This is a genomic window from Candidatus Pantoea bituminis (genome assembly GCF_018842675.1).
Taxonomy (GTDB): Bacteria; Pseudomonadota; Gammaproteobacteria; order Enterobacterales; family Enterobacteriaceae; genus Pantoea; species Pantoea phytostimulans.
Map to the genome: position 1 here is coordinate 113,123 of NZ_JAGTWO010000001.1, position 57,671 is coordinate 170,793.

The 57,671-nt window shown below is 48.3% G+C and carries 52 protein-coding genes and 12 pseudogenes (1 of these 64 cut by a window edge); 34 read left to right on the forward strand and 30 right to left on the reverse strand.

The window, feature by feature from the left end; genetic code table 11:
* Positions 1-115: 115 nt before the first annotated feature.
* Positions 116-439, forward strand: a pseudogene (locus tag KQP84_RS00600) (winged helix-turn-helix transcriptional regulator); the annotation flags it as partial.
* 773 nt (positions 440-1,212) lie between these two features.
* On the forward strand, positions 1,213-1,398 hold the full coding sequence (locus KQP84_RS25880; RefSeq protein ID WP_309140102.1) for a hypothetical protein: 186 nt from the start codon (positions 1,213-1,215) through the stop codon (positions 1,396-1,398).
* Between the two features lie 365 nt (positions 1,399-1,763).
* Here the strand turns inward: KQP84_RS25880 and KQP84_RS00610 are convergent, their stop codons facing one another.
* The 3 genes and pseudogenes from KQP84_RS00610 to KQP84_RS00620 all read right to left on the reverse strand — a co-directional run.
* A complete protein-coding gene (locus KQP84_RS00610; RefSeq protein WP_215844791.1) occupies positions 1,764-2,141 on the reverse strand; it encodes an Ltp family lipoprotein in 378 nt (125 codons plus the stop codon).
* Between the two features lie 488 nt (positions 2,142-2,629).
* A complete protein-coding gene (locus KQP84_RS00615; RefSeq protein WP_009089453.1) occupies positions 2,630-2,920 on the reverse strand; it encodes a Bor family protein in 291 nt (96 codons plus the stop codon).
* 201 nt (positions 2,921-3,121) lie between these two features.
* Positions 3,122-3,256: pseudogene (locus tag KQP84_RS00620) on the reverse strand (molecular chaperone DnaJ); the annotation flags it as partial.
* 132 nt (positions 3,257-3,388) lie between these two features.
* Between KQP84_RS00620 and KQP84_RS00625 the strand changes: the two are divergent.
* On the forward strand, positions 3,389-3,910 hold the full coding sequence (locus KQP84_RS00625) for a GNAT family N-acetyltransferase (protein ID WP_215844979.1): 522 nt from the start codon (positions 3,389-3,391) through the stop codon (positions 3,908-3,910).
* A 977-nt stretch (positions 3,911-4,887) separates the two neighbouring features.
* Here the strand turns inward: KQP84_RS00625 and paoC are convergent.
* From paoC to KQP84_RS00650, 5 genes and pseudogenes are all read right to left on the reverse strand, one after another.
* A pseudogene (gene paoC, locus KQP84_RS00630) lies at positions 4,888-7,085 on the reverse strand (aldehyde oxidoreductase molybdenum-binding subunit PaoC).
* Between the two features lie 3 nt (positions 7,086-7,088).
* A complete protein-coding gene (locus tag KQP84_RS00635) occupies positions 7,089-8,039 on the reverse strand; it encodes an FAD binding domain-containing protein (RefSeq protein ID WP_215844792.1) in 951 nt (316 codons plus the stop codon).
* A pseudogene (gene paoA / locus KQP84_RS00640) lies at positions 8,036-8,679 on the reverse strand (aldehyde dehydrogenase iron-sulfur subunit PaoA). The gene KQP84_RS00635 and the pseudogene paoA overlap by 4 nt, the downstream one beginning before the upstream one ends.
* 447 nt (positions 8,680-9,126) lie before the next feature.
* Positions 9,127-10,452 carry a uracil-xanthine permease family protein gene (locus KQP84_RS00645; RefSeq protein WP_215844793.1) on the reverse strand — a complete coding sequence of 442 codons (1,326 nt, stop codon included), beginning with the start codon at positions 10,450-10,452 and terminating at the stop codon, positions 9,127-9,129.
* 54 nt (positions 10,453-10,506) lie between these two features.
* Complete coding sequence (locus KQP84_RS00650; protein WP_215844794.1) at positions 10,507-11,631, reverse strand: aryl-sulfate sulfotransferase; 1,125 nt, start codon at positions 11,629-11,631, stop codon at positions 10,507-10,509.
* A gap of 195 nt (positions 11,632-11,826) precedes the next feature.
* Here KQP84_RS00650 and KQP84_RS00655 point away from each other — a divergent pair, with 195 nt between their 5' ends.
* From KQP84_RS00655 to KQP84_RS00710, 11 genes and pseudogenes are all read left to right on the forward strand, one after another.
* On the forward strand, positions 11,827-12,834 hold the full coding sequence (locus KQP84_RS00655) for a LacI family DNA-binding transcriptional regulator (protein ID WP_215844795.1): 1,008 nt from the start codon (positions 11,827-11,829) through the stop codon (positions 12,832-12,834).
* Positions 12,835-13,585: 751 nt separating this feature from the next.
* Positions 13,586-13,837, forward strand: coding sequence for a hypothetical protein (locus KQP84_RS00660; protein ID WP_215844796.1), 252 nt, complete (start codon positions 13,586-13,588; stop codon positions 13,835-13,837).
* Positions 13,838-14,116: 279 nt separating this feature from the next.
* Complete coding sequence (locus tag KQP84_RS00665) at positions 14,117-14,254, forward strand: hypothetical protein (protein WP_215844797.1); 138 nt, start codon at positions 14,117-14,119, stop codon at positions 14,252-14,254.
* A 792-nt stretch (positions 14,255-15,046) separates the two neighbouring features.
* On the forward strand, positions 15,047-15,358 hold the full coding sequence (locus tag KQP84_RS00670; protein ID WP_215844798.1) for a DUF2913 family protein: 312 nt from the start codon (positions 15,047-15,049) through the stop codon (positions 15,356-15,358).
* A 47-nt stretch (positions 15,359-15,405) separates the two neighbouring features.
* Positions 15,406-15,648 (forward strand): hypothetical protein, encoded by a 243-nt coding sequence (locus KQP84_RS00675; protein ID WP_215844799.1) that lies wholly within the window; start codon positions 15,406-15,408, stop codon positions 15,646-15,648.
* An 11-nt stretch (positions 15,649-15,659) separates the two neighbouring features.
* Positions 15,660-15,992, forward strand: a complete 333-nt coding sequence (locus KQP84_RS00680) for a hypothetical protein (RefSeq protein ID WP_215844800.1) — start codon at positions 15,660-15,662, stop codon at positions 15,990-15,992.
* Positions 15,993-16,157: 165 nt separating this feature from the next.
* A pseudogene (locus KQP84_RS00685) lies at positions 16,158-16,418 on the forward strand (TerD family protein); the annotation flags it as partial.
* A 73-nt stretch (positions 16,419-16,491) separates the two neighbouring features.
* Positions 16,492-17,735: pseudogene (locus tag KQP84_RS00695) on the forward strand (vWA domain-containing protein).
* Between the two features lie 151 nt (positions 17,736-17,886).
* Positions 17,887-18,171, forward strand: a complete 285-nt coding sequence (locus KQP84_RS00700; protein WP_215844803.1) for a hypothetical protein — start codon at positions 17,887-17,889, stop codon at positions 18,169-18,171.
* A complete protein-coding gene (locus KQP84_RS00705; protein ID WP_215844804.1) occupies positions 18,132-18,734 on the forward strand; it encodes an HNH endonuclease signature motif containing protein in 603 nt (200 codons plus the stop codon). The genes KQP84_RS00700 and KQP84_RS00705 overlap by 40 nt, the downstream gene beginning before the upstream one ends.
* Before the next feature lie 50 nt (positions 18,735-18,784).
* A complete protein-coding gene (locus tag KQP84_RS00710) occupies positions 18,785-19,249 on the forward strand; it encodes a hypothetical protein (RefSeq protein WP_215844805.1) in 465 nt (154 codons plus the stop codon).
* A 46-nt stretch (positions 19,250-19,295) separates the two neighbouring features.
* Here the strand turns inward: KQP84_RS00710 and KQP84_RS00715 are convergent, their stop codons facing one another.
* Positions 19,296-20,507, reverse strand: a complete 1,212-nt coding sequence (locus KQP84_RS00715; RefSeq protein ID WP_215844806.1) for a DUF4236 domain-containing protein — start codon at positions 20,505-20,507, stop codon at positions 19,296-19,298.
* A 322-nt stretch (positions 20,508-20,829) separates the two neighbouring features.
* Between KQP84_RS00715 and KQP84_RS00720 the strand changes: the two genes are divergently transcribed.
* Entirely contained in the window at positions 20,830-21,207 is a 378-nt protein-coding gene (locus KQP84_RS00720; RefSeq protein WP_215844807.1) for a DUF2591 family protein, read from the forward strand.
* Between the two features lie 216 nt (positions 21,208-21,423).
* Here KQP84_RS00720 and KQP84_RS00725 read toward each other — a convergent pair whose 3' ends face one another.
* The 4 genes from KQP84_RS00725 to KQP84_RS00740 form a co-directional block, all read right to left on the reverse strand.
* Positions 21,424-21,714: a hypothetical protein gene (locus KQP84_RS00725; RefSeq protein WP_215844808.1), complete on the reverse strand. Its 291-nt coding sequence runs from the start codon at positions 21,712-21,714 to the stop codon at positions 21,424-21,426.
* A 270-nt stretch (positions 21,715-21,984) separates the two neighbouring features.
* The gene (locus KQP84_RS00730; RefSeq protein WP_215844809.1) at positions 21,985-22,344 is read right to left on the reverse strand and encodes a hypothetical protein; all 360 of its coding nucleotides are present in this window, start codon (positions 22,342-22,344) and stop codon (positions 21,985-21,987) included.
* A 224-nt stretch (positions 22,345-22,568) separates the two neighbouring features.
* The gene (locus KQP84_RS00735) at positions 22,569-22,970 is read right to left on the reverse strand and encodes a hypothetical protein (protein ID WP_215844810.1); all 402 of its coding nucleotides are present in this window, start codon (positions 22,968-22,970) and stop codon (positions 22,569-22,571) included.
* A 1,175-nt stretch (positions 22,971-24,145) separates the two neighbouring features.
* On the reverse strand, positions 24,146-24,364 hold the full coding sequence (locus tag KQP84_RS00740; protein WP_215844811.1) for a hypothetical protein: 219 nt from the start codon (positions 24,362-24,364) through the stop codon (positions 24,146-24,148).
* A 216-nt stretch (positions 24,365-24,580) separates the two neighbouring features.
* Between KQP84_RS00740 and KQP84_RS00745 the strand changes: the two genes are divergently transcribed.
* Both KQP84_RS00745 and KQP84_RS26040 read left to right on the forward strand, forming a co-directional pair.
* Positions 24,581-25,033, forward strand: coding sequence for a hypothetical protein (locus tag KQP84_RS00745; protein WP_215844812.1), 453 nt, complete (start codon positions 24,581-24,583; stop codon positions 25,031-25,033).
* Between the two features lie 527 nt (positions 25,034-25,560).
* Complete coding sequence (locus tag KQP84_RS26040) at positions 25,561-25,734, forward strand: Ltp family lipoprotein (protein ID WP_215844813.1); 174 nt, start codon at positions 25,561-25,563, stop codon at positions 25,732-25,734.
* A 365-nt stretch (positions 25,735-26,099) separates the two neighbouring features.
* Here KQP84_RS26040 and KQP84_RS00755 read toward each other — a convergent pair whose 3' ends face one another.
* Positions 26,100-26,297: a hypothetical protein gene (locus tag KQP84_RS00755; protein ID WP_215844814.1), complete on the reverse strand. Its 198-nt coding sequence runs from the start codon at positions 26,295-26,297 to the stop codon at positions 26,100-26,102.
* 421 nt (positions 26,298-26,718) lie between these two features.
* On the opposite strand from KQP84_RS00755, the gene KQP84_RS00760 reads away from it, so the two are divergent.
* Positions 26,719-27,462, forward strand: coding sequence for a hypothetical protein (locus KQP84_RS00760; protein ID WP_215844815.1), 744 nt, complete (start codon positions 26,719-26,721; stop codon positions 27,460-27,462).
* Between the two features lie 116 nt (positions 27,463-27,578).
* Here KQP84_RS00760 and KQP84_RS00765 read toward each other — a convergent pair whose 3' ends face one another.
* Positions 27,579-28,181: a site-specific integrase gene (locus KQP84_RS00765; protein ID WP_215844816.1), complete on the reverse strand. Its 603-nt coding sequence runs from the start codon at positions 28,179-28,181 to the stop codon at positions 27,579-27,581.
* Between the two features lie 205 nt (positions 28,182-28,386).
* Between KQP84_RS00765 and KQP84_RS00770 the strand changes: the two genes are divergently transcribed.
* Entirely contained in the window at positions 28,387-29,103 is a 717-nt protein-coding gene (locus KQP84_RS00770) for an N-acyl homoserine lactonase family protein (protein WP_215844817.1), read from the forward strand.
* A gap of 150 nt (positions 29,104-29,253) precedes the next feature.
* Here KQP84_RS00770 and KQP84_RS00775 read toward each other — a convergent pair whose 3' ends face one another.
* The 7 genes and pseudogenes from KQP84_RS00775 to KQP84_RS00805 form a co-directional block, all read right to left on the reverse strand.
* Complete coding sequence (locus KQP84_RS00775; protein ID WP_215844818.1) at positions 29,254-29,706, reverse strand: acyltransferase; 453 nt, start codon at positions 29,704-29,706, stop codon at positions 29,254-29,256.
* A gap of 233 nt (positions 29,707-29,939) precedes the next feature.
* Entirely contained in the window at positions 29,940-30,356 is a 417-nt protein-coding gene (locus KQP84_RS00780) for a hypothetical protein (RefSeq protein WP_215844819.1), read from the reverse strand.
* 121 nt (positions 30,357-30,477) lie between these two features.
* Complete coding sequence (locus KQP84_RS00785; RefSeq protein ID WP_215844820.1) at positions 30,478-30,774, reverse strand: glycoside hydrolase; 297 nt, start codon at positions 30,772-30,774, stop codon at positions 30,478-30,480.
* A 298-nt stretch (positions 30,775-31,072) separates the two neighbouring features.
* Positions 31,073-32,379, reverse strand: a pseudogene (hisD, locus tag KQP84_RS26045) (histidinol dehydrogenase).
* 3 nt (positions 32,380-32,382) lie between these two features.
* Positions 32,383-33,522, reverse strand: a complete 1,140-nt coding sequence (locus KQP84_RS00795; RefSeq protein WP_215844821.1) for a nuclear transport factor 2 family protein — start codon at positions 33,520-33,522, stop codon at positions 32,383-32,385.
* Positions 33,523-33,721: 199 nt separating this feature from the next.
* Positions 33,722-34,693, reverse strand: coding sequence for a nuclear transport factor 2 family protein (locus tag KQP84_RS00800; protein ID WP_215844822.1), 972 nt, complete (start codon positions 34,691-34,693; stop codon positions 33,722-33,724).
* Complete coding sequence (locus KQP84_RS00805; RefSeq protein ID WP_215844823.1) at positions 34,690-35,760, reverse strand: LacI family DNA-binding transcriptional regulator; 1,071 nt, start codon at positions 35,758-35,760, stop codon at positions 34,690-34,692. Before KQP84_RS00805 ends, KQP84_RS00800 begins: the two co-directional genes overlap by 4 nt.
* A gap of 366 nt (positions 35,761-36,126) precedes the next feature.
* Here KQP84_RS00805 and KQP84_RS00810 point away from each other — a divergent pair, with 366 nt between their 5' ends.
* From KQP84_RS00810 to KQP84_RS00845, 9 genes and pseudogenes are all read left to right on the forward strand, one after another.
* On the forward strand, positions 36,127-37,371 hold the full coding sequence (locus tag KQP84_RS00810; RefSeq protein ID WP_215844824.1) for an MFS transporter: 1,245 nt from the start codon (positions 36,127-36,129) through the stop codon (positions 37,369-37,371).
* A 99-nt stretch (positions 37,372-37,470) separates the two neighbouring features.
* Positions 37,471-38,670: pseudogene (hisD, locus tag KQP84_RS00815) on the forward strand (histidinol dehydrogenase); the annotation flags it as partial.
* Between the two features lie 133 nt (positions 38,671-38,803).
* A pseudogene (locus KQP84_RS00820) lies at positions 38,804-39,537 on the forward strand (SDR family NAD(P)-dependent oxidoreductase).
* Between the two features lie 25 nt (positions 39,538-39,562).
* On the forward strand, positions 39,563-40,294 hold the full coding sequence (locus tag KQP84_RS00825) for an alpha/beta fold hydrolase (RefSeq protein ID WP_215844825.1): 732 nt from the start codon (positions 39,563-39,565) through the stop codon (positions 40,292-40,294).
* Positions 40,291-41,082, forward strand: coding sequence for an HpcH/HpaI aldolase family protein (locus tag KQP84_RS00830; protein ID WP_215844826.1), 792 nt, complete (start codon positions 40,291-40,293; stop codon positions 41,080-41,082). Before KQP84_RS00825 ends, KQP84_RS00830 begins: the two co-directional genes overlap by 4 nt.
* Before the next feature lie 12 nt (positions 41,083-41,094).
* The gene (locus KQP84_RS00835) at positions 41,095-41,949 is read left to right on the forward strand and encodes a cupin domain-containing protein (RefSeq protein ID WP_252515088.1); all 855 of its coding nucleotides are present in this window, start codon (positions 41,095-41,097) and stop codon (positions 41,947-41,949) included.
* The gene (locus KQP84_RS24885) at positions 41,943-42,260 is read left to right on the forward strand and encodes a cupin domain-containing protein (RefSeq protein WP_252515089.1); all 318 of its coding nucleotides are present in this window, start codon (positions 41,943-41,945) and stop codon (positions 42,258-42,260) included. The genes KQP84_RS00835 and KQP84_RS24885 overlap by 7 nt, the downstream gene beginning before the upstream one ends.
* Positions 42,261-42,660: 400 nt before the next feature.
* Positions 42,661-43,620: a glycoside hydrolase family 43 protein gene (locus KQP84_RS00840; RefSeq protein ID WP_215844827.1), complete on the forward strand. Its 960-nt coding sequence runs from the start codon at positions 42,661-42,663 to the stop codon at positions 43,618-43,620.
* 135 nt (positions 43,621-43,755) lie between these two features.
* A complete protein-coding gene (locus tag KQP84_RS00845; protein WP_215844828.1) occupies positions 43,756-43,956 on the forward strand; it encodes a hypothetical protein in 201 nt (66 codons plus the stop codon).
* A gap of 338 nt (positions 43,957-44,294) precedes the next feature.
* Here KQP84_RS00845 and KQP84_RS00850 read toward each other — a convergent pair whose 3' ends face one another.
* Both KQP84_RS00850 and KQP84_RS00855 read right to left on the reverse strand, forming a co-directional pair.
* Positions 44,295-44,735 carry an Ig-like domain-containing protein gene (locus tag KQP84_RS00850; RefSeq protein WP_215844829.1) on the reverse strand — a complete coding sequence of 147 codons (441 nt, stop codon included), beginning with the start codon at positions 44,733-44,735 and terminating at the stop codon, positions 44,295-44,297.
* A 470-nt stretch (positions 44,736-45,205) separates the two neighbouring features.
* Positions 45,206-46,225, reverse strand: a complete 1,020-nt coding sequence (locus KQP84_RS00855; RefSeq protein ID WP_215844830.1) for an alpha/beta hydrolase — start codon at positions 46,223-46,225, stop codon at positions 45,206-45,208.
* A gap of 536 nt (positions 46,226-46,761) precedes the next feature.
* Here KQP84_RS00855 and KQP84_RS26050 point away from each other — a divergent pair.
* Together KQP84_RS26050 and KQP84_RS00865 are read left to right on the forward strand one after the other, a co-directional pair.
* Positions 46,762-47,307 (forward strand): MerR family transcriptional regulator, encoded by a 546-nt coding sequence (locus tag KQP84_RS26050; protein WP_215844831.1) that lies wholly within the window; start codon positions 46,762-46,764, stop codon positions 47,305-47,307.
* A gap of 391 nt (positions 47,308-47,698) precedes the next feature.
* Positions 47,699-49,228, forward strand: coding sequence for a Fic family protein (locus KQP84_RS00865; RefSeq protein ID WP_215844832.1), 1,530 nt, complete (start codon positions 47,699-47,701; stop codon positions 49,226-49,228).
* A gap of 192 nt (positions 49,229-49,420) precedes the next feature.
* On the opposite strand, the gene KQP84_RS25885 is transcribed toward KQP84_RS00865, so the two are convergent.
* The 3 genes and pseudogenes from KQP84_RS25885 to KQP84_RS00880 all read right to left on the reverse strand — a co-directional run bounded on the left by KQP84_RS25885 (position 49,421) and on the right by KQP84_RS00880 (position 52,160).
* The gene (locus tag KQP84_RS25885; protein WP_215844833.1) at positions 49,421-50,125 is read right to left on the reverse strand and encodes an FAD-binding oxidoreductase; all 705 of its coding nucleotides are present in this window, start codon (positions 50,123-50,125) and stop codon (positions 49,421-49,423) included.
* A 159-nt stretch (positions 50,126-50,284) separates the two neighbouring features.
* A complete protein-coding gene (locus KQP84_RS00875) occupies positions 50,285-50,806 on the reverse strand; it encodes an FAD-binding oxidoreductase (RefSeq protein ID WP_215844834.1) in 522 nt (173 codons plus the stop codon).
* Positions 50,807-51,045: 239 nt separating this feature from the next.
* Positions 51,046-52,160, reverse strand: a pseudogene (locus KQP84_RS00880) (metallophosphoesterase).
* Between the two features lie 349 nt (positions 52,161-52,509).
* Here KQP84_RS00880 and KQP84_RS00885 point away from each other — a divergent pair.
* The 4 genes from KQP84_RS00885 to KQP84_RS00895 all read left to right on the forward strand — a co-directional run bounded on the left by KQP84_RS00885 (position 52,510) and on the right by KQP84_RS00895 (position 54,449).
* Positions 52,510-52,656, forward strand: a complete 147-nt coding sequence (locus KQP84_RS00885) for a hypothetical protein (RefSeq protein ID WP_215844835.1) — start codon at positions 52,510-52,512, stop codon at positions 52,654-52,656.
* A gap of 185 nt (positions 52,657-52,841) precedes the next feature.
* A complete protein-coding gene (locus KQP84_RS00890) occupies positions 52,842-53,081 on the forward strand; it encodes a helix-turn-helix domain-containing protein (protein WP_252515090.1) in 240 nt (79 codons plus the stop codon).
* Between the two features lie 94 nt (positions 53,082-53,175).
* On the forward strand, positions 53,176-53,451 hold the full coding sequence (locus tag KQP84_RS24895; RefSeq protein WP_252515091.1) for a hypothetical protein: 276 nt from the start codon (positions 53,176-53,178) through the stop codon (positions 53,449-53,451).
* Positions 53,412-54,449 (forward strand): type II toxin-antitoxin system HipA family toxin, encoded by a 1,038-nt coding sequence (locus KQP84_RS00895; RefSeq protein WP_370661464.1) that lies wholly within the window; start codon positions 53,412-53,414, stop codon positions 54,447-54,449. The genes KQP84_RS24895 and KQP84_RS00895 overlap by 40 nt, the downstream gene beginning before the upstream one ends.
* A gap of 120 nt (positions 54,450-54,569) precedes the next feature.
* Here the strand turns inward: KQP84_RS00895 and KQP84_RS00900 are convergent, their stop codons facing one another.
* From KQP84_RS00900 to KQP84_RS00910, 3 genes and pseudogenes are all read right to left on the reverse strand, one after another.
* Positions 54,570-55,406 carry an alpha/beta fold hydrolase gene (locus KQP84_RS00900; protein WP_215844836.1) on the reverse strand — a complete coding sequence of 279 codons (837 nt, stop codon included), beginning with the start codon at positions 55,404-55,406 and terminating at the stop codon, positions 54,570-54,572.
* A 336-nt stretch (positions 55,407-55,742) separates the two neighbouring features.
* Positions 55,743-56,842: pseudogene (locus tag KQP84_RS00905) on the reverse strand (NADH:flavin oxidoreductase/NADH oxidase).
* Between the two features lie 358 nt (positions 56,843-57,200).
* A pseudogene (locus tag KQP84_RS00910) lies at positions 57,201-57,671 on the reverse strand (O-acetyl-ADP-ribose deacetylase) (it continues 47 nt past the right edge of the window).

The following is a 57,671-nucleotide window of genomic DNA, read 5'->3' on the forward strand; positions in this document are numbered from 1 at the left end:
TACGCACTTTTAAGCGAGTAGATATACTGAAGGATACCTATATGACAAACATTGTTGATCCCGTTTTTTTGCGGACTGTGCCGCGCGTGTCTTTTTCGATCAGGTAGCAAACAAATGGAGTGTAATGATACTGACTTTACTCAATGAAAATACAATGCGTTTTAATGAAATGAAGCGCAGCATGGAAGGGATAACACACAAAGCACTCACCCAGGCGTTGCGTAAAATGGAACGTAACGGGTTGATTAACCGTACGGTTTTGCCCACTTCTCCGGTTGCAGTAGAATACGCCATCACCGAACTTGGCCGCTCTTTGCAAAAACCTTTTAGCGCCATGTATGATTGGGCGATTAATCATCTTGAACTTATTGAAAAAGCACAGGAAGCGTATGATGCCAGCGCTTCTGTGATTAATGAAAATAGTCGTTTGCAGAAATAAAATGAGGGCTTTGCATGAACCTGACTTAGCACCTGTAAAATAATAAAAATAAACGACTTTGAATCTTGAGTCATTATTTGGCACGTGCGTGGTATTAAGTGAAGCCACTTTTACATACCCTTTTAAAATAACCCTCTCATTCTGTTTCTATTATTTAGATAACGGCTATTGACATGTGGGATTTAAAGATCCTTTTAAAAAATTTATAAAATCGGATGGAGCTCCATCCGGACGAAAAAACCTTATGACATATTTAAGTATGCCCGACTGTCGCTGACATTAATGTTATGCCTTTTAGACCATTACTGGTTTTGCTGAAAGTGAGTTTTAGGTTATGCCGCATAACTGCTATTAAACTGATGACAATAAGAAAGTAGCGCTGTAATGCATATAAAATTCCGGCTATATCATCTTGTTGAAAGCACCCCTGATATTTAGGTTGACCTTTAAGTCAGTGACAATCGAATGATGACATTCACTTAATGTCCGCTTTGTGCCATAAGCGGACGTTTAAAAGATACGCTTTGCTTTGCTATATAACTAACCTGTTTAAGACTAAATTCGACCCATTAGTCAAAAACCGACATTACTAACTGATCGTTGTATCTGATACTGGGGGCAGGTCACCGGAGGTAATGTGTCATTGCAGAATCTTGAAATCGTGCCTCGCCTGCTGCCGGACGTTCGTGCAGGAAGGAAGCGTCATACCATTCGATGGCGGGAACGCGAAATTGTGCCGGGCCCTATGCTTTACGTAAACGCGCAGGATGCCTTTGACACGGTCATGGTGTGTGTCACGCACGTTGAAAAAAATGCCGCTTTCTGACGTTGCGGCCAGGCTTGGAAAAAGTGCGGAATGGCCGGGTGCTGAACTGCTGGAAGGGATGCGTAAGCACTACCCGTGCATAGAGATGGATTCCGAGGTTGCGGTCAACCACCGTTTACCGCCTGCGGTGTAAGTTCGTGGCTGAGATGTTAGGGTAGATCCGGGTGATATCCAGGTACAAAAAAGCCCCGGAGGGCTTTAACTCAGTTACTAGAACGACAATCCCGGCACCAACTTTGATTTGTTGCCCCCGAAGGTATGGTTCTAAAACCAAAAAGCGCCTGAAGCTCACCAGCAGTGTGTGCAGTAGTCGTTCTGCATTTTGGGCAAGTATGCGGAAGGTTAACTGTACCTACCATTTAAAATTTCCTTAGAGGGGGCCGTTTGGAAAACGGAAATTATCCTAGGTTAATAAAACCAGCATGCGGAGGAAGCAAACACCGGCGCAATGGAATTCGGTGGTTCGAGTGTAACCATCACTTAAACCATACCGTGTTTTTAGCAGCCACCTGCCTGTTTTGCCCCGTATGTTGCTTGGTCAACGGTGTATTTATCTCCGGCACTTGAGGAAAGTTGCTCAATGAGGCCTTTGCATGAGAAGCCCGTCATACTGAGATACTCCTTCGCAGATTTCACCGCCTCCTGGTTCCAATCAATATTCAGGCTGTCCACTGCTACCGTAGCGTCAGAAATATCGTAACCATCCCCTGCATCCGATGAGAGTTGATGAATAAGTCCGTCCCGTGAAAAGCCCGTCATACTGAGATACTGCTTCGCAGATCTAACGGCATTATTTTGAGGCCCAGTTAAATCTCCCGCCCATGTAGGCGCTACGACAAACAAAGCTGCAGTAATTACTGTCTTCAAAAAACCCATTTTATCACTCCATTAGTTTATCCGATTGGGCTTGTTACTATTCGACGGCTTCGACATTTTGGGCAGTAATCTGGCGTTCCATATCCAGTACGACTTGTCCATTCATGCTTTCAATCCAAGCATTTAGCCCGGTAAATGGTCGTTGCCATTGAATACTCCGTTGATTTTAAAAAATTTGTAAAATGCATTGTGTTTATCGGCAAGATAGATATGAACTTGAGTCGATTAGAGATGTTATGTTTAATGTGGCAGGACTTCCCTGTAGCTTTCATTTTGACGTCCGCTCCTCGCTCAAAGCGGACTGACATGCCTCAACAGCTTACCACTGCTTTTACCAGGCTGGACGACGTTGCCTGAACTCGTTTCGAGTAACGTCGTCAGCAGGCAAGCCGCGCAGCGGTGCGACAGCAGAATTTAATAGTTACAATATACTAATGCGATTTAATAACAGACGCAGGATTAGGCCGGCGAACCGGCCTGAGGCATTATCAGATGGCGCAATAAACGCGCGCTTCACGTGGCGTGTAGATACCAAACGTCACCACGCTCAGTAAGCCATTAACAAACGTCTGCTGCACTTCAACCCGACTAACTTTTTCCTGGCCGCCGCACACCTGCGCCGCATCAATGCTCTTACGCTGACCGATACCTGAAACAAAGAACGGCTGGCTAGTGGTTTTCGTCGCCGCGCCAACTTGATTCTGTTTCATTACGAAAGTCTGCTGCGCACAGCCGGTTAAACTCAGAGCCAACAACGCCGCAACACAAAGCTTGTTCATAAATATCCTTATCGCCTGAAATGAAAAAATAAATGCTGAGTGAAATCATCACTCAGCCAGCAATCAGGTTATCGACAACGAAAGCGGAAACATGAGAAAGATTTTTAAGTACGCCTAACGGATACGTTTTGCTGAATAATACAGCAATAAAAAAAGCCCCTGCACAGCAGGGGCTTTTTATGTTTACCGCAGCGTTTCCGCTTAGCGATTCAAATCGTAGAAGAACTTTTTGACGCCATTGAGAAAGCTTTTTGAATGCGGACTGTTCTTCTCGCCCGCCGCACCACCAAAGCTCTATTCCAGCTCACGCAGCAGGGACTTATGCTTCTCGCTCATAGCGGACCCTGGCCTGCCGTCAGTCCGCTTTGTGCCAGAAGCGGACATTGGTACAGTTTGATTGCCCGTGAAAGAAGAACCGTTCATGGTGGTAAAACAGCCGCATCAAGTATGCTAAAACCAGGAGAAGTGATGACTGCTCAGCAAGCACCTCGACTTGAAACAGAACGACTGATTTTAAAGCAATTTACGCTCGACGAGTTTCCAACGCTTATGGCGTGCTGGAGCACTCCTGAAATGGCTAAAATTAATGGCGGTGAGAATCCAACAGCAGAAATGGTTTGGACCCGCTTATTACGTTATATCGGGCACTGGCACGCGTTAGGGTATGGCTATTGGGCAGTGTCTGAGAAAACAACAGGTCGTTATGCTGGTTCGTTTGGTTTCCAGGATGCTCATCGTGATATCACACCTGAGTTAAAATACCCTGAAGCTGGATGGACGTTGATTCCTGAGGTTCGTGGCAAAGGTTATGCGTCTGAAGCACTGGCCGCAGTTTTACTATGGGCCGACCAGACATTTTCCTCCCCAGTGTGTTGTATCATTGACGAAGAAAATAAACGTTCAAATTATCTGGCTGAGCGTTTTGGTTTCCAGTTTCAAGATTATGTTAACTATCGCGGCAAACAGGTACGCATGCTTATACGCCAGTAAGTAATCAAACCATAAAGGCAAATTATTAGCGGGTCATTTGAGGAATTAGCCTTTAAAGGCCTTGGTCGCTTTTCCGCTTTTGCTGAAGCCTGCCTGCGACATTTGAGTATACGCAAATGTCACAGGGTAAATTCCTCCTGAAATCTCCTTATGTCATTATCTATATGTCATGAGTATGAATGTCATAACCCAAATGTCATCAGTTAGTCCGCACTAAGGGTGCACATATGTATTGTTGGCGGCGAGGGCAGTGTATTGCATAACATTTTGCAGGTGCGGTCACTTGATTGAGCCCAGAATAAATAACGCGCTTAGCCTGGGATAATTTCCGTTTTTCAAGCGGACCCCTTATTACACGATTCAGGCGGTAGTTACGTAAAATTGGCAATGATTAAGTCAACATTATGTCTTGCTCCGTTGGCTGTTTTCATCGCACGCATAACGTTAAGGGAGTGATTTTGGGCTTGTAAATTCATCAGTCTTATCAAAGCAAAGGAAATTAATGAAACTAGTTACATCATCCTTTAAAACGATTAATACCCCTGGCCCGCAGCCAAGGCGAGTCCAGTTCTTCAAGGAGTCTGGTAACGCGGGGAAAGCAGAGTGTAAAAGATTATTTAAATGGCTGGTGGTAGCCAAACTGATACCTTTGTCGCTTACGATTCTCGCGGCTATGAGTCCTGAAACCGGCGCAATTTTCGCGTAGCAACGTCAAAATGCTCTGTATGAAAAAAATATGATAAAAAGCCGTCCCGTGTTTTTCCCGTCAGATACTTGCCCGTCCCGGCAGAATCGGAAAATCACACATTAAATCAGTCCAGGAAATCTCAAGACACCGGTAGATACGCTAAAAGGTTACAAATATCCCAATATGAATGCCCAGCGCTTATCTGCCTGGAAGGTCAGTCCAGGCTTGTCCGCTGTTTAAGCATCCTTGCTACATTGCTGGATAACTGACAAGCCTGTGATAACGTATTTTATGCCAAGGCGGGAAGTCCCTTCAGTAGCTTATCCAGTGTTACCGGATAATCTCTCACACGAACGCCGGTGGCGTTATAGATCGCGTTAACGATGGCCGAACTGACACCACATAAACCCAGCTCACCCACACCTTTTGCTTTCATGGGCGAGGAGATAGGGTCAGTGTCATCCAGAAAAATGACCTCCTGCTCAGGAATATCGGCATGAACGGGCACTTCATAGGCGGCCATATCGTGGTTAACAAAATAGCCCAGTCGCTTATCGACTATCAGCTCCTCCATCAGTGCCCCACCGAGGCCCATCGTCATTGCACCAATCACCTGGCTTCGTGCGGTCTTGGGATTGAGAATACGACCGGCTGCGCAAACCGCCAGCATGCGGTGAACTCTGACTTCACCCGTTGCAATATCAACCCCAACTTCAACGAAGTGCCCTGCAAACGTTGACTGCTGATACTGCTCATCGAGATCACCAAACTCAATGCTGTCCTCTACGGTAAGGGAGCTTGAGCAGCAGCAGCAGCAAGCGGTGCACTCCGGTTTCCGTTATGTACCTGACCATCACTGAAGGTGGCATTTTGGGGGTCAAACCCAAGTTTGGCTGCGACAGCCTCGCGGAGTTTCACGCAGGCCGCATAAACACCTGACGTAGAGGTGTTTGCTCCCCATTGACCGCCTGAGCCTGCAGAAACCGGAAAGCTCGAATCCCCCAATCGCACAACAACCTGGTCAATGGAGACACCCATCATTTCTGCTGCCGTCTGGGCGATAATGGTGTAGCTGCCGGTGCCGATATCGGTCATGTCGGTTTCGACGGTAATGGTGCCTTTATCATCTAAATGCACACGTGCACCCGATGTCGCCACCATATTATTACGAAAGCCTGCCGCCACGCCCATTCCTACCAGCCAGCGCCCCTCTCTGACCATTGCCGGTTTAGCGTTGCGGCGGCTCCAGTTAAAATGCTCCGCTCCGGTTTTAAGGCACTCAACCAGCTGACGGCGCGAGAAAGGGCGATCGGGATTAGCGGGATCGACCTGGGTATCGTTGAGAATGCGAAACGCGATGGGATCCATGCCCACTTTTTCTGCGATTTCGTCAATCGCAATCTCCAGTGCCATCAGACCCGGTGCCTCACCCGGTGCTCGCATTGCGTTTCCTTCGGGAAGATCGAGCTTCGCCAAACGCAATCCTGTCAGGCGATTAGCGCCAGCATAAAGCAACTCTGTTTGCTGAACCGCTGTTTCTGGCGTGCCATCCGGTAGATTACCAGACCAACTTTGATGTGAGATGGCCGTAATATGACCGTCGCGATCTGTGCCGATACGAATGTGTTGAATGGTTGCCGGACGGTGGGTCGTATTATTCGGAATCATAGGTCTTGGCAGCATGACCTTAACGGGGCGATTTATCGCGCGCGCGCCCAGCGCTGCCAGTAGCGCATCGCTACGCAGAAACAGCTTGCCGCCAAATCCACCACCGATATAGGGCGAAATCACGCGTACCTTCTCTACAGGCATATTGAGTGTTTTGGCCAAATCGGTACGACACCAGTCAATCATCTGATTAGATGTCCAGACAGTAAGTTTGTCATCCTCCCAGATAGCCATAGAAGCGTGAGGTTCCATGGCCATATGACTTTGGTCAGGTGTCGTGTATTGCGCATCTAACTTGATCTCAGACGTGGCGAAAGCGCTGTCAAAATCACCGACCTTTTTATCGGTCTCGCCTTCGGGAGGCGTCGTTACGGTGGGTTTTTCATGTGCGAGATCATAGGCACCGGGCTCACGCTCGTACTGAACGTTAACCAGCGTCGCCGCTGCGCGTGCCTGTTCAAACGTCTCCGCTATCACGAGTGCAACAGCCTGGTGGTAGTGTTCAATGTTGTCGCCAGCCAGCAGCCGGGCAGCATTTCTCTCACCTTTATCCAGTGGGCCAGCATTTTCAGCAGTGACGACGGCAAGCACACCGGGTGCACGCTTCGCTGCCTGGGTATCGACGGCACTGATTTTGCCTTTTGATATAGGGGCGCCGACAACATAACCATAAGCTGCATCGGGTGCTTCGGTATGCCATTCATAGGCATAATGCGCTAAACCGGATGTCTTCAATGGGCCATCTATACGACTTAACGGCTGACCAACCACGTTGAGCTGATCAATGGGATTATTCCCTGCGGGCTTTTCGAATTTCATCATTTATCCTCTCGCTTCCGCCAGTACCGACGCGAGCGTACGCTTCGCCAGAGTGATCTTATATTCGTTTTCAGCGGTGGGTTGCGCGCTGGCGAAGAGCCGATCGCATACCGGTTGAGCGCCATGAATAATTTCTTTATCCGCGTCCTCTAACCGCCACGGTTTATGGGCAACGCCGCCAAGCGCAACGCGGCCTGACTTATCAGGAAATATGACGGCGGCGACTGACACCAGAGCAAACGCATAAGAGGCGCGATCGCGCACTTTACGATAAATATGCGTTCCACCCAGCGGTGGGGGAAGGGTGACCGCAATAATAAGCTCCCCGGGATGCAAGACAGTTTCCAGATGAGGAGTGTTTCCCGGCGCACGATAAAAATCAGCAATGGGAATAGTGCGTTCACTCCCATCCGGGCTGACGGTTTCCACGACTGCATCCAACAGACGCATAGCGACGGCCATGTCGCTGGGATGGGTGGCGATACAATCATCGCTTGCACCTACGACAGCATGTTGACGACTGAAGCCATCAAGTGCAGCGCATCCGCTACCCGGTAGTCGTTTATTGCAGGGCTGATTGGTGTCATAGAAGTAAGGACAACGAGTACGTTGAAGCAGATTACCTGCTGTTGTCGCCTGATTGCGCAACTGCCCAGAGGCGCCTGCTAACAAAGCGCGCGATAACACGCCGTAATCGCGTCGAACTCGAGAGTCTGCGGCTAAATCGGTGTTACGAACCAGCGCACCAATGCGTAGCCCACCTTCCTGAGTCGCTTCGATTTTATCCAGTTCAAGGCCGTTAACATCAATCAGATGGGATGGCGCTTCGATTTCAAGCTTCATCAGGTCGAGCAAATTGGTTCCGCCCGCAATGAATTTAGCCCCTGAATGTTGCAGCGCACTGGCAGCTGCCTCAACGGGGGTTTTTACCCGTTCATAGGTAAAAGCTTTCATGATTTTTGCCCCTCCGCAAACTCTTCAATCGCAGCAAGAATGTTGGAATAGGCACCACAGCGGCAGATATTACCGCTCATACGCTCACGTATTTCATCGGCAGTGACTTCAGGCGTGGAAACCAGATCGTGCGTGACGTGACTGGGAATGCCCGCTTTGATTTCTTCAAGAACCGCAACCGTTGAACATATCTGACCGGGTGTGCAGTAGCCACACTGATAGCCGTCATGCTTGATGAACGCCGTCTGTAAAGGATGCGGCTTTTCAGGCGTGCCCAGACCTTCAATGGTGGTGATCTCAGCATCGTGCTGCATGACCGCCAGGGTGAGGCAAGCGTTGATCCGTCGCCCATTAACGATAACCGTACAGGCGCCACACTGACCGTGGTCACACCCTTTTTCGTTCCCGTGAGTTTAAAATGTTCACGTAGTGCATCAAGCAGTGTGGTGCGGGTATCGACTTCCAGCTGTTGATGATTGCCGTTCACTTTTAGTGAGATTTTCTCTAACGAAGGCGGGGGTGTTGCTGATGATGCATTAACGCCAAAAGCAGCATCTGACGATACTGTGGCGGCGGACGCGGCCCTGAATTTTTCACCGACCGCATTGTGGTGAGGTTTTGTCTCGCGTTGGCTGCTCATGCCAAACCTCCAGTAATTAAAAAAGACAATGGACAAAAGTTGGAATAAAACGGTTTTTGAAAAATTATTGAAGGTTAAGCATAGTCGGCATCTTCAAAAGAATTATCCGTATTGTCTACATGGCTTTATGAACAGGGCTGATAACCGATATTTTGATTCATTGAAATGAGAGGCACATATTCCGGCGAACGCACTCCCCGCGCTGCAAATGCCTTTGTGACGCGGGAGCATGGCCTGAATGAAGGTGTATTTCAGTCACTACAAGCGGCATTGTGGTGCGGGTATCGGCTGAAGGTGGAAGGCTACTGTCAGTGAGTTGTTAAAAAGGATACTTGTTAAAACTAACAAGTATCCTCAATGTGTAATAACGGGTGATAGGGTATCTACATCACTTGAGCGTTTGATATTTTAAACAACTGTTCAGCGCGTTGCAGCAGCCCTCTAAACTCACCGATTTACCCTTGCTACAGTCCGTTTTTCGCTCATTAAAAACAGCGAATTTACGATGATTGCGGTCAGGGTTCCGGCAGCCATGCCGTTACCCAGAACCATCTGTACGGCTGAGGGTAAATTCTGATAAAGGCCAGGGACAAGGATCGGCAACATTCCCATGGCCAACCCGCTGGCTAATGCATAGGTTTTCCCCGGCATGTGCAGCGATTCACGGGAAATCATTTCGATTCCGATCACCCCAATTATGCTGAAGACAATGACAGCCGTGCCGCAAACAACCGGGCCGGGCAAGCCGGCTGCAAGGCGTACCAGAGGCGAAAACACGGCAATCAGGATCAACAGTAGGCCAGCTATCGCTGTGACGTGGCGTGATTTTACGTTGGTTGTACGCACAACGCCGATATTCTCGCCGGAAGTGATAATAAGAGAGGTTCCGAAAATCCCGCCAAGCAGCGACATGATGGCATCTCCACGAATAGTCCGTGGGATTGTTTTATGGACGTTTTGAGTAGAATTAACGATCTCAGCTGTCGCAATCGTTTGCCCGGTTGCTTCAGCCATAGAGATAACGGCGTAAATAAGTAAAGGCAGCGAGGCTGAGATATTAAATACCGGCCAGCCGAACGGGAAAAACTGCGGTACGCTTAGCAGCGGGCCGTGGCTGACACCGCTAAAGTCAGTCACGCCGAGCAGGACGCCGAGCAATGTTCCCGCCAGTAGGCCAAACATCACTGAAAGCTGACGCAGAATACCGGTAAAGACAAGCGCAAAAACCAGCGTGATCAGGATAGTACCCAGCGCCAACACAATGTTGGTTGACGGTGCAAATTGAGCATTGGCTGCATGCGTAGTAATGAGCCCGCCATACAGACGTATCAAGTTAACGGAGACCAGCAGCAACATAATACCAATGATAAACGGTGGAAAATGGTGCAGGAAGCGGCGGAAAACGGGCAGGGCGATAAAGTAAAACAGCGAAGTTAATATCACTGCGCCAATTGCCGTCTGGATAGTGGTTTGCAAAGCGATCGCAATGAAAATCGCTATTGGAGCACCGCCGGGAACCATGATAAACGGCAGCCGTGCGCCGAAACTTCCGATGCCAAGGCTTTGTAAGATTGCACCCAAGCCGCACATCAAAAACGTCGCGCTCAGTACCGAGAGGGTGATCGCATCAGTGAAATGGAGTGCATTAGCAATCAGGAAAACCGCGGTGATCGGTGTGGCTGCGACAACCATTACATGCTGAATCGCCAGCAACAGCTTAGTTTGCCAGGGCAAGGCTTCATTATCCGGTGCTGCGGAATCAGGTAGCGGCATATTGCCTCCCATCAACATTTAAAATAACCGCCAGCACAAGCTGGCGGAGAAAGGTTATTTCAGCCACGGAATGGCATCTGCGCTATAGCGATGCGCGCGAAACGTGCTGTTATGCTTGCCGGGGATAACACCGTTACTGAGATGTTCCGGGTATTCATTGAAATGCGGGATGATGTATTCCCACACCGTTTCACCCTGCGGCGTCACTTCAAACAGGCGGCCAAATGCTGACTCACAGATAAACGTATTGCCATTCGCCAGTCGCTGCGCGCTTCCCATATAGGGCGAGAAAAAAGCGGGCGGAAAAATGTCGCGATACTGCCATGTGATGGCTTTAGTCTGGGGATCAAACTCCAGTATCGTCGAGTGCGGTGAGGTCACTCCTGGGCGCAGATTGCCGTTATCAAAAACCAGAATCGAGCCATTCTCCATCTCAACCGGGGTATGCTGTTGAGCGACAACGTCCGGGCCGGCGTGCCAGACAACCTTACCGCTCTCTTTCGCCACCGCAATGACGCCAGAGGTTGTGCGCAGACTCATCAGCACAAGGCCATCTCGGGTAACAGACAAACCGTTAATCATCGGCCAGTGGCGGCGGTCAAAAATGTCATGGACCGGGAAATCCTCCGGCGCCAGATGCTCCCAGGCACGCCATTCCCAGACGACTTTTCCCTCTCGAGTGACCTCTTTTACGATATCGCTCTGAATGATGCCGTCGGGTGCATCGCGACGCGGATCGCCGCCTGTCACGCGTGCCGCTATCTCTGCGGGTAATGGGGCTGCCGTGGTATACAGCAGATTACCGTTCGCCAGCCATTGCGCATCATGATGGTGAAAAATATCTTCGTAATGCCACACCACTTCGTTATCTGGTGTGACTTCATAGAAATCACCGCCGTGCCAGAGATCCCACGCCGGGTAGAGTTGCGCTGAGTTACGGTGGCTCCCGTTATAACCCAGATTGCCGTTAGGAAGCAGAACAGCATCCCGTCCGGCACGGACCGGTAATTGCCACTGATGCGCAACGTCTCCTTCGTCATCGATCAGATAGACTCGACCGTCTGCTGTTTGTGGGGCGAAAAGAGTATAACCGCCAAAGCTTTTTGCTTTATCCGCGAAAGTCAGTCCGGTTGGACGGCGTCCGAGCGTAAAAGAGGGATCCTGATTTGAGTATGCCACGTAAGCTCCTATAAAAGATCTGTCGCTAAATTCGTCATTAAAACGTTTTAATGGAAACAGTAGACATTAACTTCCGCTCAAGCGCTACCTCTGAACAGCCATTCAGTAATATGATTTTGTTATGAATTAGGTCTGAAATTTATACTTGAGGAAATGTGTTACCCTGACCGAAAAATGCCGGGGATTACCAACACCATGCCAGTACAAGATAAAAAACGCGCAAAGTTGATTGATGTTGCACGCCTGGCCGGCGTTTCCCCGGGTACGGTATCCAATGCGCTTCATAACACCCGTTTTGTTGAACCTGAGACAAGACAACGTATTGAACAGGCGATCCAGGCGCTGAACTACACACCGAATATTCGCGCCCGCCAGCTGCGTACCGGAAAAACCAATACGATTGCGCTGCTCTCATCGTTACCGCTGTCTATTGCTTCCGGGGCGTCAAAACTGGGCTTTATGATGGAGGTTGCACTCACCGCGGCGATTATGGCGTTGGAAAAACAGCACGCGCTGATACTTGTGCCGCCAGGCAAGAACCCGCTGGATACCGTAACTTTCGATGCCGCTATTCTGCTTGAACCCGCTGAAAACGATCCGCAGCTGCTGGCGCTGGAACAGGCGGGGATCCCTTGTGTCACCATTGGCCGTACGCCGGGAACAACCACGCCAGTGCCTTGGGTTGATCTGCATTCCGCGACGACGGCTGATTTATTGCTAACGCACCTGGCGGCGGAAGGCGCGAGTCAATGCGCGCTGTTTGTCGGCAACATACGCCGCACCTCCACGCTGGAGACGGAAGCCACCTATCGCCTCTGGTGCGAAGGACGGCAGACGCCGGTGATTTATTACCTTGATGAAGAGCAGGGCGAAACTGCCGGTTATCAGGCTACGCACCAGTTGCTGCAGGATAATCCCGAGGTGGATGGCGTACTGATTCTGGTTGATACCTTTGCCAGCGGAGCCATCCGCGCCTTTCATGAAACAGCAACGGGGATACCGCAAAGGATGCGGTTAGTGACTCGCTATGATGGCATTCGGGCACGAGAATCCCAGCCACCGCTAACGGCATTGAACCTGCACCTTGATGAGGTCGCCCGTCAGGCCATTACGCTGCTGTTTGACGTTTTGGCGGGGCATCACGTTCTCAGTAGTGCTGGACAGAGGCCCGAACTGATAATAAGAGCCTCAACCCGAACGTGATATCCAGGAGATTGTGCAGGGCAATAACCACGAGTGGCTGGCACTGACGAGCAAATAAATTGTTGTGAAAAACTGTCGTCAAAATAATAGCGCGGAATCAGGCGACGATACTGTCTGTCTGAAATAACAAGACGTTCAGCGGTCATTCAGCTAGGCAGCATTTCGACCGAAAAGTGGATGCCGTGGCGCGCTTGTAGCTTTTCTGCGGCAAGGCGTGGGGCCGAAACCGCGTAGCAGCATCAGAATGCCGAGCCGGAAGGCTTCAGGATGCCGGTTGCTAGCTGGCTGGCTACATTTTCGCGTCGCGACTCCGGCAGCGGCTTCATCAATGGTCGCTTGTAAGAAATTAAATCCATTAGGTTCTGCGAAGCTTATGACTGCTAGCCGTGCCGCTATAATGGCGACACAGTGGAGGTACTAACATCCTAAGGCTGAATGTGTGATCGCTGCTCTCAGTCGTAGAAGATAAAATCGTGATGTAAAGTTACTGCTTTCCATCAGTGTCGACGAATATTGACGGAAAAATGTGCAATTATTGAGGCATAGAAATATGCCTCTCACACTTACCTCGCCACCCCTCCAGCTCGATTTTCTTAACTTGTAGCCTTTCTCACCTCCACGACTGAGAAGGTAATATCATGAAAAAAAACTCACTCTTGATGCCGCTGTGGCGATTCAGGATGCACTGTCGTTGAATGAGGTGTTTATCCGCGTTGAAGGTTTCCAGTAGGGCCTGTCAACGGCTGAGATCATGGCCCATCTGGAATCTGTTTCGCCAGAACGTAGCCAGTTGAACTTTGATGACGGCCAGCTTGAGTGGCATGAATACAGCGGAGATGAGCGACAGAACATGTTCGCTCTGAAACACAATGATGGGCAGCTGGTCCGCAATATTGGTGAGGAAGGTAGGGCTATTGTGGGCGCAGTCATTCAGCATTCACTTAAGGCTAAATATAAGTTCAATTTAGCCTGTCATACGCCACGATTGGCAGGTGCTTTTTAACAGTTGTTTGCGCTGGCACGAAAAAATGTCGACTACAGCCAGTCGACAAATGACCTAGCTGCTTATCTTGTTGAATACAGCAAATCTTACGCGGACGTTCAACGTATCTCTGCTGAAAGCTACGATGTTGCAAGCTCGCTTGACTGAAGCATCAGTAAAGCGGCACCACGATATTTCCTGGAGGAATCAGGCAACCAACAATTTGCTTAGTATGAAATCCAGAATGTGGATGAGGTTGTTGCTGTCATTCAGTCACAAACGGAGTTGATGGCGCATACTATGTTGCTTAAAGCTCAGCTTATGGCGAATGCACCCTTGATGCTGAATCATATCTGGAAACTTCAGGCGAAGCTTAGCGCGTGTGCCGGTGAAGAGGAGCATTCCGAAGAAAGCCTGTCAGATTATATCGTGACGTAACAGTAAGAGATTGAAGACGTTTCAACTCAGGGATTATGAGTAGATGAGGTGGGGCTCATGGACGAGCCTATCGACACATTAAAAGCTACTTTTAAACTGAAAAATTTAGAAGCAAAAAGACGCAACGTTTTATCTATAACTCTGCTTTGTTTCACCCGTCAACCGAACTTACACACAGCCACTTCTCGCATTACTCTCTTATTGTGATTACAGGAACCATGCGACGAACTTTGCTCATTTCACAGCAGTGCTAGTGGTCGAAGGACCAACCACAACCGGGAGACACAACGATGCAGTTAGATGATCCGCAAACTTATTTATAAAGTGCAGAAGGAGTCGCAATTTCCAAGGAACGTGCTTTGACTGAACTACGCAAGCATGGCGTTAACAATTGCGATGAATTCCTTGGAGATATGGGCGACAAACCGGCTAACGTTGCGTCTGATGTTCTTTTGTCCCGGCTTGCACTGCATCGCTCAGGTTGGTTTTATGGTAGCTGTATTTCCGGCCTAAGTATTGCGAACAAAGAGAAAAATATATCTCATCCAATACGGATTCGATCAACGTGAAAAAAGGTATGGCGGAAAAGTAAAGAGATCGACCAGATTTGCCCACATGACATTGCGGGTAACAAACCAAGTTACTGATTAGTCTCATTATTGTAAAATATACGACATATAGAATGTGTGACAACGTAACTTATGGAGGGCGTGAAAATTCCGTTTTAGCGTTGATAACTGAGCGGGTGTTATAATCGCAGCGACGAAAGTTACTTTTCACATGGAGTTAAGTTTGATCCCGCATTACGAAAAACGACCTATCGCAGAACTGGCCCATTTCGCCTGGTGCTTGCTTGTAGCCATAAAGCTCGCAAAGTTCGACGGACTGGCTTCTACAAAAACAAACGAACACCTGTTCATTATGCGCTGGCTTGGAAATGCTCAGAAACGTAAGCTTTTCCCTAAGTCAGTGGCTCCTGACATCATATGGCTGCAGGGGATGGGGAAAAAGTACAGCTATTCCGCTAACCTCAGGAGTAAGGTGGAATACATCTGGCATTCCTCAACCGGTGCTATAAAGGAAAAAATGACCTGTTTCGTCTGACTTATCTTATTGAGACCCTGAAAGATATGGGGTGGGAAGATGTCAGGATGAGTGAGAAAGACTGGAAAAACGAGCGATATAACTATGGTGCATCACGCAGGTTATTTATAAAAATGACGGACATCGCACTTTGCTACAGCGATGAAAACAAGCTTATCAGCCCGTTTGAACTCAGGTTTTGTGGTAATACCGATAGTCTGCTTACTGCTTTCAGTGACTGTGATATTAAAAACTCAGGCCTTACAGCTTGCGAAAACTATTCAGCGATAACCGTTATACCGCTTTTATAAAGGAGCTTTAATTGAATCATCAGCCTCTGAGTGCGACGGCCTTAATAATGATGAACCTCCTTTTGCTAAATGGGTGTGCCACAACTCCGGTCAGTAATGATAATGCTAAAGATGTACCTTCAGAGCGCATCATTTCAAAAAGATCCCTGATTAAAAATCCGGGCGAAGGAGCGCTGATTGTTAAGCGTGATTCCGGATTTACTGGCAGTGGATGTAATATTGTTGTTTATCTTGACGGAACCGCGATTGCTGAACTGGATACTGGAGAGAAAGTAAAATTCTTTACCCAGCCCGGGGATCATGTTTTAAGTGCAAAACAGACAAGCATATGTGTGGCAGGCTAAAAAGAAGTCGGCATATTTCTGAAATCAAATGATGAGAAAACCTTCCGAATTGGTTTTGGTGGCAATGCTGAAATGTCTATAAATGCAACAGCCTTCTGATTATGCTGCTTTTAGCGAATTTTAAAAATATCTCATAGAAGCTCAAAGATATCAGAGAATTAAGCAATTTCAGCCGTCGCAATTTACGATACTGAAACCTGTAAGCTGAACATCGGCATGGTGTCTAACGCTTACATCCGTATTGTTAACGAAGACAACAATACTGAAATTGCGCGCTATAACATGTCAGAAGACGCGAGCACTGCAACCGCAATGGTGTTTGACGAAAAGTATCGCCACAACGGCGAGTGGAAATTCAAGGTCGTGGGACAGGGATTTGCCGGTGGCCTGTCGGCCCTCGCTTCGCAGCACGGTGTTTCTGGATAATCAGTGACAACCAGCAGCCCTGTCAGTAATAACGGGGCTTATTTTAGACTGAAACAAATCAGAGAGGAAATTTATGGAACTTGCCTCCGGCCAGAATGCGGCGCTGAACAGCAACAGGACAGAACTGCGTCTCACCTATACCACCCGCACCGGCTTTAGTAGCGATATTGACGCGTCAGCGTTTCTGCTCGGCACTGACGACAAGGTGCTGGGTGACAGCTCGATGATTTTTTCAACCAGCCCCGAAATGAAAACGGCAGCGTTGAGATGACCATCAGCCCGGGGAATGCCCTGTTCAGAATGGATCTGTCATCGCTTCCCTCAGCTGTCAGCAAGATTGCTATTGCGCTTGTGATTGATGGCAGAGACACGGTGGAAGGACTGAGCAGCCTCAGCATGGTTGTCGGTGATATGCGTTACGACGTCCCGCTGGCCGGTCGAAAAGAGAAGGCGCTTATTATCGGGCAGGTTTACCGCCATCAGGGGCAGTTTAAAATCCGCGCCATCGGGCAGGGCTTTGATGGCGGATTACATCCTCTGGCTGTTCACTTTGGTGTGGATGTTTCCAGTCCTGAGCCCACACCGGCTCCGGCACCAAAGCCTGCCGTGAGCCTGGAGAAAAAACTCGAAAAGGTGCCTCAGCTTGTCAGCCTCGCCAAGCCCATTCGCGTAAGTCTGGAAAAGCACCGGCTGAACGATGTCCGGGCCAGAGTGGCGTTTGTTCTGGATGCCTCTGGATCCATGACCGGCCAGTTTAAGCGCGGCAACGTACAGAAGGTTCTGGAACGCGTGACTGCGCTTGCCGTCCAGTTTGATGACGACCAGAATCTGGATATCTGGGGCTTCGGTACCGAATTCAGAAAGTATGATGACGTCACGCTTGATAACGTGAGCGGGTACATTGAGCGGATCCAGAATGCGGGTAAGCGAAGCATGTGGGAAATCCTGCCGGGTCTGGGCGGGACTAATAATGAACCACCGGTTATGAAAGACATCATTAACTTTTATCGCGACTCCCATCTGCCCGTGTTTATCGTGTTTATCACCGACGGCGGCATTCAGAAGACCCGTGAAATTAAAGACTGCATCCGCGAATCCGCCACGCTGCCCGTGTTCTGGAAGTTCCTGGGGCTGGGCGGACGCAATTACGGCATTCTGGAAAAGCTGGATTCCTTCAGTGACAGGCTGGTAGATAACACGCACTTTTTCCCGATCGACGACTACGAACGCGTCAGTGATGAGAAGCTCTATGACATGCTGCTGACGGAGTTCCGGGAGTGGCTGGACATCGCCAGGGAAAAGCGCATCCTGCGTTAGGCTTGTGTGGCTTCAAACCCGTGGCTGATTAAACCGGGAAAGGTCTGCTTCCCGGTTTAATTCAGGTCAGAACTGCAATGAGACTTAGTCTGACTAACTTTGATTTCAGCTACCGCACAAAAAAATCTGTAAGAGAAAAGGATCACTGTTAGTGAAAAGAACCAGTACACCCTCCACACCCACCTGTATTAGCTCAATTACCGAGCTCGGCTTAACGGGTGAATTGCTCTCTATCAACACCAAATATCCCGAGGAGAAGGGCTTTCTGGATTTAGACACGACTACCGGTGTCGGAATGTCGGGTATGTGGGTTATTGCCGAATACAGAATTTTTGATTACGTGGTTTTGCGTGTCTTGCAACAACCCAGTATGTATAAGGTATATACCGGTCGTTTTTGGGGCTCAATCCTTCCACTGGCAATGAAAAGAAAATAGTAATTTTCGATCAACTGAAATTCGTCGGTATTTCAGACACGAAATCTCTTCACTTTAATGAAGGTAAACCCAGCGGGCAGGGGAAAACGTATGTAACTGTTGCGGATAAACATGAAACTGATGAATCACAGTTCCCTGAAGACCCTCAAACTTTCCGTGAAGGTTCCGAGATTATCGGCATATCACGCCCGGACCAGTCCCTGTTTGCTAAAGCGGTCAGAAAAAACTGTAAAAATCGCTGCGTGATAACGGGTTCCACTATGCAATGGCGTACTGAAGCCGCTCATCTGATTCCATATCGTGATAAAGGCATTCCTGATGTCACTAACGGCTTGTTAATGCGCAGGGATATACATGCTCTGTTTGATCAAGGACATTGCGCTATTAATCCTGAAAATATGACCATGTTCTTCAGTCTTGAATCACGTCAGCAGGATGAGGATCTGAATGCTTTTCATGCGACCCCTATAGGAATGGATAAACTGGGAAAGCCGGTTAATGAAAAATTTCTTATGCCACGCTGGAAAGCATTTTTGAATAAACATGGCACCAGGTCACTGTGAACAGACTGAGGCTACGGTACTCACTGCATTCATTAACCGATACCCCGACAATGAAACAGATGATCAAAATAATCGTGTCGCTCCTGGTTCTGCTGATTACGTCTGGGTGTGTGTTTGCAGAGACTAAGCTGAAGCAAAACGGCAGTAGTATTGTCATACCAGACAGTATTACAAGCATCGATAATCCGCCTTATACCGTCACAGATGCCCGTATTTCAACGCTAAAGGGGTATCAACCTGTGACGGATTCTGAGGCGGCAGAAATTACGCTTCCGGCTGAAACCGTAGATTCTCTGACTTACCACGTCCGCGTTGATCGTCTGAAAGAGAATGAAATCAGGAAGATCGTTTTTAGCCCGGATGGGGTTATCTCAGCATTAGTCTGCAAAAATCCGGCTGTAAGGCCGCTGCTTCAGCATTCAATGACGGTTGTACTGTTGAATGTTGAAAATGCAGAAGGCGATCCCATGTTCGCAACTGTGATTGATAACCGCCGTTGCCGGACAAACAGATAATCAGTCATTGTCCGGCTTTCCTGCTGGTGGGCTAACCGGACATGAATCAGGCAAAAGGCGTGACGGGTTGAAAAATAAACGTCGCACTCATTTTACGCTGCAGGTCAAAGCGGTCAAAGGCTGCAACCGGGTCAACATCTTCGAGGCTGAAGAAATTCAGCCTTTCAAAGGCACTCCGGTTGATACGCGCTGAAAGGATGTACTCATCGTCCAGATGCCCCGTCTGCTTACTGATGCGCTGCGTGAATCCGCTGATTTTCACTGTCTCAAAAGGCAGGGCACAAAAAGCCATTCCGGTCAGGCGCAAAAGTATTCCGTGAATATGCCGTGCATACCGCTCGCGTACAGCCTTCTGCGAAAGCTCCTTTTCTATGATTTCTGTTCCTCTGGCATTTACACGTACAGATGAAGTCGGCATATCCTCGGCTTCCGGTAAATCAACGTCGATAAGAATTTCAGAGCTGGCGGGTTTTACCTGGAAGGAAACCAGCGTCTCCCGAGGCCAGTCAGCTGCCTGTATGACTTCAGCCAGAAGCGATTCAAAATAATAAGTGTCACGGGCAAACTGCGATGAGATGCTGCTGCCAGCGAGCTCTAGCTGCTTCTGATGGTGTGCGGATTCGTGCTGCCAGTCGGCATACTGTTCCGCCCATCTCTGGCGCAGCTCCTGATATCGTTTCAGAGCCAGATCATTTTCCCGCTGCCAGTCTTCAACTTCACGACGCCAGCGTTGCTGGTTCTGATTAAGTCGCTCCTGTTTAGCTGCGGCAGATTCAAACAAGCGGCCAATAAAACCTGAACCCTGATTTTCGCCCGGTTGTTCCGGCTCAGGCAAAGGGAAGGGCTTCTGGGGGCGAACGGGAGCGGGGACACTGTACGGACGGAGCATAAGCTCTCGGTAATGTGCTTCAAGCTCGTCGAAGGTATGCCCGGAGCGGGGATCTGGCGTAAGCAGATGTATATCTATAATTTCTTCAACAGCGTCATTCAACTGCTCAACTTCACGTTCAAGCTCAGCACGCAGACGCGGGTCTTCCTGCCTGCCCGCACTGCGTTGCCTGCTGGCGGCGCTGGCACGGTCAAGGCGCGTCCGGTAACTCAGCCCCGTGCCGGGTAGTCCGAGATTGGCATAAGTGCCACGCTTTCCGAACGACACAGAAGCACCGCGTGGACCAACGCTCATGCTTGCGCCGCTGTTGCTGAGATTAACCCGGACTCCCGGTATGATGCTTATCGATTTTCTGAACCTGAATCCCATGATTTCCCTTTCTTATTCGGCTTAAATGTCTGGGTGAGGACAAGTATCTGATAACAGCAAAAGACAAACCAGTATCTGTAATCAAGTCCTGCTGGCATGCAACGCAACACTGATTTGTCGGGTTGACTCCAAAAGCATCACAGGGTCTGTTGGCCGCCGCTTTGCTCACTGGCTGCGACGCGGGCGCACAAGACTTTGAGTTGCTGTTTAAAGAGAATCCGAATTTTCCAAGCTGGCTAAACTTGCTGACGTGAGTAAGGTAGTTACATGTTCGAAAGGGGAACAGCGAACAGTTGTTTTCCCTGTTAGCAAAGAAGGCGAGATGCAGACTAAAGCAGTTAAAACAGTAGATTTAGAAGGACCCGCTCTTGACTGGGCTGTAGCAAAAGCCGCTGGTCGACTTGATGGAGTGAAAATAATCATTGGCTCGCCGCCCTTGATCCTTCTGGACGGGAATAACTGGTCACCTTCGACAGACGGGAGACAGGGCGTGGTGTTGATTGAAACTTTCAGCATTATGATCGATAAAAACTTTGAGGATTTTTCGACGACTGAAGAGCCCTGGTTCGCAACGACCGATTACTTTTGGGCCACTGGGGCGACTGTACTGACGGCACTGTGCCGGGCTATTGTAAAGCGTAAATTAGGCGAAACGGTGGAAGTACCAGCTGTTCTCATCAGTAACAAACGTGAATGTTGAGATAGCAGTAACGAAAGGGCTCTTTGCAGTATGTGTGCGTAGCAATAAGCTAAAGTCTTCATCTCAACCTGTCTGCACTTCATGTCAGGAACTTAACGGCTCTTGATTTGTGGATGTACTGAATAAAACTGGGAAATGCGCCTGTAAGTGCGCAATGGAGCATTGCCGGAAAAGCAAAAGGCCTGTATACAGGCCTTTCAGGTCAGGTTGAACTTATCAGCGATAGTACTGATACTTTCTTCTTGAATTGTGCTTCCAGCTCTTGCCCAAAGCATACGCATGCGTTGGCAGATCAGCCCAGGGATTTATTAACAGCTTACCTCTTGCAGCTCTGAGTTTAAGCGGGTATTCCTTATATTCAGCGTGGTGCAAATAAAAGTAGCTTTTTTCCTGTTTGGTGCTGAAATGCTTGTGCAAACTGCTTCTGAGAAAGGGATAAACAAACCAGCTATCATGAGCTCCGTGATGCTCTTTAGCATATCTGTACTGCAGCTTTAGCTTCTTCATAACACTCCTAAGTTTTTTACAATACTTAGAAGTGATCCTGTGCGTAGTAATTCATTATTACCTCCTGTGACTATTCTGTTTTTGGCATATTAAAAGTCACAACGGGTGTCATTATAATCGAAACTGAAAACCTCTCAACGTTATATGGCTACCGCTATGCAGATGCATAAAAATGAAAGTGGAACAGCGGATAATGTCCGTCAGGAAGATTATATACGTTAACTAATTTTTGACAATTACGTGCTTAATTTTTAAGCCACGACCACCGGGTCAGTTAAATACAATCTCCGGAGACATTGCATTTTTTCCAGCCATACAGGTTCGCCAGGCGCTACCATCAATCCCTGAATCAACATACGCGGACTTCGCATAGGCGATACCACGACTTTCAGTTTCGATAAAAGAACCGTTGATTCTGGTTGTGACATAGTAAGCAGAGGCGGATTCATATTTACCGGACAGGCCTTTTGCAGCAGCAGCTTTAGAAGCTCCTATGACTGAGTCGGCACACTGTTTTGCGGCCGCATCGATAGCCTGAAAGCGTGTGTCCTCTGTATCGTTTTGCTTAGGTGAAGTACAAGCTGACAGAGCGATAATAATAGCTGGGATGATGCAGTCTTTTGAATTCATAAAGGATCCTGTTGCGATTTAGTGTCACTTCCTTATCGGTCATGTATGAGAACCCTTTAATGTAATCAGTTAAAGTTTACTACTTTTCCATAGTTAGCTGAGTGGCATCCAGGTTTCTTTAAGGATAGGTCGACTATAAGTGCATAATGAAATGTTCAATTTAACATAAGATAGGTTATGCGCACTAATTCATTGATTCATAAGGGTATGTCGTTGCGTGGTTTTTAAGGTTTTCGGGCTCGATCTCTCCAGCAGAAGTAACCATTACTCTTCATCAACTTGATTTTTATGAGTAGCTCAGTGAGCACTCCACGGGTGTAATACCAGCACGCATCCATACGAGTAAACCGTTCGCCATAATGTACGTGAGCCTCTTCAGCGCAAGCTACATGGTACTGAGCCGTATCGATTAACCGTGCAATTTTTTCACCCATCTTATAAAAAGCTTTTGAACGTTGGTTTTGGTGCTCATATTTTTCGCTTACCTTACGCATCCACAATAGATTATTGATTTTCCCGGGTATACAACCAGAGGCTTGTGCCAGCTTCAATAGCCAACCTTTATTCAGTTTTTTATTTAATCTTCTGGTCAGCATGGCATTTGTAGCAATGTCATTGTTTGGCACCCGATTTTTTAGAGGATAATTAATATTTATTGACAGGTTTCCAAGTAACTCTCTATTGAATTTGGCGTCAGGTTGCTTACAATTTTAATTACCAGCGCCTGTGTATAATATCAATGCATTGCCCTATGAGACATATTTATAAATTGGATGGGAATAGTTATGTTTAAAAATATTAAAGAACATTTTAGTAAAATGCACCCGTTAAGATTTGCTTTTATGGCCTTTTGCATTACCTGCTGTGTAATGGCAATATTTGCGTTAACTTCCGATCTTGATATTATGTTTGCCCTGCCTCTCCTCAGCTTTATGTGCGTCGTCGTCGGCGTTATAATGTTTTTAATGTGCATTCCTGAAATTGTTAAGTCTCTGTTTACTCCTTCCGGGAAATAATGCTATAGATTTATATAATCAGTCATTCATCAACTATATGAACAGGCATGGATGCCAGGTTACACAGTAGCTACCGTGTCCACAAGGTGACTGCATACTCTGTGGATGTTAATGTTTGACTGTTCTGACAGGGGCAACGCTTCAAACACATTGTTTAAAAGTACCTTTTCATTTTCATAAGCCAGTATGAAAAATATTTGGTTCTTACCAGAATATCTCACTTCAAATTTATAATAAGTCTCGTTTCTTTCTGAGAGTGATTTCCGGCCCACCAGCCTTGCGTTCACTGAAGCAGTCTTCATTTAAACACCGTGCAGTTACCTTTGAGATAATTGATTTTACTCTTTTAATATATCTACAGTGAGTATGAAACAGGCTCTCATAATGCACAGCTTGTACATTTTAATCATTGTTATTATTCCTGCCTTATTAACAACGGGATAACAAAGATGGTCAGAAAGTTACTTTGCAGGCTTCGGTTCGCATCAGATGTCGCTGTCTGTGAATCTCCTGAAGATGACAGAACCCTTAATGATCGGTATTCACTGTGGCATGACCTGCCGCAGGAGCATGTCGTGTTGTTTTTGGACTTTGGCGGCGTCTTACATACAAAACACTCTGCAGATTATGCGCTGATGAATGTTCTGGAACGTCTCCTTGATAAATGCCCAGATCTCTATATCGTAATTATTGACCCCATTCGCAACAGCTACAGCAGGACGTACCTGACAGCATTATTCAAAGCTGAATAGTTTGACCGGCTGCTTGGCATTACGCAGGATTTTTCAAAAGGAATAGCTGCATATCACGGAGCTGAAGAATGCCAGGATTTCGTTTTTACCCACCGAATCAAACATTACCTGATCGTTGATGACGATGCTTACCTGTACCCGCGTCAGTTTCCTTTCATTGTGAACGTTGATGGAAATGCCGGGCTGAATGATGAAGTGGCGCAGATAATTGCTGATAAATATGCCGTTGCACTGCAGGCGAGTAGCTGACAATACAATGAGGCCTCAGGGCCTCAACTTGGGGCCCGCCTGGAAAACGGAAAATATCCTACATTAAGTTGATTCCTTAAGCAGGCATGACGGGCAGCTTTGAGCGAAAAGCAGGCTTAGTTAAGCAAACGTTTCGTAAGTATCAATAAGTTTGTCTCTAAAGAATTTTAAAACATTGTCGATATTTATCACTTAATTCCTTTTTATCATCGGTTCGTCATGAACAAAAAACACTTTTTTGCGATTGCTATTATGGTTTTTACTACTTTAATCCTGATAAAGTATAATAGTGACCCTTTTCAAAGGCCTCCGACGGCAAAATATGATGTTAATCCACAGTTAGGCGAAATATGTAAAGCTACGGCTGCTATAACTTTTGGACGTGAATACAAAATCATGAAATTAGATCAGTTAGATACTGATGGAATAGCATATGTACATTACAATCGTCCATCAGATAATTCACGTTGGGCTATCAAATGCAAGCTTGATGGCTACCAAGTAATTTGGGCATCGAATAATCCTAATAATACTGGCAGATGGCGTAATGACCCTTTAGATGGAAAAATTCATTACAGCATTAGTAGGAATAGGTTGACCATGATACAGACTTTTAGCGATGGATCAGTTGATAGCAAAACTTACGATGTCGAGCAAGAAGCGATCAATTAGAAACCTTTTGCTTTAAAGCAATTTCTGCTTCTGGCACAAAGCGGACGTCAAAATGAAAGCTACAGGGAAGTCCTGCCACATTAAACATAACATCTCTAATCGACTCAAGTTCATATCTATCTTGCCGATAAACACAGTGCACTTTACAATTTTTTTAAAATCGACGGCGTATTCAATGGCAACGACCATTTACCGGGCTAAGTGCTTGGATTGAAAGCGTGAATGGACAAGTCGTACTGGAAATGGAACGCCAGATTACTGCCCAAAATGTCGAAGCCGTCGAATAGCAACGAGCCCAATCGGATAAACTAATGGAGTGATAAAATGGGTTTTTGAAGACAGTAATTACTGCAGCTTTGTTTGTCGTAGCGCCCACATGGGCGGGAGATTTAACTGGGCCTCAAAATAATGCCGTTAGATCTGCGAAGCAGTATCTCAGTATGACGGGCTTTTCACGGGACGGACTTATTCATTAACTTTCATCGGATGCAGGGGATGGTTACGATATTTCTGACGCTACGGTAGCAGTGGACAGCCTGAATATTGATTGGAACCAGGAGGCGGTGAAATCTGCGAAGGAGTATCTCAGTATGACGGGCTTCTCATGCAAAGGCCTCATTGAGCAACTTTCCTCAAGTGCCGGAGATAAATACACCGTTGACCAAGCAACATACGGGGCAAAACAGGCAGGTGGCTGCTAAAAACACGGTATGGTTTAAGTGATGGTTACACTCGAACCACCGAATTCCATTGCGCCGGTGTTTGCTTCCTCCGCATGCTGGTTTTATTAACCCCGGATAATTTCCGTTTTCCAAGCGGCCCCCTCTAAGGAAATTTTAAATGGTAGGTACAGTTAACCTTCCGCATACTTGCCCAAAATGCAGAACGACTACTGCACACACTGCTGGTGAGCTTCAGGCGCTTTTTGGTTTTAGAACCATACCTTCGGGGGCAACAAATCAAAGTTGGTGCCGGGATTGTCGTTCTAGTAACTGAGTTAAAGCCCTCCGGGGCTTTTTTGCACCTGGATATCACCCGGATCTACCCTAACATCTCGGCCACGAACTTACACCGCAGGCGGTAAATGGTGGATGACCGCAACCGTGTCACACACCATGACCGTGTCAAAGGCATCCTGCACGTTTACGTAAAGCATAGGGTCCGGCACAATTTCGCGTTCCCGCCATCGAATGGTATGACGCTTCCTGTCTGCGCGAACGTCCGGCAGCAGGCGAGGCACGATTTCAAGATTCTGCAATGACACATTACCTCCGGTGACCTGCCCCCAGTATCAGATACAACGATCAGTTAGTAATGTCGGTTTTTGACTAATGGGTCGAATTTAGTCTTAAACAGGTTAGTTATATAGCAAAGCAAAGCGTATCTTTTAAACGTCCGCTTATGGCACACAGCGGACATGCGTGCAGGGCAAGGTCTGCTAAGAGCGAGAAGCGGAAGTTCGCAATCGTTCCCACAACAGATGAAGTAATTATTAACATCGGCTTGTGTTGATGAACGGGGAACAGGTCATCACCCCAACAGATAATTCCCTAATTTGACTGTAACAAATGCCTGCTAGCGTGGATCTCCAGGGATGCTTAAGCTCGATTAACTGTTTCATTAAACAGTTAATGGGTAAGCCATCGCAATTTTTAGCTTTTAGTCCGCAGAAAAGGATTATTGGGATGATTTTTACTGACGATAAGATACTTGGGTACGGTAGTGCTCAACGGGCATTCTCAGACGGAGACGAAATTTCTCTGGATGCCAATTACCGGCGCGCTCATCTTCCTTTGGTTAATCCGTCACACCCTGATGTTATAGCCATTGATGAAGACTACTGTATGGGTACTTATACCACTAAACGCAATTCTCTTGTGTTGCCTGTCAGCGATGAGCGTCTGCATGAGACGGCTATTTTTATCGAGCTTGAAAAGGCACTGCGCAACACATCTTTTTCCGGGAAGATAGCCTGGGATCTACTGGATAAGCGGAAAAAGCTGCTACATGCAACTATAAGTAGCGGGTTGAGTGATGATTGCACGGAGCATGTCACGAAAGCCCTTCAGTCATTTTTAAATACCCCTCCCTGTAAGAAATACAGGCTTGGCGGAATTTTCATTGGGCCGGTTAACACGGGAAGACTGTATTTAAAAGTATATCCGGAAGCAAACGGTGCGGGACACATCTTCGGGGAGATACAGTCACTGCTTGGGCTTAAGCAAACGAAGTTCTTTCTTGTTGGATATTTTAACCTGACAGACCATCTCGACCAGCATCAAACGCAGGAACTTTCTACTATCCTGGACCGCTTTCGTAATGAAACGCTTTGGGAAGATGACATCAGGGAGTTGTGGCTCATTTCAACGCAAGATGATTTAGTATTGAGTGGTAAAATAACAAAAAAGATTGTCAGATCTGAAAACTAGCGTTTAAGTCCCATCTGTTCATTCCGCCTGAAGTGACCTGCTTCCTGAATATGACCAGCTCAGATGCCATCAGCGTCCGCATTTGGCACAGGGCTGCTGTTACAGCCCTGGTAAACTCAGACCTCAATGGACTCAGATATCTCCAGAGCATCATCGACTTCAATACCCAGATAGCGGACCGTGCTTTCGAGTTTTTTGTGTCCTAACAGTAACTGAATCACCCGCAGGTTCTTAGTTTTTTTGTAGATCAGATATGGTTTGGTCCTCCGCATAGAATGCGTACTGTACAATGAAGCATCAAGACCGAGCTTTTCAATCCATCCATGGAATATACGGTTGTATTGTCTGGTTGAGATATGCCGGTAAGAACCGACACGAGACTGGAAAAGATAGTCAGTGCTACGCAGGTGAGCCACCTTGATCCATGCTGCTACTGCCTCTCTGGTTCCTTTAGTCAGTTCAAACTGAACAGGACTACCTGTCTTTTGCTGCAGCACAGTCGCTCGACCCGAAACCGCATGGCCATATGCCACGTCAGATACTTTCAACTTCACCAGATCACTGGCCCGAAGCTTACTGTCCAGAGCCATGTTAAACAGAGCCAAATCGCGTACTTTTTCTTCCAGCTCAAGTCTGATACGAATTCCCCAGACATGAGATATCTGAAGCGGTCGTTTTTGGCCGATAATACGGCTTTTGTTCCAGGGTGTCGTATTCATAATCAATCTCCAGTGATTAAGGAGATGTGATTATGATTGTCTCGTGTGAGCGAAAAGCTGATGTAACCCCTCTGGTCAATGAGCCCCCGAAAGCGACTCAATCACCTATGGCGAAACAACATGTTGGGAGAGCCGCCAAAACTTTCCCTTCATAGGGATATTCTTCTATTTTTTTAGCATACATTTGAAAATAAGAGAGAATGGCATGCGCCTTTATATGCTTTATCTGGGTACGATGCAGCCGGGTAACATTCCTGTGCCAGGATATTTAATTCAGACAAACGAAGGAATAAATATCCTTGTAGATACCGGCTGGCCTCGTTCCTTTGTAGATACGCCTGCAAATCCGCCCGGTCTGACAGTTGAAATCAGACCCGAAGATACAGTTGAAGCTCGTCTTGAGGCTATCGGCGTGAATCCAGCCGATATCAGATACCTCATATGCACTCATCTTGATGAAGACCATTCCGGCAATCATGATTTATTCAGCAATGCGGAGCTCATCATTCAGAAAGAACATTACGAACTGGCCAGAAACGGGCATCCCCGCTTCAACGCAAATCGGGATTCATGGGGCCATCCGTCACTCCGGTATCGCCTGATTGAAGGTGATTATGAGCTTTTACCGGGCATCGTACTGCTTGAAACCAGTGGGCATGTTCCTGGTCACCAGTCTCTTTTAGTGCGGCTTTCTGAAACAGGAACCGTTTTGCTTGCCGCTGACGCTGTTATGCATCACTCAATGGCAAATGCGGGTACACGCCAGATGTTTGTCACCGATATGGAGGATGAACCGGGTATCAGGCGGAGTACGCAAAAAATTGCAGACCTGGCTGAAAGCGAGAATGCGGCGTTCGTTGTTTACGGGCATGACACTGAGCAGTGGGCTTCGTTACGTCTTTCGCCGGCTTTTTATGAATAATTTTAAGGCCATGCTCTGCTAACTGTTCATTGATGCCCTTACATTTTTAATGTCAGCTTCTGACACAAGACTGTCCGCTAAGAGCGAGAAGCAGACCTTAACGACCTGAAATGGCGATAAGTTTGGGCTAAAAATTTGCAGAGATAATGCTTAGAGTTCTCTCAACAGTCTGGCGGGATTGCCAGCATACACTCCTTTCACCAGTAAAGGCTTTGTAACCACACTGCCTGCACCAATCACCGCACCACTGCAAATGTCCGTTGTTAAAATTGTTGCTCCACTACCCACTGTTACCGCGTTACCTAATACGATATGTATCCAGCTTTCTGCAGAAGCATCAGGGCCGCCATTCTTGAACAGGTCGTTAGCAAAGGTTACGCCATGGCCTATAAAACAGTCTTTACCCAAGGTAACGTTCTCACAGATAAAGGTGTGAGACTGCACTCGGGTTCTGTCGCCTATAACGCATCCCTTTTGTATCTCTACAAATGGCCCTACGAAAACATCATCGCCCAGTTCACACTCATAGATGTTTACCGGCATGACTACTTTCACATTTTCACCTTGTTTTACGTCACGAATGCCACTTTCAATAACCTTCATATTATCTGTGTCCTTACTCGGGATGATTCGGCTCAGAATAGCTTAAAAAGCTCCGGGCAGTTTTTTATCTCTATCAGGTGGCTAAACTAACCTGCATCCATTGTTTCGCGCACTATGATGGTTGCAAGGTCCGCTTCTGGCACAAAGCAGACTTTTGCACGGGGCAAGGTCCTTTATGAGCGAGAAGCAGACCTTGAATTTCAAAAAGTCCTACTGAGAGGGGCAGCAAAGAGTCAGGAACGAATGATTACTGTTAAAAAATTCTCTGTTTCGCTCCCTTCGTGCTCTATATAAACTTGCTGATTTAATTCGAATGTTTGGCCTTCTTTGCAGGGAACAGCGCTCTTTACATAATCGATTGAATAAGATATGCCACTATTAAGCCATTTAGCGCGTAGTTTCTGTGTTATATCTTCATTCAGCAACCAACTATCTGTTTTGCTTGAATGATTTACCACTACTATATCAAGATTATTTAAAATCATATTTTTGGGAGGATTAGTAAGCTTAATAAACATAGCACTGCCGCTCAGCCAATCCAATTCGCGCTTGTTCAAATCTGCACCACTAATAAATCGGCAGTGAGAGTGCTGAAAAAATGAGGCGATCTCTTTTTCATTAAAACCCAATTCAAGATAAACAAAGCACATTAGTAACACCAGAAGGCGATCGCTCAGTTGCGTCTCGTGGGTTATATCATTATCAGGGCTATGTTTTTTATAATCTAGACCGTGGGCTGTACTGTCCCTAAGCTTTTTGATTCTTGTGAAATCATCCTCTGTAAATGATATGGCATTTTTCCGTTATCTCGCTGGGTAACTGAGCCGTGAGCCAGCTGTCATTTAGGCCCTGAGGAATGCCAGTATCATAGGAGTCGTAACTGGCAACCAGATATCCTGCCCCTTTTGCCAGCTTTACTACTTGCGGGTTCATGAAAGCAGCGGTCCAGTTATCTGTTCCCAGCCGCAAGCGTGATAATCCAGCCTGATGCAATGAATTAATGGCCGTTTCAGACAAGCCTGGCTCCCACTCTTCAGCCAGCACAAGAAGAGCGTAAAAATCAAACAAAAAATTAAATCCCGACTAAATAACACGCCGCGTTCAGTGTGTGAGCCCACACAATTAAAATATTGCGCCCAGGGAAGATAAATTCTGTTTAATAAAAAACATGATGCTTGTTGCCGCCTGTCGAGAACCTTATTAATTTCTCAAACCAATGAATATCGTACCGCTTTTTGACGCATCCGAAAACCTGATATTTTCTTATATGCACCCTGCTACCTACCGAAGCTAATATATCGGCTAAGGTAATTTACTTGGATAACCACGCCCACAGAGCGTGGTGTTAAGCAGATGATAAAATCGATTAATCGCGTTCTCCGTTCGTTATGGCATCAACGTTATGAGGGAATAACCGGATCTCTGCCGCCCGGCGATGCGCTTGCATCCCTTCAGTACGACTTTGGCGAACGGCCGGTTCGGCAACGGCGGCAATTCCATGATCATCAATCCACTGGTGAGTGCAAATCTTGACATAAGCACCGACCCATAATCCTCCGGTATATCGGGCTGCTGCCATTGTTGGAAGTGTATGGTTTGTTCCGCAGCATTTGTCAGAAAACACCACGCTGGCATTTTGCCCAATAAATAACGAACCATAATTGCGGATTTTACTGGCGGTTGCGTGTGGATCACGCGTGTGCACCTGGAGATGTTCGGTAGCAATATAATCGGCCCAGGCAATGAGCTGCGCTTCATCACGGCAGATAACAATTTCCCCTGCCGTTTCCAGGCTTCGCCTGCAGTAGCCGCTGTTGGCAAATTCCTAAGCTGACGCTCAATTTCTGCCAGCGTTTCGTGGACAATGTGTGGGCTGGTGGTTGCCATGCCTACACGGGTGTGCACATCATGTTCAGCCTGAGCCAGAAGATCAGCAGCTAAGATGCGCGGATCGGCACTTTCATCGGCGACCACGTAAATTTCGCTTGGGCCAGCCAAAGCATCAATGCCTACTTTGCCGAATACCTGACGCTTAGCTTCGTTAACGAAGGCGTTTCCGGGTCCAACAACTTTATTTACTTCCGGGACAGATTCTGTGCCCCAGGCCATCGCTGCAATTGCCTGCGCGCCACCGACCTTAAAAATGCGATGCGCACCCGCAAGATGGCAAATAGCAATCATAGCCGGATGCGCACCCGGTGGCAGGCAGGCAATTATCTCATCGCATCCCGCCACTACTGCCGGGACAATCGACATCACGGGTGCAGATAAAATGGGATAGCGCCCGCCGGGTATATAGCAGCCCACGGTTTGGATAGGGATAATACGATGTCCCAAATGCACACCCGGCAGCGTTTCAATCTCAAGCGGTTGCAGGGTTGCCAATTGCGCTTGGGCAAAACGCTTGACCTGGGCAATAGCAAACTCGCTGTCCTTGCGGGTTTGCGGATCAAGATCTGCGAGCGCGCTCGCAATCTCGTTTGGTGATACTTCGAAATTATCTGGGGTTGTTTTATCGAATTTCGCCGAGTAGTCGCGCAATGCGGCGTCGCCACGTTCACGTACTTGCTCAATAATCGTTTGTACTGTCTTGCTGAGCGTTTGGTCTGCCTGCACGTCTTGCCCCTGCGGGCGTTTGATATATTCAATATCTGCTTCAGAAATCATGCCCATTTATTACTCCTCCATTTGTCCCAGTTTGATTTGCGCCAGCATGGCCAGGTGGTCATATACCACCCATTCATCAACGATTTTGCCGTTGATAATGTGATAGTGAGACATGCCCATCACGAACAGACGTTCACCGGTGGGTTTGCCTAACTCGCCGTAACCCAAGTGATGGCCTTCCATAATCCAGCGAATTGCCACTTTCGTACCGCCTTCATCGCAGGGATTGGAGCAAATGTGTTGCGGCATCCACGCACCATCAGGGATCATGCCAATCAGTGCCAGCGTCTGGTGGATCACCGCTGCCTGACCGTATAACTCTTTCATTAATGGGCCATGCCACTGCACAGTCGGTGCGTAAACCTCTTTAATTTTACCGAGCATGCGGCGGTTATAGATTTCGTGCAGCCAGCGTAAGCACTGTTCTTCTGTGTCCGTGTGAGCAATGGAAGTATCGCATTCCATTTCCGGTGGATACTGCCCCAACATACGTCGATTCTCGCCGATATCTGTGACACGAAAGCCCTTATCAAATTGCTCTTTGGCCATGCCATAAGCTACCGCGTCAGTATCCAGACCGAGTTGTCGCATCATCGACATGTTGTCGCTCACTACCCACTCGCGATAGATCTTGTTCTCGTAAATCATGCAGTCCGCCACCGTGCGGGTTACATATGTACGATTAGTCGGTTTACCAAGATGGCTATACTGCGTATGGCGACCACTGCCGGTCACCAGATGCGAAGTATAAAATCCTTCAACGTCGTTGCCGTTCCAGATAACCTGCGTCGCCATCCCGCGACGTTCTGGAAAAGCAATGAGGCGTTGCAACGTATCCTGAACCACTTGCTCGCGGGTATACATGGTGCCGAGTGCGTTATATAAAACGCAGTTGTGCGTATAATGTGTATAAATTAATCCGACATCACGTTCATCCCATATTTTATGCGTGCAGCGCACAATGTAATCGACAATATCGGTATAGCAATCATCGAAGCCTCTTAATGACTGAACGCGGGGGCGCTTTTCTGGGACGAGATCAATAAAGTCACGTCGCTCTACTTGTAATACAGGTTCATCTCGGTTCGATTTTACAGTGCTTTTATCTGAAGTTATCGGGGCTTTATTCGTGGTTTCAGTTGAAGACATATGAACTCCTGCTTTATATAAGTGCATGGTGGTTATTTACAGTGACCATTGTTTAGCGGTAAAGAAAGCCCTCACCTACCAATGGCGATAATGTTTAATTTAAATATTCAGACAGCAGGAATACCTGATAAATTAATTACCAAAATCAGATATTCTATTTTTTTCGGGGAATAATATCCCCGACATTAAGCCTGCAAGATTAATTCAGGATTTGTGACCAAATAGCTAATTCATCAATACCCAGGTATTCACGAATAATTAAACCATCGCGTAACTCAAGTTGGGTGATTCCGGTAATAGAAATTGGTCGCCGTGTGGGTACGCCAAATTTGCCATACCCGTCGTGCCAGGTAAGCATTGACCAACGCAGCGACAGACGTACCGGCTCATTGGCATCACGACGGACCACAAGATGATGCAGTTGCGTTTCGTTATCGGCGAATGAAGCACGATAACCGGAAAGAAAACCGCCAATATCCTGCTCGCCGGTACGCAAAACATGGCCGGGTCCAAAAAGGGTCGCTGCGGGATGATAAAGACCCGGCACGACACCGCTATTGCCACCCGCCCACATCGATAAATAACGTTCTATCAGACCAGCCAGCGGACCTTCAACATCATCGCCTTCTGGTCCCCCTGCCCAGCGGGCATCCATCTCTTCTGCAGTGACATTTTCCAGTCCAGCCTCACGGCGGCCGTTGGCGAGATGCTGGGCAAATTCCCGCACATCCAATCCAATTTGCGAGACGATGGCGGCTCTGTCTTGTAGCAGCCATTCCTGTCGCACTGCGCCTTCAGCGCAAACGCGATCGGCCCAGGTACGCAACCAAACCGATTTTCCGCTTGGTTTACCAAAGAATCCCTCGCCCTGATGCTGAATACAGGCCAGCGTACGTTGGGCGGCGTAATATTCATATTGTGGCGTGTGCGTACACAAAATATCTTCGGTTAATACCGTGCGTTGCGGAAAGCTGTGCATGGCTTCCAGTGTCAGACGCATAAACTGTGAGAGGTCGTTTAGCTGCTTTTCTGGCGTATGAAAAACCACTGGCGTTGCATAAAAATCCGCCAATTGGCCAATATCTTTTTGCTCCCAAACCTGATGGGTCAGCGTCAGAATAAACTGCTGTATAGAATCAAACTGAGGGCTAAAGCCCGGCAACCTGGTCATTCAACCTCCTGCGGTTTGAAGAGAGACAGCCCGTCTTTTTCAATAATGCCAAACTGTGGACGCCTTGCAGAATGGCGCACCACCAGTACACCAGGAACAACAACCTGTTCCGGCTCAATATTTTCACTCTCAATTTGTTTCATCAACAGCGCTATGGTGGCATTGACCATGGCATTGACGGGCTGTGAGGCAGACGTCAATGCATAAGAAGGCCAGCCCGAAGGACCGGTATCGTCATAGCCGATCACGGACAGATCTTCAGGAATACGCAGGCTAAATTTGAAACGGGCGACATCCATTACCGTCAACGCCATATGATCATTTGCAGCGAAAATCGCATCCGGCGGCTGCGGCGAGGAGAATAATGCACAAGCCGCTTGTGCGGTCTTTTGCGCATCATAATCACCTTGCACGACGCGAATATCCTGAATTCCGTGACTGTGTAAGGTATTAACAAATGCATTCTGCCGGGCCATGTTGACCGAAGAATCCGCCAGCCCAGCAACGTAAGCGAAACGTTGATGCTGACCTGCGATCAAAAACTCAGCAATCTGCTGGGCGGCCGCTTCGTTGTCTGTATTCACGCTTGATGCAGTAGTATTTTCTTCACTGCGATTAAACATCACGACAGGAATACCGGCGGCGAGGCACTCATCAGAAAGCTCGATCGACAACGAAACTGAGGCCAGCACAATGCCGTCTACTCGATATTGCATAATTTGGTCAAAAATTCGGTCAGCATTTCCATCGCGATCACCAACAAACAGCAGCAAGTGGTAGTTCAGTTCATCTAGTTTTTGGGCCAGTGCTTCCAGTACCTGCGGATAAAACTGATTATCGAAATAGGACATCACCACACCGACAATGCGCGAACGTGCGGTATTCAGTGAACGGGCAATTGCATTTGGTCGATAACCCAGTTCGCGTGCAGCCTGCAGTACTTTTTCACGCGTGGCTGGTGAAATGCTGGCGCCTGGCGTAAATGTTCGAGATACCGCCGATTGTGATACACCCGCGATCTGCGCCACCTGCTGCGATGTTACCGGCCCAAAAGTCTTACGTTTCATTGCTACTCTTCCTTATCTACATTCCGCAACGATAATCATCCTGTTTAAACAAAGATTTAAATGAGTGCAATGAGGTTCAGGACAATCCCCTACCCAGCATATTGCTCTTCCGTTGACGTGCCTGTTTTTTATACTTACACCATTCTTGCATGCGTATGCAAGCGGCCAAATTATTTTTTTCACATTTACATTGTCAGGGTTTACAAAACTGAAACCTTTCCGTAACGTCGGGCTTTGAATACGTATGCATATGATAAAAAAACGCCGTCAGTTTTACCGGTTACGCGAAATCGCAATCAACGATTTCACCGGTTAATGCCGTACTTGATTGGTTATAACCCATTAATCTTCAAGAGGTTCACCGCCATGTTTCGTGCACTGTTTAGACGACCTGAAGTCAGTTTGTTTTTTACTATTAGCGTACTTTTCTTTATCTGCATCCACAGTATTGATGCGTTCCTTGCACCGATGTTGATTACCGAAGGAATGCAACCTGAAGTGGTGGGAATGATTATGGGTGCCAGCGGATTAGCGACGCTGCTTGTTCGTTTCCCCATTGGAATATTGTCGGATGTCGTAAGAAGCCGGAAAATTTTTATTCAGTTCAGCCTGCTGTTGCCCCTGGTGACCTGGCCGATTGCTTACTTCGAACCCAGCGCCGTGACGCTGTATCTCGCAAAGGCCGCAGATGGTTTTACTGCTGCAACCTGGGTTCTCTATAACATTCTGTTCATTCGCTATTTTGATAAAAAAGAGGCACCTGCTGCCGTCGCTTTGCTGGCGCTGGCTGGCCCCTTGGGTGTGTTCATCGGTAACTGTATTGGCGGGGTGTTGATTCACTACTTCGACAAGAACATCAGCTACTTCATCTCCAGTGTCTCGGCACTTCTGGCGCTGATTCTGACATTTCGTATTAAGGAGTTTCACGATGCAGCCCGTGCGCCTACGTTAAAAGCATGTTTAAGCAGCGCAAAGCGCCAGCTATCAGATTCTTCAGTATGGTTTATCGGCCTGCTGGCCACCATTGTGATATTGGTGCCCTTTGCTACCCGAGATACCTTAACCCCGATTTATGCCCAGCAACTTGGCGCGCAGGCCGTTGTACTCACCCTGCTCAGTAATCTGCATCTTATTTTCTACGCACTGGCTATTGGATTGTGCAGTTCCGTTTTCTACAAACGCCTGGGTTTAGTGAATACCGCAGTGATTGGTATTTCCCTGCAGGTTATTTCCACTATTGGCATCCCCTTCACTACGAATATGTACATCATCTATTTGTGGCAGGCGATGGCGGGTTTCTCGTTCGGCATGGCTTTCGCCGTATTCATGTCATTGAGCGTGGTCAATACCGTTGAGTCGGAACAATCCACACGAATGGGGTTATTTCAGACGATTTACTCCTGCGGTATGTTTCTCGGACCCGTTGCGATGGGTTTTATGTTGCAGCACATTAATTTAGCCTCCGGCTATCTCATGATTGGCGCGCTTTGCGTGGTGGCTGCCCTATTGACGCCGCTAGCCGTACGAAGTGTTAATCAGCGGCAGGTAAATGTTCAAGGCGATAAAGCACCCATAATCTCAGGCGCACAGGATTATGCGAATAAGATTTAACTGCACTGTTCATATTTAACTTTCTCTTTAATTAACGCTTTCCCTTCACCCATTTCATTGGGCGGGACAGTCACGTACTCATTAGGAGAGGACAACGTCATGGCGCACTATTTAAAAACCAGTAAATCATTATCTGAACGCCAACAGGCCAATAAACAGATCAGTATTGTTGTTGAAAATACGCTTGCAGATATAGAGCAACGCGGTAATGAAGCGATACGCGAATTATCCATTAAGTTTGATAATTATGATCGTCGCGATTACCGTTTGTCGCAGCAGGAAATTAATGCCTGTATCAAGCAATTAAGCCGTCAGGATATTAAAGATATTGAGTTTGCCCAGCAGCAGGTTTTTAATTTTGCCAGTGCGCAAAGAAATTGCCTGACTGATCTCGAAATTGAAACACGTCCCGGCGTTATTCTCGGTCATAAAAATATCCCCATTAATGCGGTGGGCTGTTACGTGCCCGGTGGAAAATATCCACTGCTGGCTTCTGCGCATATGTCGATTATCACTGCTAACGTTGCTGGCTGTTCGCGCATTATTAGTTGTGCACCTCCGTTTAAAGGTCAACCCGCTCCGGCAATTGTGGCGGCACAGGCGATGGCGGGTGCAACTGAGATCTACGCGTTAGGTGGCATTCAAGCAATTGGTGCGATGGCGCTGGGCACTGACACCATTGCGCCTGTGGATATGCTGGTCGGCCCAGGCAATGCGTTTGTAGCCGAAGCTAAACGCCAGTTATTTGGCCGCGTCGGGATCGATCTGTTTGCTGGGCCAACGGAAACATTAATCATCGCCGATGAAAGCGTGGATGCTGAAATCTGTGCCACCGACCTGCTAGGACAAGCCGAACACGGCGTTACTACGCCTGCCATTTTACTGACGAATTCACTACAACTGGCGCAGGAAACCTTGCGTGAAGTTGAACGTTTACTGGAAAAATTGCCTACGGCTGAAATAGCCCGTCAGGCCTGGCGCGATTATGGCGAAATGATTGTTTGCAGTAGCTATGAAGAGATGCTGCAGGAAGCTGACCGTATTGCATCGGAACATGTACAGGTAATGACCTCCCGCGACGACTGGTTTCTTACCAACATGACCAACTACGGCGCATTGTTTCTTGGCCCTCGCACCAATGTAGCGTATGGCGACAAAGTGATCGGCACCAATCATACCCTTCCAACCCAAAAAGCGGCGCGTTACACCGGCGGACTATGGGTTGGAAAATTCATGAAAACCTGCACCTGGCAAAAAGTCCTGAGTGATGAAGCAACGACAGAAATTGGCAGTTACTGTTCGCGCTTGTGCCAGTTAGAAGGATTTTCAGGTCATGCTGAACAGGCCAATATTCGCGTACGCCGCTACGGCAAAAAGAAGTGCCTTATGCAGGCTCGGTTCCGGCGGCAGAGAGCGAGAAAGCCTTATGAGGATGGCATTTCCTCGCACTCCGACGTTCCGTCTCGATCACTGTCGGGCGTTAGTTACCGGCGGTTCCCGCGGTATTGGCTTTGCTGCGGCGATAGCGCTGGCGAGTGCGGGTGCAGAAGTATGGATCATGGCGCGCCAGGCAGATCAACTTCACGACGCCGTAAAAAGTGCCGCAGCAGAAGGTTTGCGACTCAACAGCGTGACGCTGGATATTACCGATACAGCGCGCGTCAGCGAGGTGCTGGAAACACTCCCCGATTTCGACATTCTGGTCAACAGCGCGGGGCTTGCACGCCATCAGCCGTTTCTTGAGGTCAGCGAAGCGAATTTTGACGCAGTGATGGCGTTGAACTTACGGGCAACTTTTTTATCAGCCAGCAGGTTGCTCAGCGCATGAAAATGCGCCAAATCGCAGGTTCAATCATTCATATCTCCTCACAAATGGGGCATGTCGGTGGCCCAGAACGCAGCGTTTATTGTGCATCCAAATTCGCGCTTGAAGGGTTAACGAAAACCATGGCGCTGGAGCTTGGCGAGTTGGGTATTCGCGTTAACACGTTATGCCCGACATTTATTGTTACCGAGATGTCTCGCGCCAATCTGGCTGATGCCGCGTTTAATCGTTATGTGCTGGACAACATCAAGCTGAACAGAGTGGGCACGCTGGAAGATATTATGGGACCTGTGGTTTTTTGGCGTCGCCTGCTTCAGCGCTCATTACCGGAACGTCGCTGATGGTTGACGGCGGATGGACGGCAACATGAAGACGGCACCCTTACTGGAAAATCATAACGCGCCGCTGGTGCTGCTTAGCGGAACCCTGTGCAATGATCGGTTGTGGCAGCCGGTGACAGAACAGCTCAATGTCAGTCACGTTCGCTGTTATAGCCTCAATAATGCCGACTCCGCTCATGCGCTTGCAAGTGAGCTGCTTGGCGTTCTGCCTTTGCGCTTCTGCTTAGCGGGGTTTTCTCTGGGTGGCATTGTGGCCTTGCACATGCTGGTTCTGGCACCAGAGCGCATTGCGAAGCTGGCGCTTTTATCCGTTAATCCGTTTCGCGACGCGCCCGATAATGCAGAGAGGCGCCGTGCTGCCGTACGCGAAGCGGCTAATCAAGGTATGACGCGCTGGCTCACTGACACATTGTGGCCGCGCTATGTTGCTCCTCATCGTCTAAATGACACATTGCTTTATCGTACCGTTGTCCAGATGGCCGAGGAGAGCGGGCTCGAAACTTTAGCGCGCCAAACAGAAGTGGCTATTTCTCGTGAAGATCACCGCCAATTACTCGCCTCATTTGCTGCACCCACCTTAATTCTTAACGGCGCGCATGACGTTATATGCACGCCACAACATCACCTGGCTATCGCCAAGGCCGTACCGCATGCACGTTGGATAACCTTACCTGAATGCGGCCATTTCTTACCCCTCGAAGCGCCTCAACAGGTGGCTAACTTCATGCGCAACTGGATACAGGAGTCACAATCTTGAGAAGAAATCCGCTGAAAGCAGCCTTTTGTCAGCAACAACCCATTATCAACGGTTGGCTGGCTATTCCTTCAGGTTACAGCGCCGAAATCGCCGGACATCAGGGCTACGATTCTGTCACCGTCGATATGCAGCATGGCATGATCGATTTTGCCAGCGCACTGTCAATGCTACAGGCAATTTCCGCCACGCCTGCAACGCCGCTGGCGCGTGTCAGTAACAATGATCCGGCACACATCATGCGCATGCTTGACGCCGGTGCCTGGGGAATTATCTGCCCGATGATATCCACCGCTCAGCAGGCGGCACAATTTGTCTCGGCATGTCGCTATCCGCCGCTGGGCAATCGATCTTTTGGCCCGGCACGCGCACTGCTCTATGGCGGCAAAGATTATCCGCAGCATGCCAATGAAGAGATCCTGACGCTGGCAATGATTGAGACGCGCGAAGCACTGGATAATTTAGATAGCATTCTCGATACCAATGGGCTGGACGGGATTTTTATCGGCCCCAATGACCTTTCTCTAACGCTGACCGGCAGTGCGAGTGCCGAGTCTCAGCATCCCGCGATGCTGGCTGCCATAGAGCACGTATTGAACCGCTGCCGTGCGCATAAAAAACTTGCTGGAATCTTTTGCACATCGGGTCAGGCTGCGGCTCATCGCCTGACGCAAGGCTTTCACTTTGTCACTCCCGCTAATGATGTGATGCAGCTCGGCGCTGCTGCCCGCACTGCCATCGCATTAACGCGAGGGGAAACACCGCCTGTCAGCGGATCATCTGGATATTAATGGGAGAGAAAAATGCAAAACGTAACTCTGACTCAACAAGAAGCATATCGCCGTTTAGTCCGACCTGAAGATCGCGTGTCTTGCAGCGTAGCGTTTATTGACTGCAAACTGCCGGGCTCACATCTTAAGCAGAACTACTCTTTTATTGGGCCTGGCGTCACGCAGTCAGCGTCTCAGGTCGTCAACATTCCAGAACCGCATGGTTTTAACATTGGTGCCGCTGCGATGCCGAAAGGTGTGACTAACAACCTGCATCTGCATTTTACTGCTGAGGTATTCCTGATCCATGAGGGCAGTTGGCGCTTTCGCTGGGGTGCGAATGGCGAGCATGAAGCGGAATTTAGTGCGCCAGCCATTTTGTCGATCCCTACATGGATTTTCCGTGGTTTTACTAACGTGAGTCCGCAAGATACCAACGGCATGGTATTTACCGTGCTGGGCGGTAATAACACCGGCGGCATTATTTGGCATCCGTCGATTTTAGAGGCCGCGCGTGAATATGGCTTGTACCTCAGTCGCGACAATATGCTTATTGATCTTGAGGCGGGCGATGTCCTCCCCGATAAAGCCGATCTGCTGCAACCTTTGGGCGCAGAACATATCGCTGCGCTGCGTGACTATTCTATAGAAGAGATGAGCCAACGGGCAGTCACTGGCGAGCAGCGTAAATGGTCCGAAAATGCCTTGCTGGATTCCATCTTACCGGGGCACGGTGGCGAATTGGCACCGGTTATCGGTTATGGGATGTCGCAAGACCGCAACAGTGCACCCCCATCCACAATCCACATGGATTCACCGTTGAGTGGTTGCGCATTCAGGATCAGCATCGTGTTGGTTTGCATTGCTGCCAGGATATTCAGGTGCTGATGGTGTTCAAAGGTACGCTGGAAGTGACCTTTAATCGCCGAGGTGAGGAGGTTACGATCATGGCAGAAGAAGGATCCGTGATTTCTGTGCCTGCCGGCAGTTGGCGCCAATATCGCGCCCTTGATGGCGTAATGGAAGCGACGCTAACGACTCAAGGCGATCAGCGCAAAAGAGTCATCTGGGATCAAGAGATCATCAAGCAAGCGCTGGAGATGGATTGCTGTCTGGATCCAGATGGATACGTGGCCAAGGCCAGTTTATTACCTGCTACAGCCCGCCGCGCCGGTGAGAAAATAGCTTATGCTGACTAGCCGAGCTGTGTTCATTGTGAATTTCAGCTGAAAATGTTCGCGTAACTGCTCTGAGATAAGCAGTTACGCGGTTAATAAGAGCAAAAGCGTTAGCGGCGGCTGAAGCGCTGGGTGACAAAGTCAGGACCGATTACTACTCTACCCAAAAAACCGGGAACGATTTCACATCAATCATCGCTGTTTCCTCACGGGTTAAGCCCGTTCTGTATGGCCTGCCCCTCACCCTTTATCCAAACCATTTGACACTAAAGCGTTGGGCAGATTGTGAGAATGCATTTTCTGCCTGATACTTTACTTCTATCCCTTTAACTGCATTTTCAATTGACTGAATACATTGATAAAAAACAAACCTTTTTCTATACCCTTTGAGTGCTTCGGGACCTGTTCCGAGGGGACAATAATGAAAACATGGCCCAATCCTTTTATTACGCAACGCGCCGATCCTTTTATTCTGCACTGCGGGCAGGACTATTATTTCACTGCATCCGTTCCAGAATATGACGGACTTGAGATCCGCCACGCGAACACACTGGAAGGACTGCGGGAAGCCAAACCGGTTACAGTTTGGCATAAACCCGATAGCGGTCCTTTAAGTCAGCTTATCTGGGCGCCAGAAATGCATCGGGTAGATGATCGTTGGGTATTCTATTTTGCCGCTGCCCCGTCACGTGACTATGTTGATGGTCTGTTCCAGCATCGCATGTATGCCCTGCTTTGCGATGACGCCGATCCGCTAAAGGGGCGATGGCATTCCTGTCACCAGATTATTACCCCGCTTGATACTTTTTCGCTTGATGCTACTTACTGTCAGCATCAAGGAAGAAACTGGCTCCTATGGGCGCAAAAGAATCCCGCAGTTCCCGGTAACTCCTGTCTTTATCTGGCGGAATTGAGTAATCCCTGGACGATAAAAGGTCAGCCGCTACTGCTGTCCTGCCCTGAATATGCGTGGGAAAAGGCGGGCGCGAGTGTGAATGAAGCGCCATCAACGCTGATTCATAATAATCGTCTTTTTGTCGCCTACTCCGCAGGCGCAACCGATGAGCGTTACTGCATGGGCCTACTGTGGATTGATATTGATGCAGACCCGTTGCAGCGTAATAACTGGATAAAACTGGCTAATCCGGTATTCAGCTCGAGCTGGGAAAACAAGCAGTTTGGCCCAGGACATTGCTGCTTTACAGTGGATGAGCGAGGTCGGGATGTTTTGATTTATCACACCCGTAACCATACGGGGATGAAGGGAGATGCACTGATTGATCCGAGCCGACATACCCGTCTGAAATATTTTAACTGGCGCGCAGACGGTATGCCGGATTTTGGCTTGCCGCCAGCAGAAAACCATACCCACAAGCCTTAAGCCAGATGCCAAAATTACGTGCTGTCGTCAGTGCAACGTGTCTCTGTGCAGACCTCTTCGATAGGGGCTACGCTATCTATGTAGCTCGTCTATTTATGAGCATTTATCAGTTTGATAATCATAAAGAGGTCAATCATGTCTAAACATCGTGGTGGTAAAGATGATTTTGCAGAGCATCCGGCAAAAGCCAAAGATGAGGTGAAAAAAGGGGTAAAAAAAGCGGAGGTAATTTCACCAATAATCATAATGTTTCTGTCAATACAGGCCAGAACGGCGGTAAACAATAACATGGCGATGAAGACGAATGCGACTGTCTGGGCAAGGGAATGCCCCTGAAATAGTCCTTTCCTGTCGTACAGCCATTCCTTTCTTCCGTACGTTGTACTTACCTGCCGAGTTAATGCCAGCCATTTAAAAATCTTACGCGTTGCGTGGGTGATGTCGGTATTCCCTATCACCAGCATGTTGTGCCGCCGACAACAGGTTTTGATACGCCATGCGGTGATGCGTTGCTTAATTATACGCCATGGTAAATGTAGCTTTGGTGTTGGTCTTTCCAACAGCAATGGGGACAACCTTCTGATAATTACGCCCGCCTGAGCGACTGCAGCGCGGCTAAACCAAGAAGACTCAAAAAACACAGGTCCGTTAATAAGCGAAACATCCTTTTTCCTTCACTCTTTTATCGTTAATCCGGCAAAAAAACCGCCGCAAGCGGCAGGAACGTCGGGCACTGGAAGCAGAGGTTCATTCTTCAACGCGTAACTTTTGTGATCTTTATTCAATTGGCGCTCAGGTAAAAGGGTAATTGTGAATGGAGCACTTGTTGCGCCTGTTTCTTTAGATGAAACAGTAAAAACTTGTTTGGCATTAACCTGCAAAGGCAATGCAAATGTCCAATGACCTGTTTTATCTGAATTGACCTGACCAATCGGCTGTGCGTTTACTTGTATATTAACAATGCTGTTTGGCTCTGCTGTTCCCGTTAACCATGGGCGTAAAAACAATGTCGTGTCACGCGATAATATAGCGCTCTTATCGGATAGAGCCGTGAAGCTGGATAGAATTTGCGGTATAAGACCACCAGCCATATTGTTGCTTGACTTACTGTTCATAACTTTCCTTTGATATCCAAACCATTAAAAAAGCACCTGAATTATTACGAATAAACGCCCAAAAAAAGGCAAGACTATTCTGCAATTAAGAAAGGTCGTTCCAGATCGCTCAAAAAGGTTAGACTGGCGCAATATTATTATTGATGAAACGCTTCGAATATTTTTCGCCAGCGTCATCCTTTTCACGATTTTTGTAGGCGTCGGTATTAAAAATACGATTTTATTTTAATGGCGCGTGCTCTTTTTGACAATTTCCAGGAAATATCTCATCCGCATTATGTTTATTCATGCTTCTCAGCATTAGTTCAGTTAGTTTCATCAAGAGAAAAGTTATCAGTTATGGCATTTATGGATGAATAAAAATTCAAAAAAATAGCCTGAGCCCGTTTTAGTACCGAATTCAAGCCATGTTAACAAAAAGCTAAAATTTGCAGGAAGTTACGCTCACCGCAACGTGCAACCCTACTGATTTATTCCAGATGTTGCTTTAATTCAGAAGAGGCTTGGCTGATCGCGGTGCGCACTGTTGGTTCCTTACTCAATGCATTTAATAATCCATAATCGTGAATCATGCCATTATAACGCGTCACAGTAACGGGTACGCCAGCGGCATCAAGCTTACGGCCAAAGGCTTCACCTTCGTCACGTAATACATCCAACTCCGCTGTTTGAATCAACGTAGGCGGCAATCCTTTCAGCTGATCGGAGGTGGCACGCAGCGGCGATGCCAGAATATTATTCCGATCAGTTTCTGACGTTGTGTAGCTGTCCCAAAACCATTTCATCATGTTTTTCGTCAGAAAATGGCCCTCAGCAAACTGTTCATAGGAAGCATCATCAAAGCGGGCATCGGTTACCGGCCAAAACATAACATCGTAGCGAATAGCCGGAGTTTTGAACTGCTTCGCCTGCAACGCGACAGCAGCGACCATATTCCCACCAACACTGTTACCGACCAGAGCCAGTCGCTTGCCATCGACTCCGATCTCAGCGCCATGCTCAGCTACCCATTTTGTTGCTTCATATGCCTGCGTAATCGCTACGGGATAATGGGCTTCGGGTGATGGATCGTAATTCACAAACACCGCTGCTGCACCGGATTCATTCACTAAATCGCGCACCAGTCGTTCATGGGTTGGGAAATCGCCCAGTACCCAACCGCCGCCGTGGAAGAACATAAATACGGGTAAGGTACCTTTGACGTTGGCAGGTTTTACGATGGTCAGTTTCAGCGGTTTACCCAGCACATTAATTGTTTTCTCGGAAATCTCTGCGGGCGGTAATACCACCCCTTCCTGGGCACCGGTTAATACGGCACGTGCGTCTTTAGGTGACAGTTGCTCAATCGGTTTTCCGTTACCGCTGTTCAGCACCTTCAGAAAGGCCGCTACGCCAGCGGTAGGTTGGGGAATATTCTCAACAGGTGCGGCCCATGCATTCACGACCTGACTTGCTAAAAGTAAAGCGCCGGCGGTCATTTTCATTTTCATTACTTCCCCTCTAATTGCTTGCTATTAAGTAGTGCGCTATTTAGTTTTTGAATAGTGGCATGCCGCTTCTAAGTTGTAAACTATTAAGTAGCGCACGATTTAATACTAACGAGTCTCTCTCGTCATTTGCCCCTTGTTTCCTCTTGAGCACCCTCATCCTTTATTTTTATAATTAACCCTATATTCAGATAGTTATCTTAATTTTAGTTCTTCGCTAACGTATATTCTCGACATATTGATGGCATCGATACGTTTTACTTATCTGTCGATAAAAGCCGTTTTTTTACTCGTATAACGGACTATTCCGGCCATATCGGGCGGCTGCGGTTATGTATAAGCTGGCTAAATGCGGCGTTTTTAGGTGAGTTTATGCTTCTGGCAAGTCATGTGATTTACGTCAAAAACTGCGGTCGGATTATTCTCAATTGCAAGGTAATAAATAACGGAAGGTAATTTACTTTGAGCAAAATCAATTTTCCTCGTCAGGCACTGAGGCAGGCTGAGTAACCTTGTTTAGCCTGACGGAGATAACCGGTTTGTTTATTCCTACTTCAACTGTCTGTCGTATGACTGGCATCCTTCCTGCAACGCTCACCAGTTGGCAGACAGCTTCACTCATTAAACCTCCTTGCTCAGAAGGCTACAGTGAGTCACAGGTTGCGCAAATCAGGGTCGTCCGCGCGCTCACGTCATCCGGTGACACGCTCAGTGAAATCTCTACATTGCTTAACGAGTCATGGCATTACCGCCCCAGCGGCTGGGAATTGCGTAGACAGGAATTTATTATTCACCTTCAGTATGGAACAGATGAAACGCGGTCACGTTACCTGTGGAAACTCTATACCCGCTACAGCCCGGGCGATGTTTTAGCCTTCATGCTTACTCCATTGGTTCGATGGCTTTGTAGCGGTAACAGGGAGGAATTGCGCGCCCGTTGTGTTACCTGTCTGCTCAGTCATGCGCTGCGGTTGATCAAAGCAAAACAGGGTTTAGAACATGTTAAACCCGTGCTGAATATGGCGGAGCTTATCAAGCATTATTCCACAAGGACGACTCGTTGCCTCCGACATCTGAATTCCTGAAGACCGGTGTTGCTACGGCTCCGCATTGCACTCTCGCCTTTACGGTCAGTCTTATTCACCTATCCATAGCCGCTTTTGGGGTGAAGCAAGAGCAGGGACGCTCACTCGCCTGGCAAAAACCGATTGATCACTCGTTCGCTATTTCATGAACCCGCTCACTTATAAACGCCTCGGTCTGAATGCATTCTGTGCCTTAAGCCCCCTTTTCTCTGCGAATAAATCCATCACTCGTTAAGCTCATCCATCAACGTGTTATCGTTTTCATTCATAAAACCGATTTTATTAACAAATCTACACTTTATTTATCGCTTACCCGCTCGCCCTGTTATCGTTTTCGCGGTAGATTTCTATTTCATTATCATTTTTATTCAAGTGTTAGGGAGTTTGGTCGATGCTGGTGGGTTTCAAAGCGCTTTCAAAACATTATGGGATTGAGCTGGCTCAGCCTCTGCGTGTTGAGTCATCTATTGGCACAGTACGAAGCAGCCATGACAGTAATGACCGCGTAGAAAACAAATATCCGCCAAGTTATCGCCCTAATGACGATTTCTCCGGTCACTTTGAGTTTGGACTCAAATACGAAGAGATTCATCTGGAGTTCTTTGCCAGACTTTTTACCGCAACCGGTCCTGAACCCATCGAGATGTGGTGTCGGCGCGAGCCTTTTGGGCAATATGCTCGCCGAACGGGGTTTCTGTATGAATGGCTGACAGGCGTGACATTGAATGTGCCGGATGTGACAAATGGAGGCTATGTCGATGCTATTTCACCTAAAAAATATCTCACGCGAACCGCAGTAAAAAGAGCGAAACGCTGGCGCATCAATGACAATTTGCCGGGGTCAGCCGGTTTCTGCCCATTCGTTCGTCGTACACCCGCAGTAAAGACGGCGTTATCGTTTGATGTGACAGCCGCACTGGCCGATTTAGATAACATTTTCGGCGCGGATATCCTGATGCGCACAGCCAGTTGGCTCACCTTCAAAGAGTCCCGAGCCAGTTTTCTCATAGAGAAAGAAGCCGATCAGGCAGATCGTATACAGCGGTTTGCCCATGTTATTGCTCAATATTGTGGTCAGATTGACGATCCTCTAAACGATACCAGCCTGCATGCCCTGCAAAAGGGAATACTCGGGCATGATGCACTGGGATTGGGTTTGCGGCGTTCACCCGTTTTTGTTGGGCAAGCAACGATGCGTGAAGACATCGTCCATTACGTTGCCCCGCAGTTTGAAGATGTCCCGGAATTCATGAATGGACTTAAAGAATTTGAGCTGGCTACACGAGGTGCTGAGCCTCTGGCCCGCGCTGGCGTTATCGCCTTTGGCTTCGTTTACATTCATCCGATGCGCGATGGGAATGGCCGTATTCATCGTTTTTTAATTAACGATACCTTAATACGCGATCGCGCAGTGCCGGATGGCGTCATTCTGCCGGTCTCTGCCACCATCACCAGCTCACTGAATTTTCGCGTTGGGTATGATCGTACGCTTGAAGTTTTTTCGAAGCGATTGATGCGCAGATACGCAACCTCGTATCGTTTTGGTAAGATTATTCACTATGAAGACGGCACGCCGAGTAACTTCTATTTCACTGATTATGAGGATGCACGTTTCGCCTGGCGCTATCCCGACTTAACAGAACATGTGCTGTATACCGCCCGTGTGATTGAGCATACGGTGCGCACTGAAATGGCTGATGAAGCCAGAGTTCTGGTGATTTTCCAGAAGGCACAAGAGCGACTCAAAGACGTGCTTGAAATGCCGGATCAGGATGCCAATCGCATCATCCGTTCACTGAAAGAAAACGGCTGGCGGCTATCCGGCAAACTGAAAAAGAATTATCCACAGCTTGAGGATATAACGCGCGCGCAACGCGTTGTGGATGCCGTGAGATCCGCTTTTGAGGATGATGACATTTAGCGTTAGAAGTGGCTTTTACGGACAAGCGGCTGTTTCAAATGAGAATGACGTTGAGACCATCTTAACCCCTAAAAAGCTGCCGCCTGGCAAAACCTGGCCAACAAAAGTGCATTGTTACTGCGCCTAACGTTTAGCATCTTCAGTATGCGTAGCGTGCGGGCTACATACTGTTGTCAGGCGCAATACCTGGCCTCATACCGGCTTGATGTTCTGATTCATCCGAAAGAGATTCGTCGGGTCGTACTTATTCTTAAGCTCCACCAGTCGATTGTAGGTGGCTCCGTAAGCGAAAGAAATACGGTCGGTCTCCTCTTCGGTGAGAAAGTTGATGTAAACACCACTGCTGGCAAACGGTTGTGATTTAGCGAAGAATTCGCGCGCCCAGGCGATGCAGTGTGCATCCTCGGCGGCGGTCTCCCAGCGACCGTGCACATTCATCACGTAATTGGCATCCCGGCTTGAGTAGGCCATTGCCTCGGGCGCTACGCTGGCTGTCTGGCCTCCTATTGTTGCGATAAATATCTCACACTGAGGTGACGGTAATCTGGCCGCGTATTCGATAATGGCATCGATAACACCGTCACTGATTTGCGAGAAGTTGTGAGACTTCCAGTAGTTGCGTGCCCCTTTTGACAAAAGCGGATCAAATGCCTGCTGCCAGGCGATATAAGGCTGCACGCCGATGTGCTCGCCGAGCACCGTGCCAAACCCGTGCAGCGGCTCGATAAGCTTCTCTCCCTCTTTAGGGTCGCCCACATAGCACAGAGCGAGCGCGATCATCTCTTTCCCGTGAAATGCCTCAGGCAGGAAAGGTAGCGGAGGTGCCTTGCGCGTGACCATCCAAACATTGAGCTCATCCGGCATCGTCTCGGTGAATCGGGCGAACTGCGAGATCACTTGCTTTGCCTGATCAAACGCAAAGACGATGAGCCCACTCAGTACGTTCGGCCCAACGGGATGGAGTTGGAATTCGAAGCGAGTAATAACACCGTAATTACCGCCGCCACCTCGAAGCCCCCAAAAGAGATCCGCGTTTTCTGAATCGCTGGCGTGCAGTTAGCTGCCATCTGCCGTGACGACCTCTGCGGAAAGCAGATTGTCTACGGTCATACCGTACTTCCGACTCAGCCAGCCGAACCCGCCGCCGAGTGTCAGGCCGGCCACACCTGTAGTCGAATTGATGCCCAAGGGCGTGGCAAGCCCATGTTCCTGCACGACCTCATCAAACTCGTTAAGAGTACAGCCTGGCTCGACGCTGGCCCTTCTGGTGGTCAGGTCCACGTGTACTCCCTTCATCAGCGACAGGTCGATCATCAGGCCGTCGTCGCATACGGCATTACCTGCAATGTTGTGTCCACCTCCTCGGATCGAGATAAGAAGATTTTGCGTGCGCCCAAATTGGATGGCCTGAACGACATCCTCAGGTGATGTGCAGCGGGCGATCAGCGTGGGTTTGCGGTCGATCATGGCATTCCAGATCTGGCGCACTTCGTCGTAGTTTGCATCGTCAGGAAGAACCACCTCGCCCAAGAAATGCGTTTTGAATTCGTCGATATCTGCCTTTAGTAAAGCCTCCATGATTGTCTCCACCAATGTGTATTCCTACTAATTATGGCGGTTTTCCCAAATCCTGATGGTTTGAGGGGTATTAATTAGGGAGTTTATTTACGTTGGTTGTAATCAGGATCAGCACTGGACCACTTATCTGACTGAGGCTGCGCTGCGCGCGATGGGATATGAAACGCAAAAGGAGGTCTGCGGTGCGAAAGCGGGTCAACCCTATCCCTGAATCAGTGATCGACCCCCGCTTTCGGCACTTATTTTCTTCGCTGCAATGTAATGCGGGTCAACTCTGATGGGCGCCCTAATCGCACCGCCACGCCTGGCCACAGCGCAGTTCCGTTGTTCACGTAGAGCTGCATGCCATCTACATTGTACAAACCCGAAACAAAACCCGCGTTGGGTTTAGCAAACAGCCGATCAAATCCGACAATCAAACCACCATGTGTATGGCCAGAGAGCTGTAAATCGATTTTCTGCAGCGCATTTTGCCGGGCATTACGTGGTTGGTGATCGAGCAGAATCACCGGCGCATTTTCCGGTGCACCTCTTAGCGCTTTCGTCAGGTCCGGGCCGATCGTATTTCTTCGCGATGCTGAAGCATCAGGCAGGCCGGCAATCACCAGCTCTGCGCCATCCCGTTTAATGATCGTGTGGCTGTTCAGCAACGGATGCAACCCCAGTGAAGCCAGATGATCGGTCCATCGTTCCTGCTCAAAGAAATATTCGTGATTCCCAGTGATGGCAAACACACCATCTGGCGCATTCAACCCACGCAGCGGCTCAACATCTGCTCTGCGGTTTTGCAGGGTGCCATCAATCACATCACCTGTAACAACGATTAGGTTCGCGTTAAGCGACATCGCTCTTTTCACCAGCGCCGCAGTCCATGTGGCATTAAAGAGCTTAGTGATGTGCAAATCGGTCAGCTGAAGCAACTGGTAACCTTCGAATTCAGCAGGAAGATTCTCGATTTCAATGGCCACATCTTTTACCGGGGAACGCGTATCGCCTGATGAACGCTTATCGCGCCAAGCGCAATAGCAAATAGCGCTGCCAGGTAACGCACACCGGGCGCAATCTCCAGGGGATGTCGGAACAACAGCGACATCACCGCCACGGCATCAATCAGTAATTGCGTCATAGCGAGAAATAAAACCGCACTGAAGGCCCAGTTGAACAGAATGATCACCGTTCGGGGCATTTCAGGTGAAAAAATACCGCCCGCAGTAAATCGGCTTATCAAAAGATATTGTGAAGCCAGCAACACCAGCAAGGATAAGATAACTTTTAACACCAGCGGCATGGCTAATGGCAAAACAAAACGTGCGATAACATACCAGCTCGGTATGCTGAAAATCAGATGAAACATCACTCTCTTTCCTGGTTCAAATACGCGCATTCAGCGCAAAAAAATTAACCCGCATTTTTGGAGTTTGTGGTTGAAACGTTACAGAACGGACAAGGTTAAAGACCTGGATAGGCCTTCTGTCAGGGTTGCCATCAACCGCGCCGGGCGAACCTCAGTTCGCTGATCTGACGCTGTCGTTTGTACTGCGCCGCCTGCGTGGGGAAATCACGGTATCCGTCGCAGACGCCCGACTCTTTCGCCAGTTCTCCCGTTGAGAACGCGATAAATTGTTCTTCACATGGCTACTTGACTCTGACACCCATGTCAGGGCTCAGCATAGCCAGAAATTATTTATATCAGGAGGCTTTTTATGCTGCTGCATTTTTTAATTCACGCTGTTTCCACTATTTTAGCGCTGCTTTCTGCAACCCTGCTGGCGGCAGAAAAACACTGTACGATCACAGCCCCGGACGGCGTGCAAATTACGGTTCAAGAATCTGATAATCTTGACGAATAACCTGTCATGCCCACTATTATTTCTTTTTCTAAATTGGAGCTCTAATAAACGCTCTTATTAAGCATTTTAGGTGATTAAAGTGCTTTAAAAAGCGCTTAAACAGAGAGATCCTTCTCCAGGCAACTGCTACAATAAAAGCTGATAAAAACCTCTACCCACCCTTATTGATTTTAGGAGCTGTTTTTATGTCCCTTAATCTTTACTCTGAATCAGCATTAATGACAGAGCTAGGGCAGCGTCTCAGGGAACATCGGTTACGCAGAAATATGCTGCAAAAAGAGCTGGCTCAAAAAGCCGGGATCTCTGTATCGGCATTAAAGAAACTGGAAAATGACGGAAAAGTAACGCTTGAGAACTTTATGAAGGTGGTTTTTGCCTTACGGCTGGAAAGAGAGATGATGAATCTGTTTACGCCCCGGCGATGAGCATTGCTCAGGTTGAAGCCCTCAAAGCGCCAATTCGGCAAAGGGCAGCACGGCGTAAGTAGAAAACCAACAAGGACTACAGCAGAGAAGCGTAATGAGAGAGATAAAAAATAACTATTCGCCCCTTCAGCGGCTGGAAGTCATCTATGAAGGCTGGGGTGAAAACTGGCCACTTGGCACCCTTGCGGCGGGCAGGCAACGCGGGGAATGGTTGTTTGAATATTCGGAGCAGAGCATTCAGCGCGGCATTGAATTCTCTCCCTGCTTCATCCGCCCATCAGCACGACTTACGCCGATTTTGAACGTCATCAGGAAGGGATCCCCGGTTTTATTGCCGATTCACTGCCTGATGGTTGGGGCCGCTTGTTGATGGACAGACTTTTGCGGCGCAATAATATTGAGCCAGCGACACTTTCCGTCCTCGACAGACTGGCGATGCTAGGCAGCAATACCATGGGCGCGCTGACTTACCGACCGTTGGTGAAAGTGCCTGACCAGGAAGCGCAGCAGCAGAATATCAACGACCTGATTATATTGGCCAGAGAAATAGAGATCGAGGTAGCGGGTCAGGATTCTGAAGTGCTGCGAGAATTGGTGCGTCTCGGTGGATCACCGCATGGCGCTCGGCCCAAAGTGCTGGTGGAGTTTGATCCCACCAGCGGACGTATTCATTCCTCGCCCTTTACCGGTAGTGAGCCTTGGCTGATTAAATTCCCAGCGGCTCAGGAGGCGGCATGGGTATGTGCGCTGGAGGAAGTTTATGCGCGTATGGCTCGGCAGGCGGGCATCCAGTTTCCTGAAAGTCGCTGGTTCTCACTGGAAGAAGGACTGTCAGCGTTCGGCGTTAAACGTTTTGACCGGCATAGAGGAATGCGTGTTCCTACGCTCAGTATGGCGGGTGTACTGCAGGCGGACTTCCGCCTTCCCTGCCTTGATTACACTGACATCCTTCGGGCTACGGGAATGATCACCCGTTCAGCGGCAGAACGAGAAATCCAGGCGCGTCGCATGGTGTTTAATGTGATCATGAACAACCAAGATGACCACGCCAAAAACTTCGCGTTTACGCTCAATCAGGCCGAAGAGTGGCAAGTTTCACCCGCCTATGATCTCACCTTTCAAATGGGGCCGGGCGGTCAACATCAGTCTTCCGTAGCGGGTTACGGCAGTCAAATCAGTCGTAAGGCGCTTATTAAGGCTGCAAAAGCTGCGGATATTAGCGAAAAAACGCTGAACACAATCATTGAGGAAGTCTGCGACGTAGCAGCCTCGTTTGTGGCCACCGCCAAGTCCTTGGGCGATGCGATTCCCTCGGCTGTGATTAAAGCAACGTCAGCGAAGATTGAAGCCACGATCAAGGCGCTTTAGCCACGCTGAGGACATTGCTATCTCGGCGTATATCTCCACTCGGCTTAACTGAAATAAGATGAAGAGCGCTAAAAAATCAACTGAAAGGCCGGGTAAAACGCCTCTCAGTTGATCAGGATTTTAAGACTGGATGAAAGCAAGTAAGTCAGCGTTAATCACATCTGCATGGGTAGTGTGCATGCCATGAGGATAGCCGGGATAAATTTTAAGCGTGCCATTGGTTAACAACTCATCCTGGAGAACAGAGGCATTCTTATAAGGAACGACCTGATCGTCATCACCTTGCAGAATGAGCGTCGGAACGGTAATGGCCTTGAGATCATCAGTTTGATCGGTTTCTGAAAAAGCTTTAATCCCTTCGTAATGCGCTTTAGCACTGCCGTTCATACCCTGGCGCCACCAGTTCTGAATCGTTCCCAACGAGAGTTCTGCGCCACTTCGGTTAAAGCCGTAAAAAGGCCCAGACGCAACATCGAGAAAGAACTGAGCGCGGTTAGCCGCGAGCGCACTGCGAAAGCCATCAAAAACGCCGATCGGCGTACCGCCGGGATTGTTCTCCGTCTTGACCATTAAGGGAGGAACCGCACTGATTAAAACCGCTTTCGCAACCCGACCTTGTGGCTGGCCATACTGCGCTACGTAGCGTGCAACTTCTCCGCCTCCGGTCGAGTGACCGATGTGAACCGTGTCTTTTAAATCCAGATGTTCAACAACGGCTGAAGCGTCAGCGGCGTAATGATCCATATCATGTCCATCACTCACTTGATCCGAGCGGCCATGCCCGCGACGATCAATAGCAATAACGCGGAAGCCTTTTTCCAGAAAAAATAACATCTGTGTATCCCAATCGTCTGCGCTTAACGGCCATCCATGATGAAAGACAATGGGTTTTGCATGCTTGGGGCCCCAGTCTTTAAAAAAGATATTTACGCCGTCTTGGGTCGTTACGAATGACATAGTGCGAACTCCTCAGTTGTACGAAGAAAAATCTATACGGATGCTTGGCTTTGCGTATGAGACAGGGGCGCGAGAAGTGGGGCTAAAACGTCAAGTGTTCAAAGAGATAGGCAGCGAATCTAAAAGGTGTTCATCACCTCCGTCGCTGTACGCATGAGATAAAAGGTAGTTTAGATATGAGTACCGATGATCATTGTTTGTGCGGTTTAGGACTAAAGAGCGGGAAGTCGGCGGGTTTGCGCCTGTGAAAAATAAAGTATAAACAGTAAGTTAATTATCAATAAGCCATTAGAGTGATCGGGTATCGCCATAATAATGCTGACGATACCCGACATCTTATTCACTCACGCGATAGCGATCCAACCAGTGTGCATAAGGCGCGGGTAATACCCAAGATGCTTTCTCTTTTTCAATGCGAGTGCAGCATTGTAGGCCCAATTTGGATTAGCAAGGTGCGCTCTGCCTACCATCACTAAGTCCAGTTCACCTTTTTCAATCGTTTGATTGGCGATAACCGGCGAATCAATACCCCAGGCAGAAGCAACCGGGATCTGAGCTTCTTTTCTCACGCGCGCCGAGATCGGGGCGAGGAAGGCGGGTCCCCACGGAATGTTTGCATCCGGTGTTGAGAATCCGATACTCACGCTGAGCAAATCCAGGCCAGCTGAACGTAATTGTTTAGTTAGCGCAATAGACTCCTCTAACGTTTCTTCGTCACGGCCATCAAACTCCAGCACACCAAAACGCGCGGTTAAGGGCAGATTTTCAGGCCAAACGTCACGCACGGCATTAAAAGTTTCATTCAGAAAACGACTGCGGCCCGCAGCATCACCACCATATTGATCGGTACGCTTATTAGCGTGAACAGAGAAGAAGCTCTGTGCCAGATAACCGTGTGCAAAATGCAGCTCCAGCCATTCAAAACCAGCATCGCGCGCGCGCTTTGCAGCCAGCACAAAGTCATTACGCACTCGGGCGATATCATCCAGCGTCATCTCTGCAGGCACCTGCGGCAGGTTGTTGCCAAAAGCAACGGCCGAGGGAGCGATCGTATCCCAACCACGTCCATCTTCAGCCGCGATATGATCGTCGCCTTCCCACGGTTTGTTGGCGCTGGCTTTACGTCCTGCATGGCCAATCTGAATGCCAGGCACCGCGCCTGCCGCTTTGATTTCACGTGCGATGTGGGCCAGTTCAGCGGCCTGCGCGTCATTCCAGATGCCGAGGCAAGCTGGCGTAATCCGCCCTTCTGGGGAAACAGCCGTAGCTTCGACGATAACTAAACCCGCACCGCCACGCGCAAGGCTGGTGTAGTGCACGCGATGCCAGTCATTAGCCACGCCGTCTTCGGCGCTGTACTGGCACATCGGCGGAATGGCAATTCGATTGCGTAATGTGACATCTTTCAATGAAAACGGAGAGAATAACCCTGACATTCAAACCTCTTTATTAGTAACAATTTCAATAACAACTTTGCCGCTAAAGCTGCGATATTTCAGCGCGAGCAATTGCTCTGGCAATTTTTTAACGAGAACGTTAGCACCGTCTCACCCAGTAGTTTGCCTTGGGCCAGCGCAATAAGCATTAGCTGAGCTTGCGGTGTTAAATGTTGCCACTGTTCGGCATTCCCATGGATATGCAGGGTCGTTGATACCCTCTGGCTGATTCACCGGGCAGGATGGCCGCTTTCACGACATAGCGAAGAGGCCATTGTGTTTTTGCGTGAGCACGTTCAATGAATATTAATTTATATCGATAGTAAGCTTTAAAAAGGGAGGTGAATCTAACCCCTCTCTATTCAGCCATTAGAGCTGAATACAGGTTGTAATTATCTGCATCAAAACAGACTAAATTAACCCTTTCTATGTTGGCATTTTCACGCAAACAACGCGTAATCACATCCAGAGCAATATTAGCGGCCCGCTCTTTGGGAAAATGATAAATTCCGGTGCTGATGTTTGGGAAAGAGACGGTTTTAATGTCATATTCATCAATAATTTTAAAACAATTTAAGTAGGCACTTCTCAACAGTTCATCTTCGCCGTGATGCCCATCTTGCCAGCGTGGCCCTACCGTATGAATGACATAATCAGCGGGTAAGTTACCGGCTTTTGTGATGACAGCATCCCCTACCTTACAGCCGCCCTGGCGGTTCCTTATTATCTGACACTCTGCCAAAATCGCTGGCCCCCCGCACGATGTATTGCCCCATCAACACCGCCGCCGCCCAATAACGACGAGTTAGCTGCATTCACAATCGCTTCA

Bases quoted from the DNA above. Each gene is read 5' to 3' on its own strand.
- KQP84_RS00610 (WP_215844791.1), bottom strand. From the start codon at position 2,141: ATGGGTTTTTTGAAGACAGTAATTACTGCAGCTTTGTTTGTCGTAGCG.
- KQP84_RS00615 (WP_009089453.1), bottom strand. From the start codon at position 2,920: ATGAACAAGCTTTGTGTTGCGGCGTTGTTGGCTCTGAGTTTAACCGGC.
- KQP84_RS00625 (WP_215844979.1), top strand. From the start codon at position 3,389: ATGACTGCTCAGCAAGCACCTCGACTTGAAACAGAACGACTGATTTTA.
- KQP84_RS00635 (WP_215844792.1), bottom strand. From the start codon at position 8,039: ATGAAAGCTTTTACCTATGAACGGGTAAAAACCCCCGTTGAGGCAGCT.
- KQP84_RS00645 (WP_215844793.1), bottom strand. From the start codon at position 10,452: ATGCCGCTACCTGATTCCGCAGCACCGGATAATGAAGCCTTGCCCTGG.
- KQP84_RS00655 (WP_215844795.1), top strand. From the start codon at position 11,827: ATGCCAGTACAAGATAAAAAACGCGCAAAGTTGATTGATGTTGCACGC.
- KQP84_RS00660 (WP_215844796.1), top strand. From the start codon at position 13,586: ATGGCCCATCTGGAATCTGTTTCGCCAGAACGTAGCCAGTTGAACTTT.
- KQP84_RS00665 (WP_215844797.1), top strand. From the start codon at position 14,117: ATGTTGCTTAAAGCTCAGCTTATGGCGAATGCACCCTTGATGCTGAAT.
- KQP84_RS00675 (WP_215844799.1), top strand. From the start codon at position 15,406: ATGAGTGAGAAAGACTGGAAAAACGAGCGATATAACTATGGTGCATCA.
- KQP84_RS00710 (WP_215844805.1), top strand. From the start codon at position 18,785: ATGAAACAGATGATCAAAATAATCGTGTCGCTCCTGGTTCTGCTGATT.
- KQP84_RS00715 (WP_215844806.1), bottom strand. From the start codon at position 20,507: ATGGGATTCAGGTTCAGAAAATCGATAAGCATCATACCGGGAGTCCGG.
- KQP84_RS00720 (WP_215844807.1), top strand. From the start codon at position 20,830: ATGCAGACTAAAGCAGTTAAAACAGTAGATTTAGAAGGACCCGCTCTT.
- KQP84_RS00725 (WP_215844808.1), bottom strand. From the start codon at position 21,714: ATGAAGAAGCTAAAGCTGCAGTACAGATATGCTAAAGAGCATCACGGA.
- KQP84_RS00730 (WP_215844809.1), bottom strand. From the start codon at position 22,344: ATGAATTCAAAAGACTGCATCATCCCAGCTATTATTATCGCTCTGTCA.
- KQP84_RS00745 (WP_215844812.1), top strand. From the start codon at position 24,581: ATGAACAAAAAACACTTTTTTGCGATTGCTATTATGGTTTTTACTACT.
- KQP84_RS00760 (WP_215844815.1), top strand. From the start codon at position 26,719: ATGATTTTTACTGACGATAAGATACTTGGGTACGGTAGTGCTCAACGG.
- KQP84_RS00765 (WP_215844816.1), bottom strand. From the start codon at position 28,181: ATGAATACGACACCCTGGAACAAAAGCCGTATTATCGGCCAAAAACGA.
- KQP84_RS00770 (WP_215844817.1), top strand. From the start codon at position 28,387: ATGCGCCTTTATATGCTTTATCTGGGTACGATGCAGCCGGGTAACATT.
- KQP84_RS00775 (WP_215844818.1), bottom strand. From the start codon at position 29,706: ATGAAGGTTATTGAAAGTGGCATTCGTGACGTAAAACAAGGTGAAAAT.
- KQP84_RS00780 (WP_215844819.1), bottom strand. From the start codon at position 30,356: ATGTGCTTTGTTTATCTTGAATTGGGTTTTAATGAAAAAGAGATCGCC.
- KQP84_RS00795 (WP_215844821.1), bottom strand. From the start codon at position 33,522: ATGTCTTCAACTGAAACCACGAATAAAGCCCCGATAACTTCAGATAAA.
- KQP84_RS00800 (WP_215844822.1), bottom strand. From the start codon at position 34,693: ATGACCAGGTTGCCGGGCTTTAGCCCTCAGTTTGATTCTATACAGCAG.
- KQP84_RS00805 (WP_215844823.1), bottom strand. From the start codon at position 35,760: ATGAAACGTAAGACTTTTGGGCCGGTAACATCGCAGCAGGTGGCGCAG.
- KQP84_RS00810 (WP_215844824.1), top strand. From the start codon at position 36,127: ATGTTTCGTGCACTGTTTAGACGACCTGAAGTCAGTTTGTTTTTTACT.
- KQP84_RS00825 (WP_215844825.1), top strand. From the start codon at position 39,563: ATGAAGACGGCACCCTTACTGGAAAATCATAACGCGCCGCTGGTGCTG.
- KQP84_RS00835 (WP_252515088.1), top strand. From the start codon at position 41,095: ATGCAAAACGTAACTCTGACTCAACAAGAAGCATATCGCCGTTTAGTC.
- KQP84_RS00840 (WP_215844827.1), top strand. From the start codon at position 42,661: ATGAAAACATGGCCCAATCCTTTTATTACGCAACGCGCCGATCCTTTT.
- KQP84_RS00845 (WP_215844828.1), top strand. From the start codon at position 43,756: ATGTCTAAACATCGTGGTGGTAAAGATGATTTTGCAGAGCATCCGGCA.
- KQP84_RS00850 (WP_215844829.1), bottom strand. From the start codon at position 44,735: ATGAACAGTAAGTCAAGCAACAATATGGCTGGTGGTCTTATACCGCAA.
- KQP84_RS00855 (WP_215844830.1), bottom strand. From the start codon at position 46,225: ATGAAAATGAAAATGACCGCCGGCGCTTTACTTTTAGCAAGTCAGGTC.
- KQP84_RS00865 (WP_215844832.1), top strand. From the start codon at position 47,699: ATGCTGGTGGGTTTCAAAGCGCTTTCAAAACATTATGGGATTGAGCTG.
- KQP84_RS00875 (WP_215844834.1), bottom strand. From the start codon at position 50,806: ATGGAGGCTTTACTAAAGGCAGATATCGACGAATTCAAAACGCATTTC.
- KQP84_RS00885 (WP_215844835.1), top strand. From the start codon at position 52,510: ATGCTGCTGCATTTTTTAATTCACGCTGTTTCCACTATTTTAGCGCTG.
- KQP84_RS00890 (WP_252515090.1), top strand. From the start codon at position 52,842: ATGTCCCTTAATCTTTACTCTGAATCAGCATTAATGACAGAGCTAGGG.
- KQP84_RS24895 (WP_252515091.1), top strand. From the start codon at position 53,176: ATGAGAGAGATAAAAAATAACTATTCGCCCCTTCAGCGGCTGGAAGTC.
- KQP84_RS00900 (WP_215844836.1), bottom strand. From the start codon at position 55,406: ATGTCATTCGTAACGACCCAAGACGGCGTAAATATCTTTTTTAAAGAC.